This is a genomic window from Aliidongia dinghuensis, from assembly GCF_014643535.1.
In the GTDB taxonomy this organism is placed as follows: domain Bacteria; phylum Pseudomonadota; class Alphaproteobacteria; order ATCC43930; family CGMCC-115725; genus Aliidongia; species Aliidongia dinghuensis.
In genome coordinates, this window is record NZ_BMJQ01000004.1 from 389909 (window position 1) to 446808 (window position 56900).

The 56900-nt window shown below is 67.0% G+C and carries 51 protein-coding genes (2 of these 51 running past the window's edge); 23 read left to right on the top strand and 28 right to left on the bottom strand.

All coding sequences use genetic code 11. The annotated features are described in order from the left end of the window. Nucleotides 1-299: the final stretch of a D-alanyl-D-alanine carboxypeptidase family protein gene (locus IEY58_RS10115; protein ID WP_189045172.1), read on the top strand. It extends 850 nt beyond the left edge of the window; 299 of the gene's 1149 nt are visible here — the last part of the coding sequence; its start codon lies beyond the left edge, outside the window; it ends in the stop codon at nt 297-299. Nucleotides 300-310: 11 nt separating this feature from the next. Continuing rightward, complete coding sequence (tmk, locus tag IEY58_RS10120; RefSeq protein WP_189045174.1) at nt 311-949, top strand: dTMP kinase; 639 nt, start codon at nt 311-313, stop codon at nt 947-949. On the opposite strand, the gene IEY58_RS10125 is transcribed toward tmk, so the two are convergent. Beyond that, nucleotides 946-1830: an alpha/beta fold hydrolase gene (locus tag IEY58_RS10125; RefSeq protein ID WP_189045176.1), complete on the bottom strand. Its 885-nt coding sequence runs from the start codon at nt 1828-1830 to the stop codon at nt 946-948. The two genes, tmk and IEY58_RS10125, sit on opposite strands and share 4 nt — an antisense overlap. A 94-nt stretch (nt 1831-1924) precedes the next feature. On the opposite strand from IEY58_RS10125, the gene IEY58_RS10130 reads away from it, so the two are divergent. The 6 genes from IEY58_RS10130 to IEY58_RS10155 all read left to right on the top strand — a co-directional run bounded on the left by IEY58_RS10130 (nt 1925) and on the right by IEY58_RS10155 (nt 7914). Continuing rightward, nucleotides 1925-2791 carry a LysR substrate-binding domain-containing protein gene (locus tag IEY58_RS10130; RefSeq protein ID WP_189045178.1) on the top strand — a complete coding sequence of 289 codons (867 nt, stop codon included), beginning with the start codon at nt 1925-1927 and terminating at the stop codon, nt 2789-2791. Between the two features lie 159 nt (nt 2792-2950). After that, the gene (locus tag IEY58_RS10135; RefSeq protein WP_189045180.1) at nt 2951-4069 is read left to right on the top strand and encodes a DNA polymerase III subunit delta'; all 1119 of its coding nucleotides are present in this window, start codon (nt 2951-2953) and stop codon (nt 4067-4069) included. A 59-nt stretch (nt 4070-4128) separates the two neighbouring features. Continuing rightward, a complete protein-coding gene (gene metG / locus IEY58_RS10140) occupies nt 4129-5661 on the top strand; it encodes a methionine--tRNA ligase (protein WP_189045182.1) in 1533 nt (510 codons plus the stop codon). Further along, nucleotides 5658-6455: a TatD family hydrolase gene (locus IEY58_RS10145; protein WP_189045184.1), complete on the top strand. Its 798-nt coding sequence runs from the start codon at nt 5658-5660 to the stop codon at nt 6453-6455. The genes metG and IEY58_RS10145 overlap by 4 nt, the downstream gene beginning before the upstream one ends. Next, nucleotides 6452-7240, top strand: a complete 789-nt coding sequence (locus IEY58_RS10150) for an MBL fold metallo-hydrolase (RefSeq protein WP_229743626.1) — start codon at nt 6452-6454, stop codon at nt 7238-7240. Before IEY58_RS10145 ends, IEY58_RS10150 begins: the two co-directional genes overlap by 4 nt. Before the next feature lie 2 nt (nt 7241-7242). Continuing rightward, on the top strand, nt 7243-7914 hold the full coding sequence (locus tag IEY58_RS10155; RefSeq protein ID WP_189045186.1) for an RluA family pseudouridine synthase: 672 nt from the start codon (nt 7243-7245) through the stop codon (nt 7912-7914). Nucleotides 7915-7923: 9 nt separating this feature from the next. Here the strand turns inward: IEY58_RS10155 and IEY58_RS10160 are convergent, their stop codons facing one another. Continuing rightward, nucleotides 7924-9336 (bottom strand): alkaline phosphatase family protein, encoded by a 1413-nt coding sequence (locus IEY58_RS10160; RefSeq protein ID WP_189045188.1) that lies wholly within the window; start codon nt 9334-9336, stop codon nt 7924-7926. A 285-nt stretch (nt 9337-9621) separates the two neighbouring features. Between IEY58_RS10160 and IEY58_RS10165 the strand changes: the two genes are divergently transcribed. The 3 genes from IEY58_RS10165 to IEY58_RS10175 all read left to right on the top strand — a co-directional run bounded on the left by IEY58_RS10165 (nt 9622) and on the right by IEY58_RS10175 (nt 13807). Next, nucleotides 9622-11202, top strand: coding sequence for an MDR family MFS transporter (locus tag IEY58_RS10165; RefSeq protein WP_189045190.1), 1581 nt, complete (start codon nt 9622-9624; stop codon nt 11200-11202). 57 nt (nt 11203-11259) lie between these two features. Continuing rightward, entirely contained in the window at nt 11260-12738 is a 1479-nt protein-coding gene (locus IEY58_RS10170) for an alkaline phosphatase family protein (RefSeq protein ID WP_189045192.1), read from the top strand. Nucleotides 12739-12880: 142 nt separating this feature from the next. Then, nucleotides 12881-13807, top strand: a complete 927-nt coding sequence (locus tag IEY58_RS10175; protein WP_229743627.1) for a diguanylate cyclase — start codon at nt 12881-12883, stop codon at nt 13805-13807. A gap of 9 nt (nt 13808-13816) precedes the next feature. Here IEY58_RS10175 and IEY58_RS10180 read toward each other — a convergent pair whose 3' ends face one another. The 8 genes from IEY58_RS10180 to IEY58_RS10215 all read right to left on the bottom strand — a co-directional run bounded on the left by IEY58_RS10180 (nt 13817) and on the right by IEY58_RS10215 (nt 22251). After that, nucleotides 13817-14530: a class I SAM-dependent methyltransferase gene (locus IEY58_RS10180; RefSeq protein ID WP_189045196.1), complete on the bottom strand. Its 714-nt coding sequence runs from the start codon at nt 14528-14530 to the stop codon at nt 13817-13819. Nucleotides 14531-14541: 11 nt separating this feature from the next. Further along, complete coding sequence (locus tag IEY58_RS10185) at nt 14542-15822, bottom strand: TRAP transporter large permease (protein ID WP_189045198.1); 1281 nt, start codon at nt 15820-15822, stop codon at nt 14542-14544. Continuing rightward, the gene (locus tag IEY58_RS10190; RefSeq protein ID WP_189045200.1) at nt 15819-16385 is read right to left on the bottom strand and encodes a TRAP transporter small permease; all 567 of its coding nucleotides are present in this window, start codon (nt 16383-16385) and stop codon (nt 15819-15821) included. The genes IEY58_RS10185 and IEY58_RS10190 overlap by 4 nt, the downstream gene beginning before the upstream one ends. 95 nt (nt 16386-16480) lie before the next feature. Further along, a complete protein-coding gene (locus IEY58_RS10195) occupies nt 16481-17482 on the bottom strand; it encodes a TRAP transporter substrate-binding protein (RefSeq protein WP_189045202.1) in 1002 nt (333 codons plus the stop codon). Between the two features lie 68 nt (nt 17483-17550). After that, the gene (locus tag IEY58_RS10200; protein WP_189045204.1) at nt 17551-18411 is read right to left on the bottom strand and encodes an FAS1-like dehydratase domain-containing protein; all 861 of its coding nucleotides are present in this window, start codon (nt 18409-18411) and stop codon (nt 17551-17553) included. A gap of 12 nt (nt 18412-18423) precedes the next feature. After that, the gene (locus IEY58_RS10205) at nt 18424-19590 is read right to left on the bottom strand and encodes an acyl-CoA dehydrogenase family protein (RefSeq protein ID WP_189045206.1); all 1167 of its coding nucleotides are present in this window, start codon (nt 19588-19590) and stop codon (nt 18424-18426) included. Between the two features lie 10 nt (nt 19591-19600). Continuing rightward, nucleotides 19601-21109, bottom strand: coding sequence for a fumarate hydratase (locus IEY58_RS10210; protein WP_189045208.1), 1509 nt, complete (start codon nt 21107-21109; stop codon nt 19601-19603). Beyond that, complete coding sequence (locus IEY58_RS10215; RefSeq protein WP_189045210.1) at nt 21106-22251, bottom strand: CaiB/BaiF CoA transferase family protein; 1146 nt, start codon at nt 22249-22251, stop codon at nt 21106-21108. Before IEY58_RS10215 ends, IEY58_RS10210 begins: the two co-directional genes overlap by 4 nt. Nucleotides 22252-22355: 104 nt before the next feature. On the opposite strand from IEY58_RS10215, the gene IEY58_RS10220 reads away from it, so the two are divergent. After that, a complete protein-coding gene (locus IEY58_RS10220) occupies nt 22356-23264 on the top strand; it encodes a LysR family transcriptional regulator (protein WP_189045212.1) in 909 nt (302 codons plus the stop codon). 57 nt (nt 23265-23321) lie between these two features. Here the strand turns inward: IEY58_RS10220 and IEY58_RS10225 are convergent, their stop codons facing one another. Beyond that, nucleotides 23322-24311 carry a LysR family transcriptional regulator gene (locus IEY58_RS10225; RefSeq protein WP_229743628.1) on the bottom strand — a complete coding sequence of 330 codons (990 nt, stop codon included), beginning with the start codon at nt 24309-24311 and terminating at the stop codon, nt 23322-23324. Nucleotides 24312-24382: 71 nt separating this feature from the next. Here IEY58_RS10225 and IEY58_RS10230 point away from each other — a divergent pair, with 71 nt between their 5' ends. Further along, the gene (locus IEY58_RS10230) at nt 24383-24772 is read left to right on the top strand and encodes a nuclear transport factor 2 family protein (RefSeq protein ID WP_189045214.1); all 390 of its coding nucleotides are present in this window, start codon (nt 24383-24385) and stop codon (nt 24770-24772) included. Here IEY58_RS10230 and IEY58_RS10235 read toward each other — a convergent pair. Genes IEY58_RS10235 through IEY58_RS10245 form a run of 3 tightly spaced genes read right to left on the bottom strand, consistent with a single transcriptional unit; the run spans nt 24769 to nt 30702 of the window. Then, complete coding sequence (locus tag IEY58_RS10235) at nt 24769-26292, bottom strand: efflux transporter outer membrane subunit (RefSeq protein WP_229743629.1); 1524 nt, start codon at nt 26290-26292, stop codon at nt 24769-24771. The genes IEY58_RS10230 and IEY58_RS10235 overlap by 4 nt on opposite strands. Then, a complete protein-coding gene (locus IEY58_RS10240) occupies nt 26289-27506 on the bottom strand; it encodes an efflux RND transporter periplasmic adaptor subunit (protein ID WP_189045216.1) in 1218 nt (405 codons plus the stop codon). The genes IEY58_RS10235 and IEY58_RS10240 overlap by 4 nt, the downstream gene beginning before the upstream one ends. 46 nt (nt 27507-27552) lie before the next feature. Next, nucleotides 27553-30702 carry an efflux RND transporter permease subunit gene (locus tag IEY58_RS10245; protein WP_189045218.1) on the bottom strand — a complete coding sequence of 1050 codons (3150 nt, stop codon included), beginning with the start codon at nt 30700-30702 and terminating at the stop codon, nt 27553-27555. 392 nt (nt 30703-31094) lie between these two features. Here IEY58_RS10245 and IEY58_RS10250 point away from each other — a divergent pair, with 392 nt between their 5' ends. The 3 genes from IEY58_RS10250 (at nt 31095) to IEY58_RS10260 (ending at nt 34287) form a co-directional block, all read left to right on the top strand. Beyond that, nucleotides 31095-31922: a substrate-binding periplasmic protein gene (locus tag IEY58_RS10250; protein ID WP_189045220.1), complete on the top strand. Its 828-nt coding sequence runs from the start codon at nt 31095-31097 to the stop codon at nt 31920-31922. A 203-nt stretch (nt 31923-32125) separates the two neighbouring features. Beyond that, the gene (locus tag IEY58_RS10255; protein ID WP_189045222.1) at nt 32126-32383 is read left to right on the top strand and encodes a hypothetical protein; all 258 of its coding nucleotides are present in this window, start codon (nt 32126-32128) and stop codon (nt 32381-32383) included. 278 nt (nt 32384-32661) lie between these two features. Further along, nucleotides 32662-34287 carry an L-lactate permease gene (locus tag IEY58_RS10260; protein ID WP_189045224.1) on the top strand — a complete coding sequence of 542 codons (1626 nt, stop codon included), beginning with the start codon at nt 32662-32664 and terminating at the stop codon, nt 34285-34287. 222 nt (nt 34288-34509) lie between these two features. Here the strand turns inward: IEY58_RS10260 and IEY58_RS10265 are convergent, their stop codons facing one another. After that, a complete protein-coding gene (locus tag IEY58_RS10265) occupies nt 34510-34668 on the bottom strand; it encodes a hypothetical protein (protein WP_189045226.1) in 159 nt (52 codons plus the stop codon). 119 nt (nt 34669-34787) lie between these two features. On the opposite strand from IEY58_RS10265, the gene IEY58_RS10270 reads away from it, so the two are divergent. Further along, nucleotides 34788-35372, top strand: coding sequence for a GNAT family N-acetyltransferase (locus tag IEY58_RS10270; RefSeq protein ID WP_189045228.1), 585 nt, complete (start codon nt 34788-34790; stop codon nt 35370-35372). Here the strand turns inward: IEY58_RS10270 and IEY58_RS10275 are convergent. Further along, nucleotides 35369-37555 (bottom strand): FUSC family protein, encoded by a 2187-nt coding sequence (locus IEY58_RS10275; RefSeq protein WP_189045230.1) that lies wholly within the window; start codon nt 37553-37555, stop codon nt 35369-35371. The genes IEY58_RS10270 and IEY58_RS10275 overlap by 4 nt on opposite strands. Before the next feature lie 191 nt (nt 37556-37746). Here IEY58_RS10275 and IEY58_RS10280 point away from each other — a divergent pair, with 191 nt between their 5' ends. The 5 genes from IEY58_RS10280 (at nt 37747) to IEY58_RS10300 (ending at nt 41285) form a co-directional block, all read left to right on the top strand. Continuing rightward, a complete protein-coding gene (locus tag IEY58_RS10280; RefSeq protein WP_189045231.1) occupies nt 37747-38037 on the top strand; it encodes a hypothetical protein in 291 nt (96 codons plus the stop codon). 124 nt (nt 38038-38161) lie between these two features. After that, complete coding sequence (locus IEY58_RS10285) at nt 38162-39466, top strand: dicarboxylate/amino acid:cation symporter (RefSeq protein WP_189045233.1); 1305 nt, start codon at nt 38162-38164, stop codon at nt 39464-39466. A 53-nt stretch (nt 39467-39519) separates the two neighbouring features. After that, nucleotides 39520-40350: a nucleoside triphosphate pyrophosphohydrolase gene (gene mazG / locus IEY58_RS10290; RefSeq protein WP_189045235.1), complete on the top strand. Its 831-nt coding sequence runs from the start codon at nt 39520-39522 to the stop codon at nt 40348-40350. After that, nucleotides 40340-40735 carry a VOC family protein gene (locus IEY58_RS10295; protein ID WP_189045237.1) on the top strand — a complete coding sequence of 132 codons (396 nt, stop codon included), beginning with the start codon at nt 40340-40342 and terminating at the stop codon, nt 40733-40735. The genes mazG and IEY58_RS10295 overlap by 11 nt, the downstream gene beginning before the upstream one ends. A 73-nt stretch (nt 40736-40808) precedes the next feature. Further along, nucleotides 40809-41285, top strand: a complete 477-nt coding sequence (locus tag IEY58_RS10300) for a hypothetical protein (RefSeq protein ID WP_189045239.1) — start codon at nt 40809-40811, stop codon at nt 41283-41285. 66 nt (nt 41286-41351) lie between these two features. Here IEY58_RS10300 and IEY58_RS10305 read toward each other — a convergent pair whose 3' ends face one another. From IEY58_RS10305 to dusB, 12 genes are all read right to left on the bottom strand, one after another. Continuing rightward, nucleotides 41352-43652, bottom strand: coding sequence for a TonB-dependent receptor (locus IEY58_RS10305; protein WP_189045241.1), 2301 nt, complete (start codon nt 43650-43652; stop codon nt 41352-41354). 87 nt (nt 43653-43739) lie between these two features. Further along, the gene (locus IEY58_RS10310; protein WP_189045243.1) at nt 43740-44606 is read right to left on the bottom strand and encodes an NAD(P)-dependent oxidoreductase; all 867 of its coding nucleotides are present in this window, start codon (nt 44604-44606) and stop codon (nt 43740-43742) included. Between the two features lie 27 nt (nt 44607-44633). Continuing rightward, on the bottom strand, nt 44634-45440 hold the full coding sequence (locus IEY58_RS10315) for an inositol monophosphatase family protein (RefSeq protein WP_189045245.1): 807 nt from the start codon (nt 45438-45440) through the stop codon (nt 44634-44636). A 37-nt stretch (nt 45441-45477) separates the two neighbouring features. Beyond that, nucleotides 45478-46788: a GTPase HflX gene (gene hflX, locus IEY58_RS10320; RefSeq protein ID WP_189045247.1), complete on the bottom strand. Its 1311-nt coding sequence runs from the start codon at nt 46786-46788 to the stop codon at nt 45478-45480. Nucleotides 46789-46802: 14 nt separating this feature from the next. Beyond that, the gene (gene hfq, locus IEY58_RS10325; RefSeq protein WP_189045249.1) at nt 46803-47048 is read right to left on the bottom strand and encodes an RNA chaperone Hfq; all 246 of its coding nucleotides are present in this window, start codon (nt 47046-47048) and stop codon (nt 46803-46805) included. A 193-nt stretch (nt 47049-47241) separates the two neighbouring features. Further along, nucleotides 47242-47913, bottom strand: a complete 672-nt coding sequence (locus tag IEY58_RS10330; protein ID WP_229743630.1) for an HAD family hydrolase — start codon at nt 47911-47913, stop codon at nt 47242-47244. 14 nt (nt 47914-47927) lie between these two features. Continuing rightward, the gene (gene dat / locus IEY58_RS10335) at nt 47928-48812 is read right to left on the bottom strand and encodes a D-amino-acid transaminase (protein ID WP_189045251.1); all 885 of its coding nucleotides are present in this window, start codon (nt 48810-48812) and stop codon (nt 47928-47930) included. Nucleotides 48813-48964: 152 nt separating this feature from the next. Continuing rightward, entirely contained in the window at nt 48965-50371 is a 1407-nt protein-coding gene (gene ntrX / locus IEY58_RS10340) for a nitrogen assimilation response regulator NtrX (protein WP_189045253.1), read from the bottom strand. Next, nucleotides 50361-52655 (bottom strand): sensor histidine kinase NtrY-like, encoded by a 2295-nt coding sequence (locus IEY58_RS10345; protein ID WP_189045255.1) that lies wholly within the window; start codon nt 52653-52655, stop codon nt 50361-50363. Before IEY58_RS10345 ends, ntrX begins: the two co-directional genes overlap by 11 nt. A gap of 116 nt (nt 52656-52771) precedes the next feature. After that, a complete protein-coding gene (gene ntrC / locus IEY58_RS10350; protein WP_189045257.1) occupies nt 52772-54217 on the bottom strand; it encodes a nitrogen regulation protein NR(I) in 1446 nt (481 codons plus the stop codon). Further along, the gene (locus tag IEY58_RS10355) at nt 54214-55344 is read right to left on the bottom strand and encodes a two-component system sensor histidine kinase NtrB (RefSeq protein WP_189045406.1); all 1131 of its coding nucleotides are present in this window, start codon (nt 55342-55344) and stop codon (nt 54214-54216) included. Before IEY58_RS10355 ends, ntrC begins: the two co-directional genes overlap by 4 nt. A gap of 8 nt (nt 55345-55352) precedes the next feature. Then, nucleotides 55353-56339: a tRNA dihydrouridine synthase DusB gene (gene dusB / locus IEY58_RS10360; RefSeq protein ID WP_189045259.1), complete on the bottom strand. Its 987-nt coding sequence runs from the start codon at nt 56337-56339 to the stop codon at nt 55353-55355. 254 nt (nt 56340-56593) lie between these two features. Here dusB and IEY58_RS10365 point away from each other — a divergent pair, with 254 nt between their 5' ends. Then, nucleotides 56594-56900 carry the 5' portion of a bifunctional 2-C-methyl-D-erythritol 4-phosphate cytidylyltransferase/2-C-methyl-D-erythritol 2,4-cyclodiphosphate synthase gene (locus IEY58_RS10365; RefSeq protein WP_189045260.1) on the top strand. It continues 899 nt past the right edge of the window, so the window shows 307 of its 1206 coding nt (coding positions 1-307); its start codon is at nt 56594-56596; the stop codon falls past the right edge of the window.

The following is a 56900-nucleotide window of genomic DNA, read 5'->3' on the forward strand; positions in this document are numbered from 1 at the left end:
TCGACCAGGCGGACGTCTGGCTTGGTCAGCAGCCGAAGGTGCCGCTGGTCGCGACCCAAGACCTGCTGGTGACCCTGCCCCGCGGCTCGCGCAAGGACATGAAGGTCACGGTCAGCTACGACGGCCCGCTCCAGGCGCCGGTCGCGGCCGGCACCGTGGTCGGCACCTTGACCGTGACGGCGCCCGACATGCAGCCGCAGAGCGTGCCGATCGCCGCCGGCGGTGACGACGCCCGCCTTGGGCCCATGGGCCGCATGGCGAAGGGGCTCGAAGGGCTCATCTGGGGCACCAAGAGCTGAGCCGGCGCGCCATGCCGCACGGTCGGTTCGTGACACTCGAGGGCGGCGAGGGCGCTGGCAAGTCGACGCAGATCAAGCGGCTGGCCGAGCGGTTGCGCGCCGCGGGCTTCGGCGTCGTCGAGACGCGCGAGCCCGGCGGTGCGCCTGGGGCGGAGGAGATCCGCAACCTGCTGCTCGGCGGCGGCGTCGAGCGCTGGGACAGCGTCACCGAAGCACTGCTCATGTATGCCGCGCGGCGCGACCATCTGGTGCGCACGGTCTGGCCCGCCCTCGACCAGGGCCAATGGGTGCTGTGCGACCGGTTCGAGGATTCGACCCGGGCCTACCAGGGCGCCGGCAGCGGGCTCGACCGAGCCGTGATCGACGCGCTGGGCAAAGTCGCGCGCGGCCCCTTCGCGCCCGACATGACGCTGATCCTCGACCTGCCGGTCGCGGTCGGCCGGGCGCGTGCCGCAGCCCGGCGCGGCGCCAACGACCGGTTCGAGCAGCGCGACGACGCGTTCCACGAGCGCGTGCGCCAGGGCTTCCTCGCCATCGCCGCGGCCGAGCCGAAGCGCTGCGCCGTGATCGACGCGAGCCGGCCGCTCGACGAGGTGGCCGCGGCGATCACGCAAGAGGTCGAGCGTCGCCTTGGGGTCGCACTGCCTTAACCGAGGAAAGCCAGGATTTCGGCAGCGACGTGGTCGGCCGCCTCCCGCTGCGGGAAATGGCCGACGCCGTCCAGCAGCACGCGCCGATAGGTGCTGGTGAATAAGCCTTCCTTGCCCTCGGAGGTCGCCGGCTCGTTGCACGGATCGGCGGCGCCGTGCAGCAGCAGCGTCGGGGATGCGATCCGCGGATCGTCGGCCAGGCGCCGCTCGGTCTCCGCATAGCGCGGATCGGTCGCGGCAAGCCCCCAGCGGACGCGATAGGAATGCAGCACGACCTCCGCCCAGTCCGGATTGTCGAACGCGGCGGCCGTCGCGGCGAATTCCGCGTCGGATAGGTCCCAGTTCGGCGTCCACGCGCGCCAGATATGGTGCGTGAAGGCGCGTCGCTCCTCGCGGACGAGCCGCTCGCCGCGGTCGAGCGCCATGTACCAGTGATACCAGTAATTCTGGACCTGGCGCAGCGACAGCGGCTGGTCGGGGCTGTTCGTGCCCCAGCCGACCGACAGCGTGACGCAATGGGTTACTCGATCGGGCGCCAGGCAGGTGGCGACATAGGCCGCCCTGGCACCCCAGTCATGGCCGATGACGGCAAACCGCTCGAGGCCCAGCCCATCGGCGAGCTCGAGCACATCGCGCCCGAGCGCGGACACTTGGCCGGAGCGCATGGTCTCGGCCGCGCGAAAGCGCGTGCGCCCGAAGCCGCGCAGATAGGGCACATAGGTGCGGCAGCCGCTGCTGTGTAGCGCCGGCAGGACCCGATCCCACGTCCGGGTATCATCCGGCCAGCCATGGAGCAGAATGACCGGCGTCCCGCCATCTGGCCCTGAAATTTCGCAAGCGATGTCCAGCACACTGGTCGCGACGATCTGGGTGTGAGTCATCGAGCCCTCCGATCTCTTTCTGCAGGCCGCAGGCTAGAGCTTGCCGTCTCATCGGATAAATGATTTTCTCTGCGCTGATATATCGGTAATTTCGATGAATGAGCTCGCGATGTTCGACCCGGAGCTTTTGCGCGCCTTTGCGGCGGTGGCGGACTTGAGCAGCTTCACGCGCGCCGCCGAACGCCTCAATTCGACGCAATCGACCGTGAGCTTCCAGATCAAGCGACTGGAGCAACAGGCCGGGCGGGCCTTGCTGGCCAGGACCACGCGCCAGGTGACATTGACGCCCGACGGCGAGACCCTGCTTGGCTATGCCCGCGGCATCCTCCGGCTGCAGGATGCGGCACGCCGCGAATTCGCGGCGCTCGACGGGCTCGCCGGCAGCGTGCGGCTCGGCACGTCGGAAGACTTTGCGAGCGGCGGGCTCGCCCAGGCGCTGGCCGCGTTCCGTCGGAGCCATCCGCGCGTCCGTCTCACGGTCGAGGTCGGCATGAGCCGCAACCTGGTCCAGGCGCTCGACAATTTCGATCTCGACCTCGTGCTGGCCAAGCGGCAGGCGAACGAGACGCGCGGCGAGGTGCTGTGGCGCGAGCCGATCGTCTGGGCCTACGGGCGCGACCAGGAGCGGCTCGATCCGGCAGCGCCGCTGCCGCTCGCGTTCTTCCCGGAGCCATGCGTCTATCGGCAAGCGGCGCTCGACCGGCTCCGCGCGGAGGATCGGACCTACGAGATCGTCTATGTCAGCCCGAGCTTTTCGGGTGTCAAAGCCGCCGCCGCGGCCGGCCTCGCGATCACGCCGCTGCCGGTGAGCGTCATGACGCCGCAACTGAGGACGGTCGGCGCCGAGGAAGGCGCGCCCACGCTGCCGGACGGCGAATTCGTGCTGTTCCACCGCGAGGGCGATCGCCAGGACCCGATCGTGGTGCAGCTGGCCGAGGCACTGCGCAGCGTCAGGCTGTGATCTGGTACCTCACGAAATCTTGCGCGGCGCTTGCGGCTTCGTGCGCTGTGTGGCTGGCGCTGCGTTTCGGCCTGCTCAAGCCGCATATGGCGTGATTGCCAAGCCGGCCGCCCTTATGGTCTGGTGCCGCGATCGGGCGGTTGAGATCCAGGGGACGGCATGGCGGCGGGCGCAGCGCAGGGCGAGGAGACCGAGGTCGATCCACGCGCGCCGCGCCGGAACCCCGACCTGTTCGGCCATGCGGTTGCCGAACAGAGCCTGCTGCAGACCGCGGCCTCGGGCCGGCTGCCCCATGCGATCATCCTCGGCGGCCCGCGCGGTATCGGCAAGGCGACGCTCGCCTTCCGTTTCGCCCGCTGGCTCCTGGCCGGGGCGGGTGCGGCGGACGCCGGCCCGTCGCTGTTCGGCGAGGTCGCGGCGCCGACCAGCCTCAGAGTCGAGCCGGACCATCCGGTCGCCCGGCGTATTTCCGCCGGCGGCCATGCCGACCTCCTGACCGTCGAGCGCGGCTATGATCCCAAGCGCAAGAAGATGCGCGGCGAGATCGTGGTCGACGACGTGCGCGAGATCTCAAGCTTCCTGCGCTTGACATCGGCCGAGGGCGGCTGGCGCATCGTGATCATCGACAGCGCCGACGAGATGAACCGCAATGCCGCCAACGCCTTGCTCAAGGTTCTTGAGGAGCCGCCGCGCCAGGCGCTGCTGCTGCTGGTCTGCCACGCGCCGGGCCGGCTGCTGCCGACCATCCGCTCGCGCTGCCGCAAGCTCAATCTGCAGGCGCTTGCGTCCGACGAGGTGGCGCGCCTGCTGCTGGACCACCGGCCGGACCTCTCGGGCGAGGACGCGCTGGTGCTGGCGCGCATGGCGGACGGCTCGATCGGGCGGGCGCTCGAGCTCGCCGACGCCGAGGGGCTGGTGCTTTATCGCGAGATGGTGGGGCTGCTCGAGACCCTGCCGCGGCTCGACGGCGTCAGGCTTCACCGCCTGGCCGACGCGGCGGCGCGCGGCGAGGCGGACGAGCTCTACCGCACGCTCACCGACCTGCTGATCGACTTCCTCGCACGCATGGTGGCAGGGGCCGCGGAAGGCGGCGTCCGCGAAGTGCTGCCGGGTGAGGGCGTGCTCATGCGGCGCTTGTCCGGGTTCGGCCGCCTTGATCAATGGGTCGAGGTGTGGGAAAACCTGCGCGCCTTGTTCGGACGGGCGGATGCCGTAAATCTCGATCGCAAGCAGGTCGTGCTCGACGCATTCCTTACCCTGGGTGCGGCCGCGCGCTGACGGCGCGCCGACGTCCCCGGGCGACGTTCCGAGCGGGCTCCATGAACCGGGAGAGCAGGATGCCCGACGGGCGGCCCTTTTACATCACCACGCCGATCTATTACGTCAACGACAAGCCGCACATCGGCCACGCGTACACGACGCTCGCGTGCGACGTGCTGGCCCGCTTCATGCGGCTTGACGGGCGCCCAGTGCATTTCCTGACCGGGACCGACGAGCACGGCCAGAAGGTCGAGAAGTCGGCCGCCGCTGCCGGCCTGGAACCGCTCGCGTTCTGCGACGAGGTGTCGGAGCATTTCCGCGCGCTCGCCCGTGCGCTCAACATCTCGAACGACGATTTCATCCGCACGACCGAGCCGCGCCACATCGCGTCCTGCCAGGCGCTGTGGCAGCGACTGGTCGACCGTGGCGAGATCTATCTGGGCTCCTACGCCGGCTGGTACTCGGTGCGCGACGAGACCTTCTACACCGAGGCCGACCTCATCGACGGCAAGGCGCCGACGGGTGCGCCGGTCGAGTGGGTCGAGGAGCCCAGCTATTTCTTCCGGCTATCGGCCTGGGGCGACCGACTCCTGGAGTTCTATGACAAGAACCCCGGCTTCATCGGCCCGGAGACCCGGCGCAATGAGGTCGTGAGCTTCGTCAAGTCGGGCCTGCGCGATCTCTCCGTCTCGCGCACCAGCTTCCGCTGGGGCGTGCCGGTGCCGAACGACCCGGCCCACGTGATGTATGTCTGGCTCGACGCGCTCACCAACTACATCACGGCTGTCGGCTATCCCGATACGGACGCCGACGCCTACAAGGCGTTCTGGCCGGCCAACCTGCATGTCGTCGGCAAGGACATCGTGCGCTTCCATGCGGTCTATTGGCCGGCGTTCCTGATGGCGGCCGGGCTCGAGCCGCCCAAGTCCGTGTTCGCCCACGGCTGGTGGACGAACGAGGGCCAGAAGATCTCGAAGTCGCTCGGCAACACGATCGACCCGTTCGATCTCATCCGGACCTACGGGCTCGACCAGACGCGCTATTTCCTGCTGCGCGAGGTGCCGTTCGGCCAGGACGGCGACTTCTCGCAAAAGGCGATGATCAACCGGATCAATGCCGACCTTGCGAACAATCTCGGCAACCTGACGCAGCGTGTCTTGAGCCAGGTGCAGAAGAACTGCGCCGCTGCAGCCCCGACGCTGGGCGCGCTTACGGCCGAGGACGAGGCGCTGCTGGCTGAGGCCCGCGGCCTTCTGCCGGCGATGCGCGCGTCGATGGAGAAATGCGAGCTGCATCACACGCTGGCCCAGCTCTGGGCGGTGAGTGACGCCGCCAATCTCTATATCGACCAGCAGGCGCCCTGGACGCTGAAGAAGACCGACGTCACCCGGATGGCGACCGTGCTGGGTGTGCTGGTCGAGGTCATCCGTATCCTCGGCATCCTGGTGCAGCCGGTCATGCCGGATGCCGGCGCCAAGATGCTGGATCTGCTGGCCTTGCCGGCGGACGCGCGCGACTTCACGGCGATCGCGCGCGGCCCGATCGCGGCCGGCACGCCGCTGCCGGCGCCGCAGGGCGTGTTCCCGCGCTACGAGACGAAGACGGCATGAGCGCGCTGCCCCGGCTCGTCGACAGCCATTGCCACCTGGACTTCGATGACTTCGCCGCCGAGCGCGGCGAGGTCGTCGCGCGCGCCCGGCGGGCCGGGGTCGGCACGATGGTGACGATCTGCACCAAGATCACCGAGTTCCCGGCGATCCGTGCCATCGCCGAGGCCGACCCGGACATCTGGTGCACGGTCGGCATCCATCCGCACGAGGCGGCGAGCGAGCCCGACACGGACGAAGCGGCGCTCGTCGCGTTCGCTGCGCACCCGAAGGTGATCGGCATCGGCGAGTGCGGCCTCGACTATCACTATGACTACGCACCGCGCGACCGGCAGGCCCAGGTGTTCCGCACCCACGCCCGGGCGGCGAAGCAGGCCCAGGTGCCGATGGTCGTGCACACCCGCGAGGCGGACGAGGACACGGCGCGGCTCCTTTCGGAGGAGAGCGACGGTGGCCGGCTCACCGGTGTGCTGCACTGCTTCACGTCCGGCCGCGATCTCGCCATGCGCGGGCTCGATCTGGGATTCTATGTCTCGTTCTCCGGCATCGTCACGTTCAAGAACGCGGCCGACCTGCGCGAGATCGTCAAGGCGGTGCCGCTCGACCGGCTTCTGGTCGAGACCGACGCACCGTACCTGGCGCCGGTGCCGATGCGCGGCAAGCGCAACGAGCCGGCTTTCGTCGTCCATACCGCCGCCGCCATCGCCGCGATGAAGGGCGTCTCGCCCGAGGCGCTGGCGGAGGTCACGACGGAGAATTTCCACCGCCTGTTCACCAAGGCCGCGAAGGCGGCATGAGCCGGCTGCGCGTCACCATCCTCGGCTGCGGCGGCTCGCAGGGCGTGCCGACGCCGGTCGGCGACTGGGGCCTGTGCGACCCCAAGAACCCGCGAAACCGGCGCTTGCGCCCCTCGATCCTGGTCGAGGCGACGGATGCCGAGGGCGGCCGCAAGACCATCCTCGTCGACGCCGGCCCCGACCTCCGCGCGCAACTGCTCGCGGTCGAATGCCGGCACATCGACGCGCTGCTGTTCACCCACAGCCATGCCGACCATACCCACGGCATCGACGACCTGCGCGCCGTCAATCGCCTGATGGGCCGGCCCATCCCGTTCTGGGCGGCGCCCGAGACGCTGGCCGACATCCGGCAGCGCTTCGGCTATGCCGTGGTCGACGATCCGGCCGTGAGCAATTTTTATCGGCCGGTGCTGGTCGCGCACGAGATGGACGGCCCGTTCGTGGCCGCAGGCATCCCCGTCGTGCCGTTCGAACAGGACCACGGCTTCAGCCGGTCCTGGGGCTTCCGCATCGGCAATTTCGCCTATTCGACCGACGTGGTGCAGCTGAACGAGGCGGCCTTCGAGGCGCTCGCCGGCATCGAGCTCTGGGTCGTCGATTGCCTGCGCGAGGCGCCGCATCCGACCCATAGCCATCTGGAGCGCACGCTCGACTGGATTGACCGACTGAAGCCGCGCCGGGCGATCTTCACGCACATGGACCAGAGCAGCGACTTCGACGTGATCCGCCGCCAGCTGCCGCCGGGCGTCGAGCCGGGCTACGACGGCCTGGTCGCCGAGCTCTGACAGTGACGCCGGACGAGATCACCGGCCGCATCCTCTGGCGCTCCGACGAGATCCTGGTGCTCGACAAGCCGGCGGGCTTGGCCGTGCATCGGGCGCCGGGCACGTGGGCGAGCCTCGAGGATCATTTCGACGCGCTGCGCCTCGGCCTGCCGGACCTGCCGGGCCTCGCCCACCGGCTCGACAAAGATACGAGCGGCTGCCTGGTGCTGGGCCGCACGCCGGCGATGCTGCGGCGGCTCAACCAGCTGTTCGCCGACGGCCTTGTCGAGAAGACCTATTGGGCCGTGGTCGAGGGCGCGCCGCCCGCGCCGGACGGGCGGGTCGACCGGGCACTCCGGCGCGTGCGCCGCGCAGGCGACTGGACGAGCGTCGTCGACAAGAACGGCCAGCCAGCGGCGACGCGCTACCGCACGCTTGGGAGCGGCGACGGCCGCACCTGGCTCGAGCTCGCCCCCGAGACCGGACGCACCCACCAGATCCGCGTGCATTGCGCGTTCCTCGGCTGCCCGGTCGTGGGCGACATGGCATACGGCCGGCCGGCCGGCCCCGGCGAGCGGCTGCATCTCCATGCCCGCGCCGTTGCCTTCGACCTCGACGGTGCCCGCGTCGAGGTCGTGGCACCGCCGCCGCGCCACATGTTGCCGGCGCTCAGGGCCTGCGGCTTCGCCGTCTGAACCTCGGACTCACGCTACCGCGGGACCTGCAAAATGGTTGTGGATCCGCGACTTGATGTAGTCGGACGCCTCGCCCTGGGTCTTGGGCAGCAGCTCGGCCGCGTCCTGCGGGTGGCTCGCCCGGGTCAGATGATGCACGCCCAGGAGCAGGCCTTGCTGCAGCGGGTCGAGCGGCTGGTTCGCCGGATGGCTCGGATCGGTCGTGGCAGGGAGGGTCGGCAGCGGCCCGCGCGGTAGTTTCGCGGGCGCGTCGGTGCGCGGTGCCGTCAACGAGAGCAACCCGGCAAACGATGCGGCCTCGGCGTCCCGGCTGGTCAGGTTTCCCGCGACGCCGAACAGCTCGCGAGCCGTCTTCATGACCGAAGTGTGCTGCAGCTTCTGATGCCAGATCGTGCCTTTGGCGATCCACGGCGAGACCACCACGGCGCCGACCCGGAGCCCCAGTCGGTCGAATTGGAACGACGGCGCATAGCTTGGATCGTTCGCCGTGGGCGAGTTCTTGCCGTCCGGGCTGGTGGCGGCCGGCGGCGTCACATGATCGTAGAAGCCGCCGTGCTCGTCATAGACGATGACCAGCACGCTCGACTGCCAGACCGCCTCGTTCGCGCGCAGCGCCTCGTAGACGTCGGCGATCAATTCCTCGCCCCAGCGGACGTCGTGCGGCGCGTGCTGGCTGTTGACCATCTGACCGTCCTTGTCGGCCAGCATCCGGGGTACGATGAAGCTGTAGTTCGGCAGCTTGCCGGATGCGCAATCCGCGGCGAACGCGTCGATCTGCTTGAATGCCGCCGTGTAGCCCTGCAGCGGTGTGAAGGAACGGACCTCGTTCGTATCGTGCTCATAGGTCGCCCAGGTCCGGCCGGCCTCCTGCAGCTGCTGGTAGATGGTCTTGAGGTCGAAATGCGCCGACCAGGCATTGAGCGCGTGGCCGGCCGAGGTCGCTGCATGCAGATAGAGCCGATTGGGCTGCGTCGGGCCCGGCACCTCGGCGTACCACTGGTCGCAAACGGCGAATTCGTCCGCAAGCGCATTCAGCACCGGCAGCTGGGCGGCCGAGAATGACTGCATGACCACGCCCAGGTCCGCGTTGCTCGGATGGGGCACATGGTCGGCGACCGTGAGCTCGACCTGGTAGCTTTTGACGAAGCCGTCGTTGGCCACGGGACCGGTCGCCGCGTTGTTGCCGAACAGCTGCATGTTGGTCTGCTTGACCGAATGCCCGGGCCCCTGGCCGACAGTGATGGCAAAGGGCGCGCCGGTGCCCACGGTGAAGGGTGGATTGGCGAGGCTTTGCGCCTCTGCGGGATTGAGGAGGTTGAACTCCTTGCCGGTGAGGCCTTGGACCTCGGGCCGGAATCCAAACAGATGATCGAACGCGCGGTTTTCCAGCATGAGAACGACGAAGTGATCGATTTGCGGCATGACGGCGCCCTCCCAACGGATTCCGCCGCGGGTTCGCGATCCGCTGGGCGGAACAAATGACTTCGGTCGACTTATTCAATCAAAATATCACATCCGTTCGACGATCGACAACTTGGGGTTAAATCGTCGCGCGCCATGCGTTGCGCCGCACCCAGGCCGTCGATTTTTGCGTCTGCAACCGCCTGGCGGATGGGTTCATCCTTATTGCTGAGCTTTGAAAGGATCTCCGTCCGTCACGCCGCCGTCTGCGCGAGGGGAGGTCGCCCGCGTCCGAAAGGTCGTTCATTGTCAGCTGCCCCATCCGCCGTCGCCGAGAGCCCGACCCGTTTTTCCCATCGCGAGACGATCGTCATCATCGCCGGGCTGATGCTCGGCATGTTCCTGGCGGCACTCGACCAGACGATCGTGGCCACGGCTCTGCCGCGCATGGCGGCCGACCTGCAGGGCGTCAGCCACCTGTCCTGGGTCGTCTCGGCCTATCTCCTGACATCGACCGCGGTCACACCGATCTACGGCAAGTTATCCGATCTCTACGGCCGCAAGATCATGCTGCAGATCGCCGTCAGCCTGTTCGTGCTGACGAGCCTTTTGTGCGGCCTTGCCGACAGCATGGTGCAGCTGATCCTGTTCCGGGCGCTCCAGGGGCTGGGCGGCGGCGGGCTGCTCGCCATGGCGCACGCGACCATCGCCGACGTGATCTCGCCGCGTGAGCGCGGGCGCTACCAGGGCTATATCGCGAGCGTGTTCGCAGCGGCGAGCGTCGTCGGCCCCGTGCTGGGCGGCCTGTTCGTCGATCACCTGACCTGGCGCTGGGTGTTCTGGATCAATCTGCCGATCGGCATCGGCGCGCTGATCGCCTCGCAGATCACGCTGAAGCGGCTTGCAGCGAAGCGGCTCCGCCACAAGATCGACTATCTGGGCGCCATCCTCATCGTCTCCGCCGTCTGCTGCGTGCTGCTGGTCACCACGATGGGCGGCGAGGAAGTGCCGTGGGACTCGCTGACGATCAAGCTTCTCGGCCTCGCCGCGGTCGTGCTGTTCGTCGCCTGCATCGTCCAGGAACGGCGGGCGAGCGAGGCGATCCTGCCGCCGCGCCTATTCCACAACCCGGTGTTCTTCGTCGCCAATACGGCGAACCTGCTCGCTTCGATCTGCATGCTCGGCGGCATCGTGTTCATGCCGCTCTTCCTGCAGCTGGCATTTGCGATGCCGGCCGATGCGTCCGGCCTCATGCTGATCCCGCTCACGGGCGGCACAGTCCTGGGTGCGGTCAGCTCCGGCCAGCTCGTCGCCCGGATCGGCCGCTACAAGCGGTTCCCGCTGATCGGGCTCGCGACGACCTGTCTCGGCTCGCTGCTGCTCTCTACCGTGACGCGCGACACCTCGCTGGCGCTGGTCTGCGTCTTCCTGGCGGTGAACGGCCTCGGCATCGGCCTCATCATGCCGGCCCTGCTGGTCGCCGTGCAGAATTCGGTCGACGTGCGCGATCTGGGATCGGGCACGGCCTCGATTACCTTCTTCCGCTCGATGGGTGGCTCGTTCGGCGTGGCGCTGTTCGGCGCGGTGCTGATCGGCCGGCTGAACGGCCTCATTCCGAGCCTGCCGGGCGCCGACGTGCTCGGCAGTTCGCCGGGGCCGGCGCTGCTCCATGCCGGCCCGGACGCCATCGCCTCGGTCCCGGCGGCGCTGCAGTCGTCCGTCGGGACGGCGATTGCTGAGGCGTTCCACGGCGTGTTCCTGTTGTCGGCATCACTCTCCTTCGTGGCGTTCCTCGTGGCGCTGTTCTTGAAGGAGCTGCCGCTGCGCACCAGCACCGGCCCGTCGGGCGACGCCGCCAAGGTCGTGGCCGCCGCACTCGCCGATTGACGTCAAACCGTCATCTGGCTTGGCTATAGTCCGCCGCCTTCGGGGCAGGGGGACGCCATGGCATCCAATCGCAAATTCGCGCGCGTAGCACTTACGGCCGCAACGCTGGCCGCGGCAGCGTTCTCGACCGCGCCGGCCCACGCCGCCAGCTACCAGCATGTGCTGCTGATCTCGATCGACGGGCTGCATCAGGCCGACCTGAAACGCTTCATCGAGACGAACGGCCGCTCGACGCTGGCCCAGCTCGCGAAGAGCGGCAAACTCTACGACAATGCCCAGACCACGAAGCCGTCGGACAGTTTCCCGGGCATGCTGGCGCTGGTGACCGGCGGCACGCCGGCGGCGACCGGGATCTATTACGACGCCTCCTGGGACCGTACCCTGTCGCCGGCCGGCTCCGACTGCTCCGCGCGCGGCGCTGCGGCCGACTTCGACGAAGCGATCGACCGCAATCCCGATGCGGTCGACGCCGGCGGCGGCATCGACGAGAAGAAGCTGCCGCGCGATCCGGCGAACGGCTGCAAGCCGATCTGGCCGCACGCCTATCTTCGCACCAATACCGTGTTCGACCTGGTCGCGGCCGCCGGCAAGACCGCGGCCTGGCTCGACAAGCACCCGGCCTACGACCTGCTCGCCGGGCGGAATGGCACGGCGCTCGCCGATTTCTATGCGCCCGAGATCGCGGCCGGCGCGCAGGACCACGACGTGCACAAGACGGAGGCGAACGACGACCTGCGCGTGGCCGCCCTCGTCAACGAGATCAACGGCCTCGACCATACCGGCGCGCGCAAGATCGCGGTGCCGACCGTGTTCGGACTCAATTTCCAGGCAGTGAGCGTCGGCCAGAAATACGCCGGCTACACGGACGCCGCCTTCACGCCGAGCGCCGATCTTGCCGAAGGCCTCGCGCATACGGATCGCTCGCTCGGCACCATCGTGGCCGCGCTGCGCGCCGCGGGCCTCTATGACAAGACGCTGCTTATTTTCGCGAGCAAGCACGGCAACTCGCCGGTCGATCCGAAGCTGGTGCGCAAGATCGATGGCAAGAGCCTGACCAAGGCAGTCGACGAGGCGGTGAAGGGCAGCCTGGCGCATGCGACGCTCGACGATGTCGGGCTGCTGTGGCTCGCCGACGAGGCTCAGTCGAAGCCGGTCGCCGATGCGCTGATGGCGCGCAAGGACGAGCTCGGCATCGCCCATGTCTATCAGGGCGACGAGCTGAAGCGGCTGTGGGGCGCCGATCCGGCGCAAGACGCCCGTGTGCCGAACCTGTTCGTCGAAGTGCAGCCCGGCGTCATCTATACCAAGCCGACCAATGCCAAGCTCGCCGAGCACGGCGGTTTCGCCGCCGACGACACTCATGTTGCCCTGCTGGTCGCCGGCGCCGGCATCAAGTCCGGCGTGGTGGCCGATTCGGTCGAAACGCGGCAGGTGGCGCCGACGATTCTGAAGGCGCTCGGCATGGATCCGAGCCGGCTCGATGCCGTGCGTGCGCAGCACACCGCGGCACTGCCGGGGCTGGGCTTCACGAAATGACGCTGCACGCCTGACGGGTTGCCCGCCTGTCACTTCGCTAACTTCTTGTTCGAGAATTTATAGTAAGCTCCGTGCATAGGTCCGATGAAGGGGTGTCGTGGCCAGCACGTGAGGCGGTATGTCGGCTGAAAAGCACAGAATTTTGATCGTCGACGACGCCGCGACGAATATCGAGATTCTGAACGAGGTCCTGGGGGTTGAGTACGACAGCCTGTTCGCCATGGATGGCGCAACGGCGCTGCAGCTTGCCGTCGACGAGCAGCCGGACCTCATTCTGCTCGACGTGGTCATGCCCGGCCTCGACGGCTACGAGGTTTGCCGCCGCCTGAAGGCCGATCCGCGGACCAAGGGCGTTCCGGTGATCTTCATCTCCGGCCTGTCCGAGGAGGCCGACGAGGCCAAGGGCCTCGAGATCGGCGCCATCGACTATATCGCAAAGCCGTTCAGCCCGCCGATCGTGCGCGCCCGCGTACGCAACCATCTGCAGCTGAAGCGCTATCAGGACATGCTGGAGCGCCTGTCGGTGCTGGACGGGCTCACCGGCATCTCCAACCGGCGCCGCTTCGACGAGGTGCTCGACCATGAGTGGCTGCGCGCCCGCCGCCAGGGCACGCCGCTGTCGCTCATCATCATCGATGTCGACTGCTTCAAGGCCTACAACGACAATTACGGCCATGCCGCTGGCGACGATTGCCTGCGCAAGGTCGCGAACATGCTGGCCAACACCGCGCGCCGGACGATGGACCTGGTCGCCCGCTATGGGGGCGAGGAATTCGTCGTCATCATGCCCGAGACCGATGCCGCGGGCGGCATCGTGATCGCCGAAACGCTGCGCCGCAGCGTCCAGGCGCTGGCGCTGGCACATACCCATTCGCCGGTCACGAATGTCGTCACGGTCAGCATCGGCGGCGCGACGCTCGTCCCGGCGCGCCATGCGCAGGGGCCGGAGGAGCTGGTGAAGCTGGCCGACGTCCGGCTTTACGAGGCGAAGAACGCCGGCCGCAACCGGGTGGCCTGGAGCGCCCGGCCGACACCGGATGCGCCGCCTGTCGGCGAAGTCTTCGGCTGAGCCTCCGGCTCAGGATTTCCGGAAAAGATTGGCCCGGGTCGGCTGGTGGAAGCGGTAGCCGTCGGGTGTCTGCTCGGCCGCCACCTCGAAGGCGGCGCGGAGCTCGGCGCGATGACGTTCGATCATCGGGGCCCGCGCCGGGTCGACCGCCGCAAGCCGCGCCTCGAACGCGGTGTAATCCTTGAAGACGAGGGGATTGCGATAGGTCTCCTCGGCGACCGCCGTTAGGCCGTAGTCGGTTGCCCGGCCCAGCGCCTCGTAGGCCTTGGCACGGACGAAGGTCTCGTCCTCGACAAGCCGTGTCAGCTCGAAATAGCCGCCGGCCGCAATCGGCTCGACCACCAGCAGCCGGCCGTCGGGGACGAGCACGCGCGCGGCCTCGTGAAGCGCGCGCGCCAGCAGATCGACCGGCACGTGATGCAGGCTGTTGAAGAACAGGACGACGTCGACCGAGGCGTCGCCGAGCGGCAGCGCCTCGGCCCGGCCCTCGAGATAGCGCTCGTCCGCTACCAGCGGTGCCGCTAGCGCCGGGGCCAGCGCCCGGGCGTCGATCTCGATGCCGGTCATCGCGGCACCCCGGCGGGCGAGTGCCCGGACGAGCGCGCCGTCGCCGCAGCCAACGTCGATCACCCGACGCCCGTCGAGGGCGGCGAGTGCCGACAGGCGGTCGAGATGCCTGGCGATCGGCAGGGTGTCGACCGTTGCTGCGGAAAACGAGGTCATGGGACTCCTTCCTACATCTTCAGATAATGCGGCAGCCAGACCGAGATTGCCGGCACATAGCTGATCAGAACCAGGAACATCAGCATGGCGATGAGCCAGGGCATGACGGCCACGGTCAGTTCCGAGATGCCCATGCGCGCGATGCCGGAGGCGACGTAGAGATTGAGCCCGACCGGCGGGTGGCAGAGGCCGACCTCCATGTTGACCGCCATCAGGATGCCGAAATGGATCGGGTCGACGCCCAGGCTGGTCGCGATCGGAAACAGGATCGGCGCCATGATCAGCAGGATCGAGGTCGGCTCCATCACGTTGCCGGCCGCGAGCAGCACGATGTTGACCACGAGCAGGAAGGTCCAGACGTTGAAGTGCTGTGCCACGATCCAGGCGGCCATGGATTGCGGGATGTGCTCGTTCGTCATCAGGAACGAGAACAGCACCGCGTTCGTGATGATGTAGAGCAACATGGCGCTGGTGTTGGCGGCACTCAGCAGCACCTTCGGCACGTCGCGGAGCTTGAGGTCGCGATAGACGAAGACCGCGATGACGAAGGCATAGACGGCGGCGATGGCGGCCGCCTCGGTCGGCGTGAAGATGCCGCCGTAGATGCCGCCCAGAACGATGCCGATGAGCGCCAGGCCCCACACGGACTCGCGGAACGTCCGCCAGCGCTCGCGCCAGCTGGCCCGCGCCATGCGCGGGTAGCCGCGCTTCCAGGCGATGACGAGCGTGACGCCGATCATGAGGGCGGCGAGCAGCAGGCCGGGCACGACGCCCGCCATGAACAGCGCGCCGATCGAGGTGTTGGTCGAGACGCCGAACAGCACCAGGATGACCGAGGGCGGCAGCAGGATGCCGAGCGCGCCCGAGGTCGTGATGACGCCGGCGCCGAAGCGCCGCGGATAGCCGCGTTCCAGCATCTCCGGCAGGATGATCGAGCCGATCGCGACGACGGTCGCGACGCTCGAGCCCGAGACGGCGGCGAACAGGGCCGAGGCGGCGACGCCGGCCAAGCCCAGCCCGCCCGGCCAGTGGCCGACCAGCGACGCGGTGAAGGCGACCATGCGGCGCGCCACGCCGCCACGGGTCAGGAACGTGCCGGCCAGGATGAAGAACGGGATCGCCATGATCGAGAAATTGTCGAGCCCGGTGAAGAGCTTCAGCCCGACGCTCTCGATCGGCACCTGGGTCATGGTGAACAAGAAGGTGAGCACCGACAGGCCGAGCGCGATCGAGATCGGCATGCCGGTCACCATCAGCGCCAGCAGCAGGCCGAAGATGATCGCGGCGCTCATACCGGCGCTCCCATCTCGGCGTCCTCGCCGACCAGGTCCTCGACATGGGCCGCGTCATGGTGCGGCAGCTCGCCGGTCCGCGCGAAGGCCCACGCCACCTGCAGGAAGCGGAAGCACATGAGGTAGGAGCCGAGCGGGATGCACAGATAGACCATCCAGCTCGGCCATTCGAGATCGGGTGTCGTCTGGTCGGTCCCCATCAGGCCATAGACGAACTTGGCGCCCATGGTGCCGATGACGCCGGTGAAGAGCGCGCCGCACAGGAGCCCGAACAGCACGACCCATTTGCGCCGGCTGGGCTCGAGCCGCTTGATCAGCACGTCGACGCCGACATGGATGCCGGTGCGCACGCCGTAGGCGGCGCCGAACTTCGCCATCCAGATGAACATGAAGATGCAGAGTTCCTGCGCCCAGTCCATGTCGAACTGGCTCGCGATCGGGAAGAGCAGGGGTATGCCGACGGCGAAGCGCTGCACCACCGACAGGAAGATGATGAGCGTGGCCCCGGCCATCATCGTCGCGATCAGGATCTCTTCCAGCCGATCGACTATTCGAAGCAGCATCTGGCTTTCTCTCCGCCAAGGCATGAAGCACGACCGCCCCGGCGCATCCGACGGGCGGGCCCATCGGATGGTCGGGGCGGCAACGGGGACGGCGACTAGTTTGCGGCTGCCGTCGCCTGGCGGAACGCGTCGATGGTTTCCTTGCCGATGCGCGAGGTCATCTCGGTCGCGACCGGGTCGAGCGCCTTGCGCCAGGCTGCCTTCTCGTCGGCGGTGAGGTCGATGAAGGTGATCTTGCCCGACGCCTTCATCTGGGCGAGCGCGTCGTCATTTTCCTTCTGCGACAGGTCGTTGACGTAGGTCGTTGCCTCGGCCATGGCCTTGTCGAGCTCATCGCGGATGTCGGCCGGCAGCCCGTCCCAGAACTTCTTGTTCACGATGACGGCGTAGCCGATGTAGCCGTGGTTGGAGAGCGTCGCGTACTTCTGCACTTCATAGTGCTTCTGCGTGTACATGTTGGACGGCGTGTTCTCCGAACCGTCGACGACGCCGGTCTGCATCGCCTGATAGACGTCGGAGAAGGCCATGACCTGGGGAAGCGCGCCCAGCGCCTTGAACTGCGCCTCCAGCACCTTGGATGACTGGATGCGCATCTTCAGGCCCTGGAAGTCGGCCGGAGTCTTGAGCGGCTTGTTGGCGCTCATGATCTTGAAGCCGTTGTCCCAATAGGCGAGGCCTTCGATGCCCTTCGACTCGAGCTTCTTGAACAGGCTCTTGCCCAAGGGGCCGTCGGTCACGCGCCGGAGTGCCGCCTTGTCCGGGATGATGTAGGGCAGGTCGAAGACCTCGAACTCCTTGGCGCCGAGCGGGCCGAACTTGGCAAGCGAGGGCGCCAGCATCTGAACGGCCCCCAGCTGCAGCGCCTCGACCTCTTCCTTGTCCTTATAGAGCTGGGAATTGGGATAGACTTCGATCCGGACCTTGCCGTTCGTGTATTTCTCGGCCAGTTCCTTGAACTTGTCGGCGCCTTTGCCCTTGGGCGTGTCCGGCGCCACGACATGGCTGAACTTGATGACGATCGGATCGTCCGCCCAGGCTGGGCCCGCGACGAGCGCGACCAGCGCCGTGAAAATGCCCGCGGCGAAAATATGCTTCATCGTTTACTCCCCCCAAATGGTGTGGTTCGTTGAATCTTGTTACAGGCCGGCCTCTTCGGGCCGGTTCTTCAAGCGCTTTCGGACTCCATGCAGATCTTGCCTGCAGCATCCTCGGTCCAGCAATGGATCCCGCCCGCGGCATGGCGCCGCCCTCGGACGGCGAAGCGCTGGCCAGAGATGAGCGGCGAGACGCCGCGATAGCGGAACGAGCTGGGTGCCGCGCCGCCGAGCTCGGCCGCGAGATTGAACATCAGGCTCGCCTGCAGCGGCCCGTGCACCACCAGGCCGGCATAACCTTCGACGCCGGTGACATAGGGATGGTCGTAGTGGATCCGATGGCCGTTGAACGTCATGGCCGAATAGCGGAACAGCAGGACCGGCGTCGCCTCGACATGGCGGGTGATGTCGGCCAGACGTGACTGGGGCGGACGCAGCTCGGGCGCGTCGCTGGCCTCCGCCTTCTGGGGTGTCGCACTCGTCGCTTCGCGATAGACGATGTTATGCCGCTCAGTGAGCGCCACGCCGCGCTCGGTCGCGTATTCATGGTCGACCGAGACGAAGCACAGCGTGCCCGTGCGGCCTTCCTTGACCATGACGTCAGCAATGACGGAGCGGCGGCGCACATGGTCGCCGACCCGCAGCGGCGCCAGGGTCTCGACCGAACCGCCGGCCCACATCCGGCGCGGCAGCGGCACCGGCGGCAGGAACTCGCCCTTGGCCGCATGGCCATCCTCGCCGATGCCGCTCAAGGGCGTGATCGGCGGCGCCAGGCACCAATGGAGGGCGAGCGGCGCGTCATCGGTCGCAACGGGCGCGAGGTTGGGCTCGAGCGTTGCGCGGTACTCCTGGGCGAGCCGCGGCGTCACGATGTCGTCCGCTTCCATGGTGCGGCCGATCCATTGCCGGAGCGTCGCGAGATCCAGCTGCATGGCTGACGCCTCCTAATAGGACCGGGGCAGGCCCAGCACATGCTCGGCCAGATAGGACAGGATCAGATTGGTCGAGATCGGGGCCACTTGATAGAGCCGGGTCTCGCGGAATTTGCGCTCGACGTCGTATTCTTCGGCGAAGCCGAAGCCGCCATGGGTCTGGATGCAGGCGTTCGCCGCCTCGAACGAGGCGTCGGCCGCCAGCATCTTCGCCATGTTCGCCTCGGCGCCCGGGTTCTGCCCGGCCTCGTAGAGCCGGAGCGCCTCGCGCACCATGAGTTCGGCCGCGCGCATGTTGGCGTAGGCCTTGGCGATCGGGAACTGGATGCCCTGGTTCCGGCCGATCGGCCGGTCGAACACGACGCGCTCCTTGGCATAGGCCGAGGCCTTGCCGATGAACCATTTGGCATCGCCGATGCACTCGGACGCGATCAGGATGCGCTCCGCGTTCATGCCCGACAGGATGTAGCGGAAACCCTGGCCTTCCTCACCGATCAGGTTCTCGGCCGGCACTTCAAGATTGTCGAAGAAGACCTCGCACGTATTGTGGTTCATCATCGTGCGGATTGGCCGGATGGTGAGGCCGTGGCCCAAGGCCGCGCGCATATCGACCAGGAAGGTCGAGAGCCCCTCGGTCTTCTTCGCGACCTGATCGCGCGGCGTCGTGCGCGCGAGCAGCAGCATCAGGTCGGAATATTCCGCCCGGCTGGTCCAGATCTTCTGGCCGTTCACGATGTACTTGTCGCCCTCGCGCCGGGCCACCGTCCGGAGTGAGGTCGTGTCGGTGCCGCTCGTCGGCTCGGTCACGCCGAACGCCTGCAGCCTGAGCTCACCGGCTGCGATCTTCGGCAGGTAGGCCGCCTTCTGCTGGGCGTTGCCGTGCCGGAGCACCGTGCCCATCGTGTACATCTGGGCGTGGCAGGCGGCCCCGTTGCAGCCGTTCGCCTGTACCGTCTCGAGGATCGCCGCCGCGGCCGACAGCGGCAGGCCGGCGCCGCCATATTCCTCGGGGATCAGCACCGAGAGATAGCCGGACTCGGTCAGCGCCCGAACGAATTCGGCCGGATATTCCATCGACCGGTCGAGCTTGCGCCAATACTCGCCGGGGAAGCGTGCGCACAGCTTGGCGACGGCATCGCGGATGTCGGCGTAGGGATCGTCGGCGTGGCTGGTATCCATGGCGGAACTCTCAGGCTGTGCGGGCAGCGGCGCGCCACCGGGCAGGCCCCTCGCGGTGGACGGAAGTGCCTTGCGCGTCGACTGCGACCGTGACCGGCATGTCGACCACGGTGAATTCGTGGATCGCCTCCATGCCGAGGTCGCCGAACGCCAGCACCCGGGCGGACTTGATCGCCTTGGAGACGAGATAGGCGGCTCCGCCGACGGCGATCAGATAGGCCGCACCATGGGCCTTGATCGCCTCGATCGCGGCCGGGCCGCGCTCGGCCTTGCCGATCATGACCAGGAGGCCGGTCTCGGCCAGCATGGTTTCGGTGAAGCGGTCCATGCGGGTGGACGTGGTCGGGCCGGCCGGGCCAACCGCCTCGTCACCGACCGCATCGACCGGGCCCACGTAATAGATCGCCCGGTCGCGGAAATTGACCGGCAGCGGCTCGCCTGCGGCCAGCATCCGGGTCATGCGCAGATGCGCCGCGTCGCGCCCGGTCAGCAGCTTGCCCGACAGCAGCAGCGTCTCGCCCGCGCGCCAGGTCGCGACCTCCGCCGGCGTCAGGCGGTCGAGGTCGACGCGCCGCGCGCCGGCGGCGATGCCATCGAGCGCGATCTCCGGCCAGAGGTCGAGATCGGGTGGGGTGAGTGTCGCCGGCCCCGAGCCGTCGAGCACGAAATGCGCGTGCCGATCGGCGGCGCATTGCGGGATGAGGCCCACGGGCAGCGAGGCTGCATGGACCGGGAAGGTGCGGATCTTGACGTCGAGCACGGTGGTGAGGCCGCCCAGCCCTTGGGCGCCGATGCCGAGCGCGTTGATCTTCTCCCAAAGCTCGATGCGCATTTCCTCGAGCTTGGAGGCGGGGCCGCGCGCCCGGAGCTCGGTCATGTCGATCGGGTCCAGGAGCGACTGTTTTGCCAGCAGCATCGCCTTCTCGGCACTGCCGCCGATGCCGAGGCCGATCAGACCCGGCGGGCACCAGCCGGCGCCCAAGGTTTCGACCGTGCGCAGGACCCAGTCGACCACGGAGTCGCTGGGCTCAAGCGTTGCAAAGCGCGACTTGTTCTCGGAGCCGCCGCCTTTGGCCGCGACATGGACCTCGACCTGGTCACCGGCGACCATCTCGACATGCAGGTTGGCCGGCGTGTTGTCGCCTGTGTTCTTCCGGTCGAACAGCGGCTCGCGCACCATCGAGGCGCGCAGCGGGTTGGTGTCGGCCTTCCAGGCGCGCCGAACACCCTCGTTCACCAGTTCGTCGAGCGGCCGACCGGTCGCGAAACGCGCGCCCATGCCGATCTTCATGAAGACATTGACGACGCCGGTGTCCTGGCAGATCGGCCGCCGGCCGAACGCCGCCATGCGCGAGTTCGCCAGGATCTGCGCCATGGCGTTCTTCGCCGCCGGGCTCTGTTCCAGCCGATAGCTCTCGGCCAGATGCCGGATATAGTCCTCCGGGTGGTAGTAGGAGATGAACTGCAGCGCGTCGGCGATGCTCTGGACCAGGTCTTCCTCGGTGATGGGCGTGCTCATGACGCGAACTCCTCGCGGATCTTTCGGTTGTGCTCGCCGATCGCCGGCACCCGGCCCAGCGACGGCGCGGTGCCGTCGCGGAGCGCCGGCGGGGCCACGATCGAGGCCAGGCCGTCGGGGGTCTCGACCGCGGCCCGGCGCAAGGCCGGATGCGCCGCCAGGTCCTTGAGGTCGCTGACGAAACCGTAGGCGGTCTTGGCGGCGCGCAAGCGCTCGGCCGCTTCTTCGCGCGTGAACCGGCGGAACACGGCCGCGACGCGCGCGTCGACCGCGGGCCGGTTGGCGACGCGGATCGTGTTGGTCTCGTAGCCGGGCTCGCGCGGCAGGTCCGGCTCGCCCATGAACGTAGCGCAGAAATTGGCCCATTCCCGCTCGTTCTGGATCGAGATCAGCACGAGCTTGCCGTCCGCCGTCTCGAACGCGCCATAGGGGCAGATCGAGGGATGGGCAAGGCCGACGCGCTCGACCGACCGGCCGGTGCCTTCCGAATAGAGCAGCGGCACGTTCATCCAGTCGGCCATGCCGTCGAACAGGCTGACCTCGAGCCGGCTGCCTTGGCCGGTGAGCGAGCGGGCGATAAGCGCCTCCAGCACGGCCGCATGCGCCGACATGCCGCACGCGATGTCGCAGACCGAGACGCCGACGCGCCCGGGCCCGGCCGGGTGACCGGTGATCGAGGCGAGGCCGCTTTCCGCCTGGACCAGCAGGTCGTAGGCCTTCATCTCGGTATAGCTGTTGCCGGCGCCGTAGCCGGTCACGTCGACCGTGACAAGCCGCGGATAGCGCCGGCGCAACTCGGCCGAGCCGAAGCCGGCGCGCTCGGCAGCACCCGGTGCCAGGTTCTGGATGAACACGTCCGCCTTTGCCAGCAGGCGATGGAGGAGGGCGGCTTCGTCCGGGTCCTTGATGTCGGCGACCAGGCTCTCCTTGCCGCGGTTGAGCCAGACGAAATAGCTGGAGAGACCGCCGACCGCGGCATCGTAGCCGCGCGCGAAGTCGCCCTCTGGCCGTTCGATCTTGATGACGCGGGCGCCGGCGTCGGCCAGCCGCGAGCTGCAATAGGGCGCCGCTACCGCCTGTTCGAGCGCCACGACCAGCAGGCCCTCGAGCGGCCTGGCGGGCTTGGCGGTGCGGTCTGTCATCGGCATCCTCCGGATCGGGCTGTTGGTTCAGCTTTCCGACAGTTTCTCGACCACGGGCTGATCCGTCCAATATATAATACTGCCGAACAGCATATGTGAAACGTATGGAGCTCCGTCATTTCCGCTATTTCCTCGCCGTCGCCGAGGAACGTCATTTCACCCGGGCGGCCCAGCGGCTCGGCATCAGCCAGCCGCCCTTGAGCCAGCAGATCCGGCAGTTCGAGGCCGAGGTCGGCGCCGTCCTGTTCCATCGCCTGCCTCATGGCGTGGCGCTGACCGAGGCAGGCGAGCGCCTGCTGCAGGATGCGCGCACGATCCTGCGCGACGCCGACAAGGCGCTCGACAACGCGCGGCGCGCAGCGCGCGGCGAATGGGGCGTCATCCGGATCGGCTTCACCTCGTCGGCCTCGTTCCATCCGTTCGTCACCGGCGCCATTCGCGACTATCGCCTGGCCTATCCCGAGGTCCGGCTCGAGCTCATCGAGGCCAACACGGTCAGGCTGTTCGAGCTGTTCCAGGCCGAGCAGCTCAATGCGGCCTTCATTCGCCCGGCGCCGGGCGAGAGCGGCGCGCTCGGGGAGATGCCGCTCTTCCGGGAGGAGATGCTGGTGGCGCTGCCGGCCGATCACCGGCTCGCCGCACAGCCGCGCGTGGCGCTCACGGAACTGGCGGACGAGACCTTCATCCTCTATCCGCGCCGCAACGGCCGGGCGCTCTATGACGACATCGTCGGCGCCTGCCAGGCGGCGGGCTTCAATCCCCATGTCGAGCAGGAGGCGCCGCAGATGGCCTCCACCATCACGCTCGTCGCCACCGGCCTCGGCATCTCGATCGTGCCGGCCTCGATGAAGCACCTGGCCGCCCGCGGCGTGACCTATCGGCCGATCGACGGCGAGGAGCCGCGCGCCGCCATGAGCCTCGTGCATTTCGGCGGCGGCTCGCCGGCCGCGACGCGCGCCTTCGTCGGCATCGTCGAGGCGCGGCTCGAGCGGGAGCAGGCGGGCAAGGCATAGCGGCTCAGGCACCGTCGCGCGGGGCGCAGAACAGCGCCACCTCCCAATGGCGATGACCTACGCCTGACGTCCTTGCGGCACCGGCGGTTTCCAGCCCATCACCGCTTCAGCGCGCCACGGCGCGTCCGTCAGCTCGGTGATCAAGAAGTCGGCCAGGGCGGAGACCTTCGCAGGACGAGCGCGAGCCGTCGGTGTCACGAAGTACAATCCGCCTTCCGGCAGGCGCCAATCGGTCAGGATCGGCTCAAGCAGCTTCTCTGGGAAATATTGTGTCGCGACAAATTCGGGGAATTCGCCGATCGCCAGCCCTTCGAGTACGGTTGGCATCAGCGCCTCGACGCTCGTTCCTCTGAGCGGCCCTGTTGGCGTGACCAAGCATTCCTCGCCCGTCTCGCGGTGCGTGAAGCGCCAAGCATCGCGCTTCGCTCTGTTCGCGTAGCTCAGGCACCGATGAGCATCCAGGTCGTGCGGGTGCTGCGGACGGCCATGCCGGGCGATGTAACTCGGCGATGCGACCACGAACCGGCGAACGGGCGCGATCAGCCGCGCCACAAGGGACGAATCTTCCATGATCGCAATGCGCAGGGCGGCGTCAAAGCCGTCGCCGATCAGGTCGGTCTGCGCATCGGTCAGGTGAAGATCGACCACGATGTCGGGATAGCGACGAAAGAACTCGGGCAGCATGGGTGCCACCCAGCGCGCGCCAAAGGAGAGCGGGGCGGCGAGCTTCACCAAGCCTCGCGGGCGACTGGAGGTCTCGCGCGCGAAGTCCTCGGCCGCCTCTGCATCCGCATAGATTCTGGAGGCTCGCTCGGCCAGGGTGTGACCGAAGTCCGTCAGTGCGAGCCGTCGTGAGGTTCTATTGAAGAGACGCCCGCCGAGCCGCTCTTCAAGGCGCGTGACGGCCCGGGAGACAGTGGCGACCGACACGCCCAGGGCTCGGGCCGCGGCGGCGAACGATCGCTCCTCCGCCACCGTCGCGAACATCGCGAGCCCCTCGAAGTCAGGCAGTTTCGACATCGACATTCTCGCAACGATGACTTTCATCCATTTCTATTTCGAAAACGCCGCCTCCGCCACAAATTTGCCGGACCCGCAAGGTGATACGGAGATGCGCGATGTCTGACAGGATCTACGAACTGCTGCACCGAAACCTCCAGGAGGTGTTCGGCGAAGGAGACGCCACCCGCCGTCGCGCGGCCATCGCGGAGCTCTACACCGCTGACTGTGTCCTGTATGTGCCGCCTGGTGTCTTCATCGGGCACGACGCGCTGGACAAGTTCGCCGGCGACCTGCGGGCGACGCATCCCCATTTCGCGTACGCGCCTCACGGTGCGCCGCAGGCACTGCACAACGCCGGCCGCTTGGCCTGGGGATCGGGGCCGCTCGGTGAGACGCCCGATTACACCGGTTTGGACGTGATCATCGTTCGCGACGACAAGATCGCCGCGCTCTATGTGTTCCTCGATTCAGTGCCGTCCGCGGCTGGGGGCGAGGCAAGGCGCTAATCGGCTTTGGCGGCGGTCGTCGGCTCGGCGCTGGCCTTCTCGATCTTGTCCAGTGTCGGCAGCTCGTCGGTGCTCCAGCCGCCGCCCAGCGCCTTGACCAGCAGCACGCTCGCCTCCATGCGCCGGCGCTGGATCTCCACCTGGTTGCGCTGGTTGCTGAGCGCTGCGGTCTGCGCCGTGATGACCTGCAGATAGGTGTCGCGGCCGCCGAGATAGCGCGTGGTGAACAGCTGCAGCGAATTCTGCGCCGCGGCGACCGCCTCGTCCTGCTGCTGCGCCTCCTGCTGCAGGATGCGGAGAGCCGCGAGGTTGTCCTCGACCTGCTGGAATGCATCGAGCGTCGTCTGGCGGTAGTTCGCGACATTCGCGTCATAAGCGGCGCGGGCCGCTTCCGACAGCGAATCACGACGCCCGCCGTCGAACAGGGTCTCGCTGAGCGACAGGCCGACCGACCAAAGCCGGCTTGGCCAGCTGAACCAATCGGTGATCTGGTCGCCCTCGAGCCCGACCGCCGAGTTCAGCACCAGGGACGGGTAATAGGCCGCCTGCGCGATGCCGATCTGCTCGTTCGCTTCGGCCATGCGCCGCTCGGCGGCGGCGATGTCGGGCCGGCGCTCGAGCAATCCCGACGGTAGGCCGACAGGGATGGTCGGCTCGCGGAGCGTCAGCGGGGCAGGGGCCAGGCTGAACTTTGCCGGCGCCTGGCCGGTCAGCGTGGCGATCGCATGTTCGAACTGGGCGCGCTCTACCGTGACGTCGGTCGCCTGTACCCGGGTGACGTCGAGTTGCGTCTGCGCCTGCGCCACGTCCGATTCCGGTGCAGCACCGCCTCTGGCCCGGTTGATCGTCAGCTGCAGCGCGTCGGCAAAGGCCTTCACCGAATCGTCGAGCAGCTGCTTCTGGGCATCGGCGCTGCGCAGGTTGAAGTAATCGACCGCGAGCTCGGCATGGAGGCTGAGGTCGGCTGTCTCGAGGTCGGCGGCGCTCGCCTGCGCCTCTTCGCCGGCCGCCGTGACGCTGCGGCCGATCCGCCCCCACAGGTCGACCTCGTAGGTCGCGTCGAACGGCAAGGTGAAGTCGCCGCTGGTATGCGTGCTGCTGACGTAGGGCCGGTGCAGCGATTGGCGGACCGAGGCGACGCCGGGTGCGACCGACAGGGTCGGGAATTCCGCCGCCCGGCTGACGCCGACCAGTGCCCGCGCCTGCTGGAAGCGCGCCGCGGCGATCTTCAGGTCCTGGTTCGCCGCCGTCACCTGGTCTTCGAGCGTGTTCAGCGTCGGATCGCCGAACACCACCCACCAATTACCGCGCGGGCTGCCGTCGGCCGGCCGTGCCGGCTGCCAGACGCCCGCGTCGGCGACGGGTGCCGGCGGCGCCTCCTTGAAGGCGTCAGCCTCGGGTGCGGGTGGTTTCTCATAGTCGGGGCCGACGGTGCAGCCGGCGACGAGCGCCCCCACCACGAGCAAAGGCGCCGCGGATGTGGGTGCCGCGGAGAGGAACCCGGAGCGATGGCGCATCATTGCTTGGTCTGAGCCACTGTCGGGCCTTCAGTCCGGACCGGCGTGTCGCTGACGAGCGAGTCCGACGGATCGAGAATGACCTCGTCCGTCGCTTTGAGGCCGGAGACGACCTCGACCTTCTCGCCGTAATCGCGGCCGATGGTGATCGGCGTCAGCACCGCTTTGCCGTCGCGCACCAGGGCCACGCGCAGGCCTTCCTTGCGGAACAGGAGCGTATTCGACGGGATGGTCATCGATTGCGCCGGCTTCGCCATGCTCAAGTGGACGAAGGCATAGGCGCCGGGCAGCAGCTTGCCGTCGGCATTATCCACGTCGATCTCGGTGAGCAGGGTACGCGATGCCGGATCGATCGCGTTCGCCGTGCGCACGAGCGTCCCGGTGAACGCCTCGCCCGGGAACTCGTCGAGCGTGACCCTGGCCTTGTCGCCGACATGCACGGCGCGCGAGTAGGTCTCCGGGACCGAGATGAAGACGCGGATCTTGTCGATCGCCGACAGGTGAAACAGCTCGCGCGCGGCAGACGCGGCACCGGCATCGATCAGCGCGCCGATATCCGTGTTGCGCGCGGTAATGATGCCGTCGAATGGCGCATAGACCTTCTCGTAGGACTGCATCCGCTCGAGCCGGGCGACGTCGGCCTGCTTCGAGGCGACGGTCGCCTTGGCCGCCGCGAGCGCGCCCACGGCATTGTCGCGCTCCTGGGTCGCGATTGACCGCGTCTTCAGCAGGTCCTCGTTCCGCTTGGCGGTAATATCGGCGAGCTTGAAGTTGGCCGTGGCCGTCTCGAGGTCGGCGCGTGCCTGGCGCAGCTGCTCGTCGACCTCGGGCGTGTCGATCTCGGCGAGCAGGTCACCCTGCTTGACGTGCGCGCCGATGTCGAAATACCAGCGTTTCAGGTAGCCGTTGGTGCGCGCATAGATCGGCGTGTCCGTGTTCGCCTGGGTGCCGCCGGGCAGAACCAGGTCCTCGCTCGGCGCGCCGACGTCAGGATGCGCGACGTTGACCGTCGGCACGGCCGATTCCTCGGTCGTGCGCGCCAGCCGCCGTTCGGCCGCGATCCGCTCGCGGATGCCGCCTCCGATCGCGACCACCAGGACGAGGACGGCGAGCCCGCCCAGAATGGCACCGCGCCGCGACCGGCGCGGCGGCGGCCCGCCTTTCGACAGCCGATCGTCATAGGTGGCGTCCAGCTCTCCATTGCCGTTGGGGGTCATGGGCGGGCTCCGGTCTCAGTGCTGGCAGGAGGGCGGCGAGGGGCGATCATTCCACGGACTCCGGCTTGAGCGTGTCGTGACGGTGCAGCAGGCTGAACACCGCCGGCACGAAAATGAGCGTCGCGACGGTCGCCAGGATCAGGCCGCCGATCACGGCGCGGCCGAGCGGCGCATTCTCCTCGCCGCCGTCGCCGAGGCCCAGGGCCATCGGCACCATGCCCATGATCATGGCGAGCGCCGTCATGATGACGGGCCGGAGCCGCGTGAGGCCGGCCTCGATCGCCGCCTTGACCGCATCGCCGTGGGCGGCGAGCCGGTCGCGCGCGAAGGAGACGACCAGGATGCTGTTCGCAGTCGCGACACCCATGCACATGATGGCGCCCATCAGCGCCGGCACGCTCAAGGTCGTGTGGGTGAAGAACAGGAACAGCACGATGCCGGCCAAGGCCGCGGGCAGGGCGGTTACGATGATGAACGGGTCGAGCCACGACTGGAAGTTGACGACGATCAGCAGATAGACGAGCACGATCGAGAAGGCGAGGCCGCCCAGAAGGCTTACGTAGGAATGCTGCATCGTGTCGATCTGGCCGCGCACGGTGAGGAAGCTGCCGCGGGGGAGCGACGCCCGATGCGCGTCGACGATCCGCGTGATGTCCTGGCCGACGCTGCCCAGGTCGCGGTCCTGGACCGAGGCATAGACATCGACGGTCCGGCGGATGTTGTAGTGGGTGACGACCTGCATTTCGTTCGAGCGCCTGATCGTCGCCATGTCGCCGAGGATCCGGTCGGACCGGCCGCCGATGGCGCTCACCGGGATGTTCTGGACGTCCTGCAGCGATTGGATGTCGTACTGCGGCGACAGCGCCGTCATGTTGTAATTCACGCCGTTCTGCCAGTTGAGGAAGAACATCGGCGTAACCTGCGAGCTGCCGCTCAGGATGTTGAGCATGCTGTTGGCGACATCGCGCTCGGTAAGTCCGCTCTGCGCCGCCTTGGTCCGGTCGACCGCGACGTCGAAGCTCGGGTAGTCGAAGGCCTGCTGGACGCGGGCGTCGACGATGCCCGGCACGTGGCGCAGTTCGGCGAGGATCTGGTTCGCGACCTGCCGGTTGCCCTCGACATCGGCGCCATCGATCTGGATGTCGACTGGCGCCGGGATGCCGAAGTTCAGAATCTGCGTCACGATGTCGGCCGGCAGGAAATAGAACACGACGCCCGGAAACGCCCGCGGCAGGTCGGCGCGCAGCTTGCGGATATAATCCGCCGTCGGGCGATGGTTCTCGTTGAGCGACACCATGACATCGGCGTCGCCGGCGCCGATCAGGCCCGAGGTCGCGTGCATCAGGTTGATGGTGCTGTAGGGCAGGCCGATGTTGTCGAGAATGCCGCTCAGTTCCTGTTCCGGGATCTCGCGCCTCACGAAGGCCTCGACCCGGTCGGCGAGGTTCGCCGTCTCCTCGATGCGCGTGCCCGACTTGGCCCGTAGATGCAGGATCATCTGCCCGTTGTCGGTATTCGGGAAGAAGTCCTGGCCCAGCCAAGGCACCAGCAGGAACGCGGCGAGGCAGGCGACGAAGAAGCCCGGGATGAAGAGCGCGCGGCGCGCCACCAGCAGCGTCAGCACCCGGCCGTAGGCGTCGCGGAATGCCGAGAAGCCGCGCTCGAAGCCGGCCTGCGCGATGGTGAAGATGTTGCGCCGTGGCTTGACGGTCCCGTGGTGCGCCTTCAGCAGATACATCGCAAGCGTGGCGACAAGCGTGCGCGACAGGAGGTAGGACCAGAGCATCGCAAACACGACCGCCTCGGCCAGCGGCACGAAGAGATAGCGCGAGACGCCGGTCAGGAAGAACATGGGCAGGAACACGACGCAGATGCAGAGCGTCGCGACCAGCGACGGGGCGGAGATTTCGGCTGCACCCTCAAGGATCGCGGTCTTCAGCGATTCGCCTTCCTCGAGATGGCGCTCCATGTTCTCGATGGTCACGGTCGCGTTGTCGACGAGCACGCCGACCGCGAGCGCCAGGCCGCCCAGCGTCATGATGTTGATCGTCTCGCCGAGCGCCCCCAGCACGATGACGGCGCCCAGGATCGAGAGCGGGATCGAGATCGCGATGATGATCGTGCTGCGCCAGCTGCCGAGGAAGATCAGGATCATCGCGGCGGTGAGCGCCGTCGCCATCAGCGCCTCGCGGATGACGCCGGTAACCGCCGCCTTGACGAAGACCGACTGGTCGCCGAGCTGCGAGATCTTGAGCTCGGGCGGCACGGTCTGCTGGACGCGGCCCAGCATGCTGCGGATGCCGGCGACGACGTCGATGGTCGAGGCCGAGCCCGCCTTGAGGATGCTCAGGAGCACGCCGCGCTGGCCGTTCTGGCGCACGATGTTGGTCTGCGGCGTGAAGCCGTCGCTGACCGTCGCCACGTCGCGCAGATAGAGCGTCGAATTGCCGACGACCTTGATCGGCAGGTCGTTGAGCTCGGCAATCGCATGGGGCGCGCCGTTGAGGCGCGCGTCGTACTCCATCTCGCCGATCTTGGCCGTGCCCGACGGCAGGACCAGGTTCTGCGCGGCGACGGCATTCAGGATGTCGCTCGGCGTCAGGCCCTTGGAGAGCAGCAGCCGCGGATTGGAATAGATCATCACCTGGCGCTGCTTGCCGCCGAACGGGTAGGGGACGACGGCGCCTGGCACGGTGACGAGCTGGGTGCGCACGAAATTGACCGCGAGGTCATTGAGGCGCTGTTCCGAGAGGCCCTTGCCCGACAGGCCCAGCTGCAGGATCGGCACGCTCGACGGGCTGTAGTTGATGATGAGCGGCGGCTGGGTGCCGGTCGGCATGCTGCGCAGCTGGGTCTGCGAGATGGCCGTGATCTGGGCGTTCGCCGTGTCGAGGCTGGCCGACGGCTGCAGGAACACCTTGATGACGGCCTGGCCGTTGATCGTGGTCGATTCGATATGCTCGATATTGTCGACCGTGGTCGTGAGGCCGCGCTCGAACTGCGAGGTGAGGCGGCCTTCCATTTCCTCCGGGTTGAGGCCGGTATAGGTCCACGACACCGCGATCACCGGAATGTCGATGTTCGGGAAGATGTCGGTCGGCGTCCGCAGGATCATGATCGGGCTGACGATCAGGATGCCGAGCGCCAGCACGATGAAGGTATAAGGCCGGCTGAGCGCGATGCGGACGAGCCACACGGTCGAGGACTCCAGGCTGGCGGCCCGCGGGATCGGGCGTTTTCAGGGGACCGGCCGCGGGCATTCCCTATAGGTTTTCCCAGGAGGGCGTTCCCATGGGGCGTTTCAGAAAAACGCCGCGCGAGCCCGTGAGGGTCGCGAGAAGTCCGCGGTTGTCGGCTGCGTCACGGTAAGCGGAACCGGTTCGCGGCGGCAATCATCGAGCGATTGCTTGCGCCTGCAAATGATGCGTCATGTCGCATGGCAGCGAATGGCTGATCTTCGCCATTTCGCGTATCCCGGAAAACAATTTATCGACTATTCCGTGTACCATGCAGGAGGTGCAACGACGGGGAAGGGCGCGCCCCTCAAATCGGCACCCAGGAACAACATCGCGACACGGGAAATGACGCATGGCCGCACGACGGCGGGTGCAGCAGGGCGCTCGGCTTGCCCTGGCAATGGCATTGCTGCCGACGGCGACCCTGTCGGCAGGCAGCCGCGCTTGGGCCGCCGGGACGCGCCCGTGCGAACGGGTCGTCGTGTCCGGCGACGCCGACTATGAGCCGCTTTCCTGGTTCGACGGCAGGGAGATGCAGGGCGCGGCTGAGACGATCGTCGGCGCCGCGCTGGGTCGCATCGGCGTGCCCTTCGAGATGCAGTATGTCGGTCCGTTCAAGCGCGTGCTCGCCGATGCCGAGGTGGGCGACGTCGATGTCGTGGCCGAATTGAAGAAGACGCCGGAACGAGAGGCATTTATGGCGTTTTCCTCAACCCCGATCTTCGTCAATCCCGTCGCCATCTTTACCCATCGCGCTCGCCATCTCAAACTGGCTCGGCGCGAGGATCTCGTCGGGCTCCGCGGCGGCATCGTCATCGCCAATCAGTTCGGCGGTGATCTCGACGCGTTCATCAACGCGCGTCTCTCTGTCGAGGAAGTGCCGCGGCTCGATCTCGGCCTCAAGATGCTGGCCGAGGGCCGGCTCGATTACTTCATCACCAGCTATTACCCCGGCATGACCTATCTCCTGGATCAGGGCTGGGAGACGGCCTACACAATCCAGCAGCCCTACATCGTGGCGACCGACAATTTCGTCGGCATCTCCCGGCAGAGCCGCTGCTTTGCCGAACTTCAGGCGCTCGATCGCGCGCTTGCCGAGATGGCGCGCGAGGGCGAGATCGCGCGGCTGTTCGACGCCGCGACCGCCGACTGGCGCCGCCGGGCCGCCCAAAGCGAATGAGTGGCGAATGAGTGGCGAATGAGCGCCCGCCCGAGACGATCGGCTGAGACGATCGCCCGAGACGATCGGCTGAGACGATCGGCTGAGACGATCGGCTGAGACGATTCCGTTCCATAAGTATTATTCCTTAAGGATTTAATCGAATCGCAGCGATGGGAGCGCCGTGATCAACTAGCTGAATCGCCGATCGGATGGAGACAACTATGAACATTATCATTGGGCCGGTCCTGGCGCGTGACGGTGGTTACGCGTTCGATTACTGGATCGCAAAGGACGGCTTTGTGTGCGGCTGCGTCTATCGGCGGATCGAGGACGCCTACTATGCAAGGCGCGCCTTGGCCGCGGCCGAGCACGCCGACGCCGTGTGCGAGACGCTGTCCGAGTTCGTGCGCGGCATCCACGGTGGGAGTGTCGGCGGTGGGGGTGGCGGCGTCGGTCGCAGCCTCGGCGCCGCGGCGTGAGGCCCAGGATTCCTCTCATCTAACCGAACGATGAGCGCTGATGGAGACGAGCGAGCGGTGCCGCTCGCCATCGACTTGCGGCGGGGGCGGTGCTCGTCCCCGTTGGGTGCGACAAGAGAATCTCTTGTGCAACCTCGCGGAAAAGGGGAATAATCCAAACCGTACTGGAGACTAGAGATAGTTTCTGACGTCTGCCGCCAAAATCGTCGCAGAACGGTTTGGCCAATAAAGCATGACGGTCGTCTTCAATCCGTCATGCGCAGGAGAGGGGCGACGCGATGTTTACGCAGATCGTGGATCCGACCGGCCAGCTCTGGCTGTCCTGCCTGGTGGCGCTGGTGCCGGTCGTGCTGCTGCTGGTCTTGCTCGCCGTGTTCCGCGTCTCAGCCTGGCTCGCCGTGCTGATCGGCTCGCTCGTCACGTTCCTGCTTGCCGCCGCGGTCTGGCACATGCCGACGGGCGACGGCGCCCGGGCCTATCTCTACGGCTCCGCGACGGGCGTCTGGAATGTCGACTGGATCACCTTCTGGGGCGCGGTGCTGTTCAACACCTTGTCCGTCACCGGCCTCTTCGAGAATTTCCGGCGCTGGCTCGTGGCACAGGGCAGCGCCGACGTCCGGGTGCAGACGCTGCTGTTCGCCTGGGCGTTCGGTGCCTTGCTCGAAGGCCTGGTCGGCTTCGGCTATCCCTGGGCGGTCGTGGCGCCGATCCTGATCTCGCTCGGTATCGCCGATCTCGACGCGATCCGCGTCGCCGCGATCGCCAACAATGCCCCGGTCTCCTATGGGGCGCTCGGCGCGCCGATCATCGCGCTTGCGGCGGTCACCGGTTATCCGCTGCTGGCCCTCTCGGCCTCGGTCGGCACGGTCGTAGCCGTGCTCGCGTTGCTGCCGCCCTGGGTGCTGATCTATCTCGTCTCCGGCAGGGAAGGGCTCCGGGACGGCTGGCCGCTCGCGATCGTCGCTTCGCTGGGATACATCCTTGGGCAATATCCGGTTGCGGTCTATCTCGGGCCCTATCTGCCCGACATCGCCGGCGCGATCCTGAGCTTCGTTGCCTTGCTGGCGCTGCTGAAGGTCTGGCGGCCGCAGACCATGCTCGGCTATGGCGGCCGGCCGCTCGAGGCGTCGGCCGGGGCCGGCGGCGGTCGCCAGCACGGCCTCAGCCCGTCGGAAGTGCTGCTCGCCTGGATGCCGTTCGCCGTGCTGGTGATCGTCGTGGCGCTCTGGACCGGGCCCTGGTCGCCGCTGCCGCGGGTCAGCTGGTTCCTGGTCAAAGTGACGGCCGCGGCACCGGAGCTCCAGACGACCATCGCCGCCGCGTTCAACTTCGCCCCGTGGGTCGGTGGGACGTCGATCCTGGCGGCTTGGCTTATCGTGGCGGTGCTGCTCGGCCTGACCGGCCGGCTCAAGGTCACGCAGCTCGGCGAAGTGTTCCGCCGCACGTTCCATCAGATGTGGGGTGCGCTGCTCGTCGGCGTCTTCATCTTCGGCCTGGCCTATGTGTTCAACTTCTCCGGCATGGCGTCCTCGCTGGCGAAGGGCTTTGCGGACCTCGGCACGGCCTTCGTCGTGGTGGCGCCCATCCTGGGCTTCATCGGCGTGGCGCTGTCCGGATCGAACACGTCGACGAATGCCATGTTCGGCAAGTTCCAGGCCTTGGTCGGCGCGCAGCTCGGGATGCCGCTCTTGCTGCTGCCGACGCTGAACTCGGTCGGTGCCGAGATCGGCAAACCGATCGCACCACAGACCGCGAGCGTCGGCGTTTCGACCAGCCGGTTCGTGCGCAACGAAGGCGAAGTGATCCGGCACAATCTCGGCTGGACGATCATTCTGCTGGTCTATCTGATCATCATCGGCGTCGCATTCTATTTCCTCCGTCCGGCGTTGATGGGCGCGCCGTGAGAGCGGGCTTGCACCGGACTGCGGGGCGTGGCGCTTGAGCGTCGAGCATTATTTTTCATAATATATATTATGCGACAAATTGGCGTGTTTCGCGCTAAGGCATGAGACCGCCCTACGCTGCTGGTTCGTGAGCGCGATGCTGTGCCGTTCGGTGAAATCTTCTCTTCATCGAACCAGTTTTTCGTAAGGCGGCAGACCGGACTCGGTGGCCCGAGCCGCTTCTTACAGTTCCTCAAGCTCCTCGGCCAAATTCTCGAAATCGACCAGCCGCAACTGGTCCTCGGGCTCGGTTTCATCCTGTGGCAGATTGCGAAGACGGCGGATCTCCGTGTCCACTGCCTGGATCACCATCATCAGCGACCGTCCACGGATCTCAGGCATCCTCGATCCCTTCTGTGGGCCCCTGGCCTTCTGTATTGGCCGGATGTAGCATCCATCAGTCAGGTTAAACGCGCGTGGGCGGTACGCAAAGTGCTGGCGGATAACTATCGGGGTTATTTGTGAATCACATTTCGCATGTTTGCGAGTCCCTGGCAGAAGCTCTTGTTGACGATCCATTTTACCAAGCGGTGACGATCGATTCGTCGGCAGACGAAGGGAAAAGGCGACTGATTCTCGCTCGATACTTCAACCTTGCCATCGAGGAAGCGACCAGCATTGGCGAAGTTCAATATGCCGGAGGTGACGGTGCTGCAATCTGGGTCACCAATGAAGCGAGTGACGGCGATATAGGAAGGTACAGCACGGCCCGGACACGGGCATTGACGAAGCTGCTCGGCGCCGCAGGTTTTGATAATTACGTGAGCATTTCCAAATCGATGGCGAAGAATGTTCCGACTCACCTTGCCGACGCTTGGTATTTATCCATCTTGGGCGTGCGGCCAGCGGCGCGAGGGCAACGACTGGCGCATCGTCTCGTCGAATTGACCTTGAGCCGGGCCGATCGACAGGGTGCTACGTGCTTTTTGGAGACCTTTAACCCACTGAGCCTGCCCTTTTATCGGAGGCTTGGTTTTGATCACGAAATTCGTTGTTTTGAAGAAGTTACGGCTCGTCCCTATTGGATATTAACGCGACATAACTAGAACCCGGCGAGCCGGATCCCGGCCGCGTGCAGCACGTGGGTCTGGCGCGTGAGGCGCGCGATCTCGTGCTCGAACAGATGGCGCTCAGTCGCGTGTTCGGCGCCTTCGGGGGGCGGCTCGTCGGGCGTCGCCGGCACCAGCGCCGCGATGTCCGGCGGCGGCGGCAGTTCCGGCGGCGCCATCCGCCGATCGACGGCATCGGCGATGGCGCTCATGGCGCTGCCGAGCCAGTCGCCCAGCCGCTCGAGCTGCGCCCGCCCCTCGCCCGTCACGAGATCGGTCGGCAGGTATGCCAGTGCCAGCGCCACGCCTGCGAGCCGCCTGAGGCAGGTGAGGATCGTCGTCGCCGGCTCCTCCTCGCGCCGCGTCCCGGTATGCGGTTCGTCGATCAGGCGCTGCAGCGAGGCTTCGGCATTGTTGCTGGCCATGCCGGCAACCTGGCGGGGGGCTACCAGACCCGGCCGCGGCTCGCCCGCCACGAACTGGGTGATCGCCGCGAGCGTCAGATCGCGGTTGGTGCGGATGGCGCGCGCCACTTGCCGCTGCAGCTCGAGCCCCTCGCGCACCGGCCAGAGCAGATAGGCCGCGACCAGGCCCAAGGCACCGCCCAGCAGGCTGTGCATCGCCCGGAGCGCTGCCAGATAGAGATCGCCGCTGCCGCCGGTCTGGAACAGTTCGGCGACGAGCACGAACTGCGGTGTCAGCAGGAACACGAACAGCGTGTAGTTGACCGGGCGCAGCGCCATGGTCGCGATGGCGAGCGGGAAAATCACGACCGTGATGGCGATCGGATCGGGCAGCATCCAGCCCAGCAAGGCCGCGACCAGGCCGCCGGCGACGCTGCCGACGACGCGCTCGACCGTGCGGCGGAACGTCGTCGCCAGATAGGGCTGCAGCACCACGGCGGCCGTGATGGTGAGCCAATAGCCGCGCGTCAGCAGCAGCGACCGGGTGAGCGCCACCGCGACCGCGGCGGTGATCGCAAGGCGCAGCGCGTGGCGGAACGTAATCGAGCGGAAATTGAAGTTGGCCCGGAGCGTCGCCAGGATGTCGCTGAAACGCCGCCCCCGTTCGGCCGGCATGAGCGTCTTCAGCTGGCCGGGCGGCAGTTGGCCGGGTGATGCCGGCGGCATATCGGGCGCCACGCCGCGGATCGTCAGCGCGGCATGGCCGGCATAGCCGTCGATGGTCTCGAACAGGCCCGCCGCCTGGCGATAGGCCGCAAGATCGGCGGTGCCGCGCGGCTCGGCGGCCTCGACCGCCCGGCGCAACCCGCGGGCGGCGGCTCTGATGTCGGTCGTCTGCGGCAGCGGCCCGCCGGTCATCGCGTCGGCGAGCCCGCGCGTGATGGCGGCGAGGCGGTTCAGCGCCGCATCGACCTGGAAATGGATGTCCGGATGCCGGTCGAGTGCGCTCGCAAGCTCCAGCACCTCGCTGAGCGCGATCAGGGCGGCGAAGATCTGGTCGATTTCCGCGGCCAGGATGACAAGGCCGGCACCGCGGTCGCTTTGGCCCGGCGCGCGCCGGCGCGTGTCGGCGAGCGTCGCGCGGGCAGTCTCGATGGCGGCGCGGGTATGGTTGCGCCGCTCGCGCACGAGCCGCCCCCACTCCGCCTCAGACGGCGCGCTGCTGCCGTGCACCTGGCCCAGCGCCGCGGCGAAATCTGCAACACTGCGCCAGCACGCGGCGATCGCACGCCTGGACGCGGCATTGGGATGGACCGGCCAGAGCACCAGCGCCAGTCCCATGGCCCAGAGCCCGCCGCCGATGGTGAGCGCGCCGCGGAACAGCGCCTCGCGCGGGCTCGGATCCGGGATGCCGATCGAGACCAGCACATCGGTGGTCAGGAGCACGCCGACGGTGGTGGCAGCGTTGCCGAACAGCCGGATCATGCTGGCGCCGAAGCTCCACAGCAGGACCAGCAGGACGGCGAGCGGCGTGCTGTCCTGAACCAGGAACGACAGCAGGTTGCCGATGGCGGCGAACAGCGTGAAGCCGCCCATCGAGAGCGAGCGCGTGCGGTTCGACCCGCCGACGTCGGCGAGGCAGGTCCAGAACCCGATGATCGCGATCCAGTTGAGTTCCGGCCGATGCAGCAGTTCGCCCGCCAGCACCGGCAGCGCGCTCGCGGTTGCGGCACGCGCACCCGCCGCGAGGCTGATTTCCCTCAGATCCAGCGGCAAGGCCCGATCAAGTCGGCTGCGCCAGTTCCCAGGCGCCCTTCTCCCGACCAATCCGTCCACGCCACCCATCCCTGTCGCCTGCCCCCGCGACATGATGGCACGGATGCGCCGGCGTCCGGGAGGTGGTTTTGTCGATTTCACACCGTCTTAACGATGAAAACCGGAGAATGGCGGCACTCCAGGAGACGCTCATGCCCTCGTTCTTCGCCCAGTTGGCCTCATTCATCGCCGGCCCTGCGAAACCGGCCGCTGCCCCGGCACCCGCTCGTGGCGCCAAACCGCCGGCGGCCGCACCGAAAAGCGCCGAACGTCAGGCTTTGGAACAATCGATCCTGGCGAATCGGCGCAAGATCCTGACCAACATGGCGGCGATGCAGCAGGAACGCGAAGCCGCGCTCAAGGCGCGCGGCATCTCCAGTCAAGACATGGTGTCGGCCGCGGAAATCGCGCGCCGCATCCTCCTCGATCAGGGGAATCATTGACGAACGCAACAATTGCTGCGTCGCAACAAAAACTAATCGTTCCGTTTGTCTGGCGATTTCTGTAGGGTCGCGCACCGTTTCACCGAACGGCCCATCCCTTTTGTCAGCCAGCGGAGATTCTTCAGTGCCGACAGACGTCGTTGCTTCGGGTCGCAGGAGCCGCCCGTTCTACAAGAATCTGACCGTCCAGGTTTTGACGGCGATCCTCATCGGCGTTCTGCTGGGTGAGTTCGATCCGGAGCTGGCGAAGCAGCTGAAGCCGCTCGGCGACATCTTCATCAAGCTGATCAAGCTGGTGATCGCACCGGTGATCTTCCTCACGGTCGTGACCGGCATCTCGCATATGGGCGACATGAAGAAGGTCGGCCGGGTCGGCGGCAAGGCGCTGCTCTATTTCGAGCTCGTGACGACGATCGCCCTCGCCTTCGGCCTGATCATCGTCAATCTGATCGGTCCCGGCCGCGGCGCCTCGACCGCGAATGCGAAGATCGACGCGGTCGCAAGCTATGCGGCCCAGGGCAAGGCGTTCGACATTCAGAAGTTCCTGCTCGAACTCATTCCCGACAATTTCCTCGGTGCCTTCGCCAAGGGTGACCTGATCCCGATCCTGATCATCGCCATCCTGTTCGGCGCGGCCTTGACCCATATGGGCGAGCGCGGCAAGCCGATCGAGGAATTGCTGGAACGCGTCAGCCACGTGTTCTTCGGCATCATCGGCATCGTCATGTATGCGGCGCCCTTGGGCGCCTTGGGCGCCATGGCATACACCATCGGCGTCAACGGCGTCGGCGTGCTGGTCAACCTGGGCGAGCTCATGGCTTGCGTCTACCTGACCATGGCGGCATTCGTGCTCCTGGCGCTCGGCCTGATTGCCAAGTTCTCGGGCTTCAGCATCTTCAAGTTCCTGCGCTACATCACCGAGGAGCTGCTGATCGTGCTCGGCACCTCCTCGTCCGAGACGGCGCTGCCGCGCCTCATGGACAAGCTCGAGCGCTTCGGCGTGGCGCGCCCAGTCGTGGGCCTGGTCGTGCCGACCGGCTATTCCTTCAATCTCGACGGCACCTCGATCTACATGTCCATGGCGACGATCTTCATCGCCCAGGCCTATGGCATCGATCTTTCGATCGGCCAGCAGATCTTCATCCTGAGCGTGCTCATGGTGACGTCCAAGGGGGCGGCCGGTGTCACCGGCTCCGGCTTCATCACGCTGGCGGCGACGCTGGAGGCGACCAAGATCGTGCCGATCGAGGGCCTGGCGCTGCTCCTCGGCGTCGATCGCTTCATGTCCGAGGCGCGCGCCATCACCAACATCATCGGCAATGCGGTCGCGGCCGTGGTGATCGGCAAGAACGAGAAGGCTTTCGACGAGGCAGCGGCCCTGGCAGAATATCGCCGGGCGTTCGACGATCCGTCGATCAGCCGGATCTGACCCACGCGACGACCACACGCCACGACGACCCGCCACGACCCAGACGAGGACCGATGTCGATACCACCGCCGTCCGGGACCGGCATCGACCGCCTGCTCCGCATCATGGCGCAGCTCCGCTCGAAAGACGGCGGCTGTCCCTGGGACATCGAGCAGGATTTCTCGACCATCGCGCCCTACACGATCGAGGAAGCCTATGAAGTGGCCGACGCGATCGAGAAGCGCGACATGCCGGCGCTCAAGGACGAGCTGGGCGACCTCTTGTTCCAGGTCGTGTTCCACGGTCGCATGGCCGAGGAAGCGGGCCTGTTCGGCTTCGAGGAGATCGCCGACGCGATCTCGGAGAAGATGGTCCGCCGGCACCCGCATGTGTTCACCAGCGAAGCCGGCGACGGGACGGCGGTCGCGACCGCGGCGGATCAGACGGTCAATTGGGAGCGCATGAAGGCGGCCGAGCGCGCAAGCCAGGCGCAGGAGGCCGAGCGCCACAGCGCGCTCGACGGCGTCATTGCCGGCCTCCCCGCTTTGACCCGCGCCGTCAAGATCCAGAAGCGCGCGGCCCGCGTCGGCTTCGACTGGACCGAGCCTGCGCCGATCCTCGACAAGATCGAGGAAGAGATCGACGAGCTCAGGGCCGAGCTTACGAACGGCGCTGCCGCCGAGCGGATCGAGGATGAGCTGGGCGACCTCATCTTCGCCCTTGCCAACCTGGCGCGCCGGCTCGACCTCGACGCCGAAGGCGCCCTCCGACGCGCGACAGCCAAGTTCGAGCGCCGCTTCCGCGCGATGGAAGCGCTGGCCACCGCCGAAGGGCGTCCGTTCGACAGCCTGCCGCTCGACGAGCAGGACGCGCTCTGGAACCGCGTCAAGGCGAATGAGGGCTGAAACGGTGACCTTCGGCCGTGGGCCCCGGGTCGTCCCGGCCCTCCTTGCTCGCGACCTCTCAGAGACAGCCGCGTTCTACGGCCGACTGGGCTTCTCGATCGAATGGCCGGACGGTGATCGTCGTCCCGCACATCGGCTGCGGGTAGAGCGCGACGGCATCGCCCTGTTCTTCTTCGACGAGCCAATCGGGACGGCCACCGATCCTGCCCTGTCCGGCACAATCTACGCGTTCCCCGAAAGCGTCGACGCGCTCGCTGAGGAATGGCGGGACAAGGTCGCGTTTCTTTGGGGCCCCGAATTGATGCCCTATGGACTCTACGAGTTCGGCATTGCCGATCCAAACGGCTATTGCCTCGCCTTCGCCGAGCGCCGGTCGAGCTTGTGATCTCCCTCACAGAGCCACGATACAGTTCGAAATAGAGTTCGATCGTCACAAACCCGTATAGCGGGAGGCGATCATGGCGAAATGTTCAGGCTGGTACTACAAGGGGCCCGCGTGGCATCAGAACAGCCTCGTCGCGGTCAACGCCGATAGCCGGAGCGGCAAGGAGACTCGGAAAGATCTCCTGGGCCTCGGCAGCAATGAGGATGCGAAGGCCTTCATCGGGGCGCTCGACTACATCGCGCGCCTCGGCATCGAGGGAAAGGACGGCAAAAGCCGTGATCCGTTCGGCTGTGCCGAGCCCGATGCTGTCTACCAGCTGCTCAAGCTCGGTGCCGAGATCAACCAGATCTTCATCAGCCAGACACGCGAGAGCCGGGTTTCGACGTACTGGCGCGACGCCGGCGAAGAATATGACGTCTACCTGAAACCCTGCCCGTGCTGCCGCCTGTGGCTCAGCGCCGAACATCGGGCCGGGTACTTCATGATCGACATCAAGGAGCTTTATCGCCTGCGGGATCTCAACAGCAAGGCGACCACGTCCGACAAGTGACCCAGGAGCCCGCTGCAAGCCGGCAGCGGGCTCCTGCGGCGACGGTGCATGATCACGTCCCGGCCGTCAGAAGTCCTTCGACACCGACAAGCCGACCGTCAGTGGCCGGACTGTGTAGCCCTCGTTGACCGAGAGCAGCGACGGCCGCTGGATCGTCTTGTTCTGGTCGAGCAGGTTCTTCACGAACAGCGAGACGACCAGGCTGCCGAAATCGGCACCGACGCTCGCGTTCAGTACGTTGTAGACCGGCCGGCCATAGTCCGGGTCGGTGTTCTGGAACGCACCGTGGCTCGGGCCCGTCCATTCCCAATCGGCACGGACGAAGCCGTCGACGCCGTTGGCGACTTCGGTCGTGTAGTCGGCGCCGAACGCAGCGGTCCAATCGGGCGTGCCCAGCAGCTTGTCGCCGACCGCGGCGCCCAGGCCCGGATCGGCTTGGGTCAGGGTCGAGTGCGTGTAGTCGGCGGACGCGGTCAGCGTCAGGGCCGGCGTCACGCGCGCGCGGATCGAGAGTTCCGTGCCGTAGCTCTCGGCATTGCCGGCGTTCGTCGTGTAGTCGAAGCCGCAGATCGGCAGATAGATGTGCTGCTGCACGTTCTTCCAGGTGATGTAGTAGACCGCGGCGTCGACCGAGACGCGATTGCCCCAGAAGCGCGCCTTGTCGCCAAGCTCGTAGCTCCAGAGCGAGTCGGCGTTGTATTTCTCCGGCGCGCCCTTGACGCCGAGGTTCTGGAAGTCGGCCGAGCATTCGAACTGCGGGATCGGCTGATTGGGCGCGCCGAGCCGGAACCCCTTGCTGGCATTGGCATAGAGCGTCTGGGCCTCGGTCACGTCCCAGGTCGCCGCGAACTTCGGCGTCGCGGCATAGCTGCGCTCGTTGAAGCCGAACTGGGGCGCCGCGTCGGCGTTGTAATAGCCGCCGCCGGTGCCGCCGAGCGATTCGCGGGCGAAGTTATAGCGGAGGCCCGCTGTCAGGTGCACGGTCTCCCACGGGATATAGGTGAACTCGCCGAATACGGCGTATTGCCGCTCGTCGTAGCGGTCCGTGTTCGAATAGACGAGATCGCCCGTGAGCGGGTTGGAGATGACCGGGATATTGTCCGGCGTCGTGCCGTAGAGCTGCTGCAGCGCCGCACCGACGCCGGTGATGTATTCCTGGTCCGACAGATGGACGTGCTGGTCCGAGAAATAGAGCCCGCCGATCCAGGTATAGGGCCGGCCGGTGTCGGCGCTCGATTTCGAGGCGAGCCGCAGCTCCTCCGAATATTGCCGCGTGGTCGGGTAGATATAGGCGGGCGACGGCAGGCCGCCGATCGACGCCGGGTTGACGTTCGGGAAGGCGGCGACCGTCGCTGGGTCGGATGCCAGCGTGTTGGCGAGCAGCACGCTGTTGTAATAGGTGCCGTCCTGCACGCGATTGAACTGGCGCCAGAAATAGCTTGAGACCGAGGTGAGGTCGGCCCAGTGCAGGTCGTAGTCGGCAGTGATGCTGGGCACGAACAGCGTGTCGCGACCGCGCTCGGCGACCAGCTTCGCGGTCGAGAGCGACGGCAGGCTCAGGTCATAGACCGAGGTGTCGTCGACCCTGAGCCGCTGGAAGAACACGGCGGGCGTGATCGTGAGGTCGTCGCCGATGCGCGCCTTCAGGGTCGCGCGCACCACGCCGGTCTTCTCGTCGTTGATGTCGTGGTCGAGCAGCTGGCCCGTGGTCGACAGCTGGTCGATGTAGCCGCTGTTGTCGAGGAAATCGACGCCCAGGCGCAGCGCGGCCATGCCCTTGACGATCGGCACGTTCAAGACACCGCTTTCCTCGTAGTTGAGGCCGCCGTGCTTGGTGCTGGACAGCTCGGAATAGACGCTGCCGCCGAAATCGTCGAGGTCCGGCTGTTTGCTGATGAAGCGGATCGTGCCGCCCATGGAGCTCGAGCCGTAGAGCGTGCCCTGTGGGCCGCGCAGTACCTCGATCCGGTCGAGGTCGAAGAATTGCGGCTCGGTTGCCCCGGTATTGAGCAGGTTGCGCATCGTGATCGGCACTTCGTCCAGATAGATGCCGACCGTGGGCGAGCCTGCGTCCGAGCTGATGCCCCTGAGCTCGATCTTGCTGAGCCCCGTGCCGCCCTCGTTCGAGAAGGACAGTCCCGGCACCTCACGGGAGAGATCCGTGATGTCGTTGATGTGCTGTTCCTGGAGCTGCGTGCCGCTCAGAACCGAGATATTGAGCGGGACTTCCTTGACGTCTTCCGCGCGCTTCTGCGCCGTGACCGTGATGACTTCGGTGCTGGACGCCCCGTCGGCGAGCGCTGCCAGCGGCGCCAGCAGAAGCGCGCCGCAACCGGCGCCGCACAAGAACCCGGCTCGCTGCCCCATTCATCCCCCCGTCCGATGAACAACCCCTTGTCACGCAAGTGCAATCTTCGTTCCACTTGCGTGACTGGGATGGACGGGGAGTTCTCGTCAGGGTCGGGCGAGCAGGTCGATCAGGCTGGAGGTATCCCAGCGGTTGCCGCCGCGGGCTTGGACGCGGCCGTAGAACTGGTCGACGAGTGCCGTGACCGGGAGCGCCGCCTTGTTGCGCTTGGCCTCTTCGAGGCAGATCGCCAGATCCTTGCGCATCCAGTCGACGGCAAAGCCGAAGTCGAACTTGCCTTCGGCCATGGTCGCGGCGCGGTTCTCCATCTGCCAGGACTGTGCTGCCCCCTTGGAGATGACCTCGACGACCTTGTTCGGGTCGAGCCCAGCGCATTGCGCGAAATTGATGCCCTCGGACAGCGCCTGGACCAGGCCGGCGATGCAGATCTGGTTGACCATCTTGGTCAACTGGCCGGCACCGACCGGCCCCATCAGCGTCACGGCGCGGCCGTAGTGGACCATGACCGGCTCGGCCTTGGCGAAGGCCGCGGCGTCGCCGCCGACCATGATGGTGAGCTTGCCGTTGACGGCGCCGGCCTGGCCGCCCGAAACCGGGGCGTCGAGGAAGGCGATCCCCTTCTCGGCGGCGAGCGCCGCCAACTCGCGCGCGACGTCGGCCGACGCGGTAGTGTGGTCGGCGAGAATGGCACCCGGCGCCATGCCGGAGAAAGCACCGCCGGGCCCGGCCACGACCTCGCGCAGGTCATGGTCGTTGCCGACGCAGACGAAGACGATCTCGGCACCCTTGGCAGCCGCGGCCGGCGTCTCGCCCGAGGCCCCGCCGTACTCGGCGACCCAGGCCGCGGCCTTGGCGGCGGTGCGGTTATAGACGGTCACTGCATGGCCGGCGCGCTGCAGGTGGCCCGCCATCGGATAGCCCATGACGCCCAGGCCCAGGAATGCAAGCTTCATCGTCCCCTCCTCCCCGTTTGGTCGAAACTATTCCTCGCCGCCGATCAGCACTTCGTGCAAGGCATTCCAGCTGGCCTCGTCCGGCGTCAAGAGCAGGCCGCCGTCGTGGGTGCGCGGCGTATAGGCCGAGCGGTCGAGCCGGCGCGAATAACCGCCCGCCTCGCGGTGCAGCAGCCAGCCGGCGGCATGGTCCCACGGCAGAAGCCGATGATAGAGCGCGAAATGGACGCGGCCGCTCGCAAGCGCCAGATATTCCTGACCGGCGCAACGGAAGCTGAACACGGAGCCCACCAGGTTCGACCGGCCGGCGATCTTGCGCACGAGCTGGCGATTGCCGAAGCGCAGCGTCAGCGAGCCGCTCATATGGTCCGGCGTCGCCGGCGCCGCCACATGCAGGCGCTGGCCGTCGAGCCAGGCCCCCTCGCCGCGCCCGGCAACCGCCATATGATCCTTGACCGGATCGAGGATCCAGGATTGTACCACCTCGCCGCTGCGGATGAGCGAGACCATGACCGCGAACAGCGGGATGCCGGCCGCGAAATTGGCCGTGCCGTCGACCGGATCGATGACCCAGACGGGCGTGTCGCCCGACAGCCGCTCGAGCACGGTCGGGTCTTTGGACGCCGCCTCTTCGCCGACGACGATCGAGCCCGGCAGCAGGTCGCAGAGCTGCGGCGTGAGGCGATGCTCCGTCTCCAGATCCGCGATCGTCACCAGGTCGCCCGGCGCCTTCGCCTGGATGTCGCCCGTCTCCAGGCGCTGGAAGCGGGGCAGGATCAGATCGGCCGCGGCCTCGCGCAGCAGGGTCGAGACCTTGGTCGTGTCGGGCAGCATGCGTCCGAACCTTTCGGCGACGGGTGGCGGAGGGAGATCAGCGTTCGCGGGCGGCGAAACGGTCGAGATCGGCCTGGTTTATGTTGACGACGAGATGGGCGACATGATCGTCGTCATGCCGTTCCAGCACCTCGCCATGGCGATAAAGCCAGGCGATGCCGGCGCCGTCCATCAGGTCGACGTCGAGCGGGACTGGTCGTACACCGTCGATGAGGCGCGTGTCGAGCAGGTGCCGCAACGCGTCGCACCCCTCGCCCGTCGCGGCTGAGAGTGCCACCGCGTCATGATTGCGCCCGGCCCGGTTGACGATCGCCTGGCGCGTCTCGCCGTCCAGCAGGTCGATCTTGTTGAGCGCCTCGACCAGACCGCGCTCGACCGCCTCGCCGAGGCCCAGGTCCTTGAGCACTCCATGGACGTCTTCGCGCTGCGCCTCGGTATCGGGATGCGCCACGTCGCGCACATGGACGACAACGTCCGCCTCCTGCACCTCTTCGAGCGTCGCGCGGAAGGCCGCGACCAGATGGGTCGGCAACTCGGAGATGAAACCGACGGTATCCGACAGGATCGCCTTGCGGCCCGACGGCAGCTTCAAGGTCCGGAGCGTCGGGTCGAGCGTCGCGAACAGCAGGTCCTTGGCGAAGACCTCGGACTGGGTCAACCGGTTGAAGAGCGTCGATTTGCCGGCGTTGGTGTAGCCGACCAGCGCCACGATCGGATAGGGCACCCGACGCCGCGCCTGGCGGTGCAGCGAACGGGTGCGCTTCACGTCTTCGAGCTCGCGCTTCAGCTTGGTGATGCGCTCGCCGATCAGGCGCCGGTCGATCTCGAGCTGGCTTTCGCCGGGGCCGCCGAGGAAGCCGAAGCCGCCGCGCTGCCGTTCGAGGTGGGTCCAGGACCGGACCAGGCGCGAGCGCTGATAGGTCAAGGCCGCGAGCTCGACCTGCAGCCGGCCCTCATGGGTGCGGGCGCGGGCGCCGAAGATCTCCAGGATCAGGCCGGTCCGGTCGATGACCTTGCATTTCCAGGCCTGTTCCAGGTTGCGCTGCTGGACCGGGCTCACCGCCGCATCGACGATGACGATGCCGATCTCGAGCTCCTCGACGAGCTCGGCCAGCTTTTCGACGCTGCCCTTGCCGATGAGCGTCGCCGGGCGCGGCTGGTTGAGCTTCACCACCTCGGCGTGGACCACGTCGAGCTGGATCGCCTCGGCGAGCCCAACCGCCTCGGCGAGCCGCCCTTCGGGCGCCCGCACGGCGCCGGCGCTTTCCGACGGTGCTAGCTTCAGATGTGGATATACAACGAGTGCGCGGCCGGTGGAGGATCCGCCGGCCTCGGTTTCATGCCCCATAGAACTCATGCCGCTCAGGCGTCGCCTTCCTTGTCGCCGTCGAACAGCTGCACCGGTGCCGCCGGCATGACGGTCGAGATCGCATGCTTGTAGACGAGCTGCGAATGGGCGTCACGGCGCAGCAGGACGCAGAAATTGTCGAACCAGGTGATGATGCCCTGGAGCTTGACGCCGTTGACGAGGAAGACGGTCACCGGCGTCTTGTTCTTCCGGACGAAGTTGAGGAACACGTCCTGCACATTCTGCGACTTTTCCGACATGGGGAAATTCCCTTCTTACGAGTTGTTGGAGCTCCAGAGAGGAGCTCGGGCCTTCCGGTTCCCGACAATGGGGCCCGACAAAAAAAGTTCCTGCACGTTCCGCGCCGATGGCATCTGGGCCGATGGCACCTCGGACGGGCAGACTTCGTCTTGGGACAGGATTTGTACACGCGTCCCGCCCGTTGCAAGTTCGCTACTGCGAAATCTCGCGCGCAAGGGCCATGCAATCTCTGAAGTGACGGGCCGGCTTCAAATGGGCGAACTCGTCTTCTGCGGCGAGGCCACCCTCCGGCCCATGCACCAGAATCGGCACGCAGCCGGCATTATGGGCACAGGCGATGTCGATTCCCGTATCGCCCACGAACCAGACCGTGGGCCCGGCCGCAATGCCGCTGCCGTCGAGCGCCAGGTCGATCGGCGCCCGGTCGGGCTTGTCGCGCGCCGCATCGCCGGCACCCACGGTCTTGCTGAAATAGCGTTCCCAGCCGAGCGCCGCGACCTCGCGCCGCAGCAAGCGCCCGGTCTTGTTCGACGCGATCGCCACGTAGTAGCCCTCCGCCGCCATCGCGTCGATCAGCAGCTTGGCGCCGGGCAAGGGGGTGAGACGCTCGATATGCAGCGCCTCGAACGCGTCGAGATAGAGCTTCTGTGCATGCTGCCAGCGGTCGCCGAACATCGCGGGAAACGCGTCGCGCAAGGATTTGCGGACCTTGAGGCGCGTCTCCTCCAGCGTCCAGGGATCGTGGCCCATCTGGACGAACATGGTGTTGAGCGCCGCGTGGATCGTGCCCCAGCTGTCGACCAGCGTGTTGTCCCAGTCGAAGACCAGCGCGGACGGGCGTCCGACGCCCATGCTCCTGCCCATTTCGGGACCTCCGCTCACGCCCACTTCCACGTCCCGGCCGCCGCTCCGGCGATTTCCGCCATGTGCGCCATGTATTTCTCGCGCAGCTCGCGCGTGAACGAGCCCGGCTTGCCGTTGCCGATCGGCGTCTCGTCGATCTGGGTGATCGGCATGACGAAGGAGGTCGTGCTGGTGACGAAGGCCTCGCGCGCGGCATGGGCCTCCTTGATCGAGAACGGGCGTTCGACGAAGCGCAGGCCGGCCGCCTTGGCAAGCTCGATCACCACCAGGCGGGTGATGCCGTTCAGGATGGCGTTCGTTGCGGGCCGGGTGACGAGGTCGCCGTCGGGCGTCACGATCCAGGCGTTGCTCGACGTGCCCTCGGTGATGAAGCCGTCGCGATCATACTGCCAGGCCTCGTAGGCGCCGGCCTCGCGTGCCGCCTGCTTGCCGAGCGCCGCCGGCAGCAGCGCCACCGACTTGATGTCGCAGCGCGCCCAGCGGATGTCGGGAATGGTGATGGCTTTGACGCCGTCCTCGATGGCGGTCTGCGCTATCGGCTTCGCCCGCCGGGCGACGGCGACGACCTGGGGCACCGCGTCCCGTGGAAAGACGAAGTCGCGCGGTGCCACGCCGCGGGTGATCTGCAGATAGACGCTGCCGTTGCGGATGCCATTTCGCTTGGCAAGATTGTCCAGCACGAAGGTGAGCGCCCGGTCGCTCATCGGCCGCTCGATGCGCAGCTCCGAGAGCGACCGGTCGAGACGCTGCAAGTGCAAGTCGAGGTCGACGAACTTGCCGCCGGCGAGCGCGATCACCTCATAGACACCGTCAGCGAACTGATAGCCGCGGTCCTCGATATGCACGGTCGCGCTGCCATAACGAACGAAGCGACCGTTGACATAGGCGAAGCGCGACATGGGGGTCCTCGGCGGATTGGTGGCGACGAGGCACCAGTATGCGGGGCAGGCCCGCTGTCGTGAAGCGCACCCTTTGCAACCGCAATCTTCTGAAACGCCGACCCCATTCTCGGATCGGCCCCCGTCAGTCTGCGGCCGTCAGTCTGCAGCCGTCAGGGTGCGACCTTGAGCCCGCGGTCGCCGTTGAGGACGCCCAGCGACTTGAGCTTGCGGTGCAGCGCTGAACGCTCCATGCCGATGAAGGCGGCCGTGCGCGAGATGTTGCCGCCGAAGCGCGTGACCTGGGCCAGGAGATATTCGCGCTCGAACACCTCGCGCGCATCGCGGAGCGGCAGGCTCATGATCTCGCCGCCCTTCTCCCATTTCAGCACGGTCGGCACGATCGAGCCGATCTCGGCGGGCAGCATGTCGGCCCGGATCGGGTCCTTCGGCTCGCCGGGCGCCATGATCAGCAGCCAGTCGACCACGTTCTTCAGCTGGCGCACGTTGCCGGGCCACTCATAGGCCTGAAGCGCCGCCATCGCGTCCTCGCCGAGCTCGCGCGCACTGACGCCGGCGCTCTGGGCCGAGCGGGCCATGAAATAGCGGGTCAGCTGCGGGATGTCGTCGCGCCGCTCGCGCAGCGGCGGTACTTTGATCGGCACGACCGACAGGCGATAGAACAGATCCTCGCGGAAGCGGCCGGCGAGGATCTCCGCCGGCAGGTCGCGGTTGGACGAGGCGACGACGCGGACGTCGACCTCGACCCGGTTGTTGCCGCCGACCCGCTCGAACACCTGGTCCTGCAGGACGCGAACGATCTTGCCCTGGGTCTCGAGCGGCATGTCGGCGACCTCGTCGAGCACGAGCGTGCCGCCGTGCGCCTGCTCGAAGGTGCCGATCTTGCGCGGGCTGTCCGGGCCTTCGGCGCCCGGCTCGGTGCCGAACAGCTCGATCTCGAGCCGTTCCGGCCGCATGGTCGCGCAATTCAGCACGACGAACGGCCCCTTGCTGCGGCGCGAGCGCGCGTGGAGCAGCCGGGCCGCAACCTCCTTGCCCGAGCCGGCCGGACCGCTGATCAGCACGCGGCTGCCGGTCGGCGCCACCTTGTCGATCGCCTGGCGCAGATGGTTCATGACGCTCGAGCCGCCGACCAGTTCGACGTCGGCGCCGGACCTGAGCTTAAGCTCCTCGTAGTCGCGCTTGAGCCGGGCGGCCTCGATCGCACGCTCGACCAGCAGCAGCAGGCGGTCCGACTTGAACGGCTTCTCGATGAAGTCATAGGCGCCGATCTTGATGGCGGCGACGGCGGTCTCGATCGTGCCGTGACCCGAGATCATCAGCACCGGCAGCTGCGGCGCCTCGCGCCGGATGATCTTCAGGATCTCGATGCCGTCGAGCTCGCTGCCCTGCAGCCAGATGTCGAGGATGACCAGGCTCGGCTGCCGGGCCCGGATGCGCGCCAGCGCTTCCTTCGAATCGGCCGCCTCGCGCGTCTGATAGCCCTCGTCCTCGAGGATGCCGGAGAGCAGCATCCGGATGTCGGCTTCATCGTCGACGATCAGGATGTCATGCGCCATGGACCACTTCCGTCTGTTTCATCACGCCTGACACGCTGTCGGGGCGATGGGCCGCTTGATCCGCGCCGCCGGGGAAGGCCAGGCTGACCCCCGCACCGCCGATCGAGCCATCGTCTAGTATCAATTCGCCCGCGTGGTCTTCCATGATCTTCTTCACAATGGCAAGCCCCAGACCGGTGCCTTTGGCCCGAGTCGTGACGTAGGGCTCCGTCAAATTCTCCCGGCCCTCTTTCGGCAGGCCCTTGCCGTTGTCCTCGACCGACAGGATGGTCCTGCTGCTTTCGACCAGCAAGCGCACGCGGATGCGCCCCGGCTGGCCCGTATTGCCGGCCGCCGTCTCGGCGACCTGGCGGGCCTGGATCGAGTCGATGGCGTTCTGCAGCAGATTGGTCAGCGCCTGGCTGATCTGGCGCGAGTCGCAGCTGACCTCGACCGGCGCTTGCGGCAGATCGACCGTGAAGTCGATCTCGGGATGCGCGGTGCGCTGAAGGAAGACGCCCTGGCGGGTAAGCTCCAGCAGGTTCTCCCGCCGCATGAGCGGCGCCGGCATGCGCGCGAAGGACGAGAATTCGTCGACCATGCGGCCGATGTCGCCGACTTGGCGGATGATCGTGTCGGTGCAGAGCGTGAAAGTATCCGGGTCGCTCTTGATCTCGCCCAGGTATTTGCGCTTCAGGCGCTCGGCCGACAGCTGGATCGGCGTCAGCGGGTTCTTCATCTCGTGCGCGATGCGGCGCGCGACATCGGCCCAGGCGGCCTTGCGCTGGGCTGACAAGAGTTCGGTGATGTCGTCGAACGTCACGACATAGCCGGGCGTCGCTCCCGGCCCCTGCTCGCTCGCGATCCGGACCAGGAGCACCATGGCGCGCGCGCCGACCAGGAGCCGGATCTGCCCTTCGACCAGCCGGTCGGGCCGGTCCATCGCGGCAGCGATGAGCGGTGCCATCTCCGGCACGATCTCGGCGAGCGGCAGGCCCTGCAGCGCGTCGAGGTCCCGATCGAGCAGGAGCGAGGCCGACTTGTTCGGCAGATTGACGAGGCCGCGCTCGTCGAGGCCGATCACGCCGGCCGACACGCCGGAGAGCACCGTCTCGGTAAAGCGCCGGCGCAGGTCGAGCTGCAGGTTCGCCTCGACCAGGTCGGTCTGCTGCGTCTCGAGCCGCTGGGTCATGAGGTTGAAGGCGCGGCTCAGGCTGCCGAACTCGTCGTTCTCGTCGAGCTCCGCCGTGCGGGCCGAGAGATCGCCGCTGCCGACCTTCTGGGCCGCGACCACGAGGCCGCTGATGCGGCGCGAGATCTGGCTCGCGAAATTGACGCCGAACCAGACGGCGGCCAAGAGCAGCAGCAAGGCCGCGGCACCGAAGATCAGGATGAATTTGATCTGATAGCCCGAGCGCTCGCCTTCGAGCCGTTCGTACTGGGTCACCGCCGCGTTGGTCGCGATCAGGTGATTGAGCACGCGCGTGTCGACCGGACGGCCGACATACAGCATCGCGTTCGGGATCGCCTCGACCGCGACCAGCGCGCGCACGCGGTCCTCGGCCTCGCTGTTCAGGATCGCGACCTCGCCGGTGAGCGCCTTGGCGAAAGCCCAGGACGGCGGCTTTTCGAGCGAGAGCGCCGCGCTGAATGCCGACTGGCCGAGGATGGCGCCGGTCTGGGCGTTGTAGACGAGCCCCTCAGTCAGGCCGCGCAGCCGGACCTCGTCGTCGATGAACGCGCTCAACGCCTTGGGATTGCGCGCGAAGCTGAAGGCGTTGCGGTTGATGTCGGCCGCGACCTCGAGCGCGTCGGCGCGGATGTTCTGCTGATGCTCCTCGAGATAGGCCTGTGCCACCGCGCGTGATTCCTCGATCGCGGTCCTCACCTTGTCGCTGAACCAGGACTCCATGCCGAAGCTCAGGAACAGGTACGAGAAGATCGCGACGATGATGGTGGGCGTGACCGCGACCGCGCTGAACAGGACGACGAGGCGGATGTGCAGGCGCGAGCCTGCCTGGCCGCGCCGCCGCTGCGTCCAGATCTCGACCAGTCGCTTCGCGACGATCGCGCCGAACACCAGCAGCAGCACGAGGTTGAGGGTGAGCAACAGCAGCAGCAGGCTGCCGTGGTCGGACCCGAAGGGCGGCGCGCCGGTGAAGGTGACGTAGGTCGCCAGCACCGAGCCGATTGCGACCACCGCCAGGATCAAGGCGGCGATGCGGCCCAGTCCGGGACGGCCTGTTGCCCAGGCGGCAAAGCGATGGCGAAAGGAAGGCCTTATTGTCGGGTGTTCCGTGCTCATCTCGTGACCCAGTGGTGCCTCACCGCGCCGCACCACCGTCAAGCGATCGCATGTTCATGGGGACGAGACATCGACCGTTTCCGCGAGCCGGCCCGCCCCTGCTCGCGGTGCGTCGGTCATTTTAGGCCGCGGACCACCTGGATGTCCAACTCCCGGATCTTCTTGCGCAGGGTGTTGCGGTTGAGACCCAAGAGCTGCGCCGCCTTGATCTGATTACCGCGGGTGGCGCCCAGCGTCAGCAGGATGAGCGGCCGCTCGACCTCGCGCAGCACCCGGTCATAGAGCCCGCCGGCCGGCAGCGCGTCCTTATGGGCCGCGAAATAGTCCCGGAGATGCCGTTCGACCGCCTGCCCCATGCCCTCGTTCGCCGGGATCTCGCTGGTCGCGGCCGCCGGTGTCGCCTCGGCCAGCTCCTGCTCGATGACGCTGAGATCGATGACTTCCTGGGCATAGAGTGCTGCGATGCGGCGCACCAGGTTCTCGAGCTCGCGGATATTGCCGGGCCAGCGATATTCCTTGAGCCGCTCCATCGCGTCGTTGGTCAGGCTCTTCAAGGGCAGGCCCTCGCTGGATGCGAGGCCGAAGAAATGCCGGGTCAGCGCCGGGATGTCCTCGCTCCGCTCTCGGAGCGGCGGCAGGCGGATCGGCACGACGTTCAAGCGATAGAACAGGTCCTCGCGGAACAGGCCCTGGCGGATCAGCTGCTTCAGGTCGCGATGGGTGGCCGCGATGATGCGGACATTGGTGCGGACGGCGGTGCGGCCGCCGACGGCGGTATATTCACCCTCCTGCAGCACGCGGAGCAGCCGGGTCTGGGCCTCGATCGGCATGTCGCCGATCTCGTCCAGGAACAAGGTCCCGCCCTGGGCCTGCTCGAAACGGCCCTGGCTGCGTGCGACGGCGCCGGTGAAGGCTCCCTTCTCGTGACCGAACAGCTCCGACTCGATGAGCTCGCGCGGAATCGCCGCCATGTTGACCGCGACGAAATTGCCGTTCCGGCGCTTGCCGTAGTCGTGCAGCGCGCGGGCGACCAGCTCCTTGCCAGTGCCGCTCTCGCCGTTGATCATGACAGTGAGATCGGTGCCCATCAGGCGCGCCAGCACCCGATAGATCTCCTGCATCGCCTGGGAGCGGCCAATGAGCGGCAGCTGCTCGTCGGCCTCATGGCCCTCGCCCAGCGTCGGCAACAGCGTGGTCGGCGCCGACAGCGCCCGTTCGACCACGTTCACGAGCTCGCGCAGGTCGAACGGCTTCGGCAGATATTCGAAGGCGCCCCGCTCCGTCGCCTTGACCGCGGTCATGAGCGTGTTCTGTGCGCTCATGACGATGACGCGCAGGTCCGGCCGCATCTTCTTGATACGCGGCAGGAGGTCGAGGCCGTTTTCGTCGGGCATCACCACGTCGGTGATGACCAGGTCGCCCTCGCCGTCGGCGACCCAGCGCCACAGCTGCGCGGCATTCCCCGTCGTCCGGACGTCGTGCCCGAGGCGCCCCAGTGCCTGGTTCAGCACCGTGCGGATCGCACGGTCGTCATCGGCGACGAGGATGGTTGAACTGGTCATTCAGCGGCTCCGTCCCTTGTGACCATCGGCAACAGCGCGCGGAACACCGTCCGGCGCGGCTGGCTGTCGAACTCGATCACCCCGCCATGGTCGCCGATAATCTTGGCGACCAAAGCAAGGCCCAGCCCCGTGCCGTTGCGCTTGGTGGTCACGAACGGATCAAACAGATGCGCCTGTAGATCCTCGGGGATGCCGGCGCCATTGTCCTGGACCGACACCACCAGGGGCAGATGCACGCGGCTGTCGCTGCCGGGCACCGCAAGCCTGATGCCATGTTGGTAAGCGGTGGTGAGTGTGATCTCTCCGCCCTCCTCCGGCACCGCTTCTGCCGCATTCTTAATCAGATTGAGGAAGACCTGCACGAGACGGTCGCGATTCCCGCGCACCGGCGGCAGCGACGGGTCGTATTCCTCGATGAAGCGAACATGCTTGCCGAACCCGGCCTGGGCGACCTTGCGCGCCCGCTCCAGCACCTCGTGGATGTTGACCGCGTCCTGTTCGAACGGGTGCGGGTCGGAGAACACGTCCATCCGCTCGACCAGCGCCACGATCCGGTCGGTCTCGTCGCAGATGAGGCGGGTCAGCTCCTGGTCGGCCGGGCCGACCGTCTGCTCCAGCAGCTGTGCGGCACCGCGGATGCCCGACAGCGGGTTCTTCACCTCATGCGCCAGGATCGCCGCCATGCCGGTGACCGAGCGCGCCGCATGGCGATGGGTCAGCTGCCGGTCGATCTTCTGCGCGAGTGACAGCTCGTGGAACGACAGCACGACATGACCCGGCCGCTCGACGACGGGGGCCACCGAGATCGAGACCAGACGCTGGCCCAGCCGCGGCGTCTCGAGGTGCATGCCGAATTCCGAGACGGTGCCGTCCGAGAGGCGCGCCTGTTCCACGAGTGCCATGATCGGGCTGTCCCGCGGCACGAGCTCGGCCAGCGACAGGCCGGCGAGGACCGAGGCGCCGGCATCGAAGAACTGCTCCGCCGAGGGATTGACCATCCGGATCCGGTCATGGTCGTCGACGACGACGACCGGCGTCGCGAGCGCCGCCAGCACCGCGTCGGCGTCGGCCGCGCCCGCATCAGCCACAAGGGGCTGCGCACCGATTGGCCGGGTGACGCCGGTCATGAGGGCCGTCATGCGGCCTGGCGCTCGAGCAGCGGATCGTAGAAGCGTCGGATCTGCTCGCGCACCTTGTCGGCGTCATCCATCTGGTTGAGGCCCGCGCGGAACTCGGCCGAGGCCGGCAACCCCTTGGAATACCAGGCGACATGCTTGCGGGCCATGCGGACACCGGTCTCGCGGCCGTAATGCACGAGCATGTCGTCGAAATGGCTGAGCAGTGCCGCCAGCTGATCGGCCAGCACCGGGTCGCCGACACGGCGCCCCGATTTCAGGAACTCCGACACCTGGGCGATGAACCAGGGCCGGCCATAGCAGCCGCGGCCGATCATGACGCCGTCGGCACCGGACTGATCGAGCGCGGTGCGCGCGTCATCAAGCGTCACGATATCGCCGTTGGCGACGACCGGGATCCTGACCGCTTCCTTGACGGTGCGGATGAAGGCCCAGTCCGCGGTGCCGGTGTAGAACTGCTGCCGGGTGCGCCCGTGCACGGTCACCATCCTGATGCCGCAGTCCTCGGCGATCTTGGCGAGCCGGGGCGCGTTGAGGTTGGCATGGTCCCAGCCCATGCGCATCTTGAGCGTGACCGGCAGGTCGACCGCCTTGACCGTCGCCTCAAGGATCTTCGCGGCGCCGACCTCATCGCGCATCAGCGACGAGCCGGCGTGGCCGTTCACGACTTTCTTCACCGGGCAGCCGAAATTGATATCGATGATCTGGGCGCCCAGGTCGGCATTGAGGCGCGCCGCCTCGGCCATGACCTCGGGCTCGCAGCCCGCGATCTGCACCGACATCGGAAATTCCTCCGGCGACTTCTCGACCATCTTCATGGTCTGCCGCGTCTGCCGGATCATTGCCTGGCTCGCGATCATCTCCGACACGACCAGCCCCGCGCCGTGGCGCTTCACCAGGCGACGGAACGGCATGTCGGTCACCCCGGACATCGGAGCGAGGATTACCGGGTCCTTGAGCGTAACCGGGCCGATAGTAATGCTCATTTGCTGCGCACGCCGATCGATTTGCCTAAAGCCTGGGCAGCTTACCGGCATTTTCTCGCAACTGCAACATTGCAGGTCCGAGATGTCGAGAGACGGGCGATGCTGACCGGGCGGGAAGCGGCAAAATAATGCGTTTGCAAACAAATAAAAAGCGCCGGCTTGGCATGGGAGCCGAGCGGGCGCGTTTCCCGCGGGGCGCTGCAGCACCCGTGTCGCTTGTCCCGCGTGCGACGGACGGGCTAGTCTCCGCCGCCATGAGCGATCCTTCCCTTTCCGCCCCCGCCCCCACCGTTCATGTCCTGATCGTGGCGGCCGGGCGTGGCGCCCGCTTCGGCGGGCCTTTGCCCAAGCAATATTGTTCCTTGGCGGGTCAGCCGGTCCTGCGCCGGACGCTCACTGCGTTTCTTGCCCATCCCGCCGTCGCCGGCGTCCGGGTGGTCATTCATCCGGACGATCGGGCGCTCTATGACGCGGCGACGGACGGTCTGGATCTGGCCGAGCCGGTGGCCGGCGGGGCAACGCGCCAGGAATCGGTCCGCAACGGGCTCGAGGCGATCGCCC

Bases quoted from the DNA above. Each gene is read 5' to 3' on its own strand.
- tmk (WP_189045174.1), top strand. From the start codon at position 311: ATGCCGCACGGTCGGTTCGTGACACTCGAGGGCGGCGAGGGCGCTGGC.
- IEY58_RS10125 (WP_189045176.1), bottom strand. From the start codon at position 1,830: ATGACTCACACCCAGATCGTCGCGACCAGTGTGCTGGACATCGCTTGC.
- IEY58_RS10130 (WP_189045178.1), top strand. From the start codon at position 1,925: ATGAATGAGCTCGCGATGTTCGACCCGGAGCTTTTGCGCGCCTTTGCG.
- IEY58_RS10135 (WP_189045180.1), top strand. From the start codon at position 2,951: ATGGCGGCGGGCGCAGCGCAGGGCGAGGAGACCGAGGTCGATCCACGC.
- metG (WP_189045182.1), top strand. From the start codon at position 4,129: ATGCCCGACGGGCGGCCCTTTTACATCACCACGCCGATCTATTACGTC.
- IEY58_RS10145 (WP_189045184.1), top strand. From the start codon at position 5,658: ATGAGCGCGCTGCCCCGGCTCGTCGACAGCCATTGCCACCTGGACTTC.
- IEY58_RS10150 (WP_229743626.1), top strand. From the start codon at position 6,452: ATGAGCCGGCTGCGCGTCACCATCCTCGGCTGCGGCGGCTCGCAGGGC.
- IEY58_RS10160 (WP_189045188.1), bottom strand. From the start codon at position 9,336: ATGCCGCAAATCGATCACTTCGTCGTTCTCATGCTGGAAAACCGCGCG.
- IEY58_RS10170 (WP_189045192.1), top strand. From the start codon at position 11,260: ATGGCATCCAATCGCAAATTCGCGCGCGTAGCACTTACGGCCGCAACG.
- IEY58_RS10180 (WP_189045196.1), bottom strand. From the start codon at position 14,530: ATGACCTCGTTTTCCGCAGCAACGGTCGACACCCTGCCGATCGCCAGG.
- IEY58_RS10185 (WP_189045198.1), bottom strand. From the start codon at position 15,822: ATGAGCGCCGCGATCATCTTCGGCCTGCTGCTGGCGCTGATGGTGACC.
- IEY58_RS10190 (WP_189045200.1), bottom strand. From the start codon at position 16,385: ATGCTGCTTCGAATAGTCGATCGGCTGGAAGAGATCCTGATCGCGACG.
- IEY58_RS10195 (WP_189045202.1), bottom strand. From the start codon at position 17,482: ATGAAGCATATTTTCGCCGCGGGCATTTTCACGGCGCTGGTCGCGCTC.
- IEY58_RS10200 (WP_189045204.1), bottom strand. From the start codon at position 18,411: ATGCAGCTGGATCTCGCGACGCTCCGGCAATGGATCGGCCGCACCATG.
- IEY58_RS10205 (WP_189045206.1), bottom strand. From the start codon at position 19,590: ATGGATACCAGCCACGCCGACGATCCCTACGCCGACATCCGCGATGCC.
- IEY58_RS10210 (WP_189045208.1), bottom strand. From the start codon at position 21,109: ATGAGCACGCCCATCACCGAGGAAGACCTGGTCCAGAGCATCGCCGAC.
- IEY58_RS10215 (WP_189045210.1), bottom strand. From the start codon at position 22,251: ATGACAGACCGCACCGCCAAGCCCGCCAGGCCGCTCGAGGGCCTGCTG.
- IEY58_RS10220 (WP_189045212.1), top strand. From the start codon at position 22,356: ATGGAGCTCCGTCATTTCCGCTATTTCCTCGCCGTCGCCGAGGAACGT.
- IEY58_RS10225 (WP_229743628.1), bottom strand. From the start codon at position 24,311: ATGAAAGTCATCGTTGCGAGAATGTCGATGTCGAAACTGCCTGACTTC.
- IEY58_RS10230 (WP_189045214.1), top strand. From the start codon at position 24,383: ATGTCTGACAGGATCTACGAACTGCTGCACCGAAACCTCCAGGAGGTG.
- IEY58_RS10235 (WP_229743629.1), bottom strand. From the start codon at position 26,292: ATGATGCGCCATCGCTCCGGGTTCCTCTCCGCGGCACCCACATCCGCG.
- IEY58_RS10240 (WP_189045216.1), bottom strand. From the start codon at position 27,506: ATGACCCCCAACGGCAATGGAGAGCTGGACGCCACCTATGACGATCGG.
- IEY58_RS10250 (WP_189045220.1), top strand. From the start codon at position 31,095: ATGGCCGCACGACGGCGGGTGCAGCAGGGCGCTCGGCTTGCCCTGGCA.
- IEY58_RS10255 (WP_189045222.1), top strand. From the start codon at position 32,126: ATGAACATTATCATTGGGCCGGTCCTGGCGCGTGACGGTGGTTACGCG.
- IEY58_RS10260 (WP_189045224.1), top strand. From the start codon at position 32,662: ATGTTTACGCAGATCGTGGATCCGACCGGCCAGCTCTGGCTGTCCTGC.
- IEY58_RS10265 (WP_189045226.1), bottom strand. From the start codon at position 34,668: ATGCCTGAGATCCGTGGACGGTCGCTGATGATGGTGATCCAGGCAGTG.
- IEY58_RS10280 (WP_189045231.1), top strand. From the start codon at position 37,747: ATGCCCTCGTTCTTCGCCCAGTTGGCCTCATTCATCGCCGGCCCTGCG.
- mazG (WP_189045235.1), top strand. From the start codon at position 39,520: ATGTCGATACCACCGCCGTCCGGGACCGGCATCGACCGCCTGCTCCGC.
- IEY58_RS10295 (WP_189045237.1), top strand. From the start codon at position 40,340: ATGAGGGCTGAAACGGTGACCTTCGGCCGTGGGCCCCGGGTCGTCCCG.
- IEY58_RS10300 (WP_189045239.1), top strand. From the start codon at position 40,809: ATGGCGAAATGTTCAGGCTGGTACTACAAGGGGCCCGCGTGGCATCAG.
- IEY58_RS10305 (WP_189045241.1), bottom strand. From the start codon at position 43,652: ATGGGGCAGCGAGCCGGGTTCTTGTGCGGCGCCGGTTGCGGCGCGCTT.
- IEY58_RS10310 (WP_189045243.1), bottom strand. From the start codon at position 44,606: ATGAAGCTTGCATTCCTGGGCCTGGGCGTCATGGGCTATCCGATGGCG.
- IEY58_RS10315 (WP_189045245.1), bottom strand. From the start codon at position 45,440: ATGCTGCCCGACACGACCAAGGTCTCGACCCTGCTGCGCGAGGCCGCG.
- hflX (WP_189045247.1), bottom strand. From the start codon at position 46,788: ATGGGGCATGAAACCGAGGCCGGCGGATCCTCCACCGGCCGCGCACTC.
- hfq (WP_189045249.1), bottom strand. From the start codon at position 47,048: ATGTCGGAAAAGTCGCAGAATGTGCAGGACGTGTTCCTCAACTTCGTC.
- IEY58_RS10330 (WP_229743630.1), bottom strand. From the start codon at position 47,913: ATGGGCAGGAGCATGGGCGTCGGACGCCCGTCCGCGCTGGTCTTCGAC.
- dat (WP_189045251.1), bottom strand. From the start codon at position 48,812: ATGTCGCGCTTCGCCTATGTCAACGGTCGCTTCGTTCGTTATGGCAGC.
- ntrX (WP_189045253.1), bottom strand. From the start codon at position 50,371: ATGGCGCATGACATCCTGATCGTCGACGATGAAGCCGACATCCGGATG.
- IEY58_RS10345 (WP_189045255.1), bottom strand. From the start codon at position 52,655: ATGAGCACGGAACACCCGACAATAAGGCCTTCCTTTCGCCATCGCTTT.
- ntrC (WP_189045257.1), bottom strand. From the start codon at position 54,217: ATGACCAGTTCAACCATCCTCGTCGCCGATGACGACCGTGCGATCCGC.
- IEY58_RS10355 (WP_189045406.1), bottom strand. From the start codon at position 55,344: ATGACCGGCGTCACCCGGCCAATCGGTGCGCAGCCCCTTGTGGCTGAT.
- dusB (WP_189045259.1), bottom strand. From the start codon at position 56,339: ATGAGCATTACTATCGGCCCGGTTACGCTCAAGGACCCGGTAATCCTC.